The organism is Brakhagea baltica (genome assembly GCF_052161605.1).
Lineage (GTDB): Bacteria > Planctomycetota > Planctomycetia > Pirellulales > Pirellulaceae > JBKCUI01.
In genome coordinates, this window is the sequence record NZ_CP197409.1 from 3,921,661 (window position 1) to 3,979,331 (window position 57,671).

Here is a 57,671-nt window from a genome sequence, read left to right on the forward strand (position 1 = left end):
CTCTCGCAATATCCCCCAGCTCGTCGTCGTCCAATTCGATACCCAGTCGGTTGGTCATAGCTTTTCTCAGCAGCAAATCTTCAATGTTCGCTTGAACGGAAAACTCTGAGTCATCGCCGACCGATTCGATTCCCAAAATTCTCGACTCCGATGCGTGTCGCGAAGCTTTGAAGAGTTCCGTAAACTGCGACCAACCCAAGGCGTAGACGTAAGGAGAGTGCATGTTCGCTAGTGAGGTCGAGTGGTCGCGCATGGATTTACCGCCTTGGATTAGAGAAAGAGAGAGACATCTATCTCTCTAGGTCGCTTTACACAGCACGCAACTGCGTGCCCCAAAAGTTGCGGTTTATACGCTGCTACCGGCGTTTCAGGAGGAAATCTTTAGCGATTGTGCCGATTGGCGGGGCGTGGGTTCAGGGTATGTTCGCGGCAATTTAATCGGTGGAACGCACTGGAATACGGGTGCTCGATCGCGTATTATGAGGGTATGAACACCAATTATTCATCCAGAGATTTGCTGAAGCATCTCTCGGCCCTCCCCCCCACTCGTCGGGAATTCCTTCGTCGCAGCGGCACCGGTTTCGGTGCACTGGCTCTAGCTGGCCTTTTGGGTAGCGAGGATCCTTACGCCTTTGCCGATTCTCAGGGGGCAGCTGATTTTCAAGGAAGCATTGGGCAGGGAAACCCGAACCCAATGTTCCCAAAGAAGCCCCATTTTGAACCGAGGGCCAAAGCGGTCATCCACCTGTTCATGAACGGCGGCCCGTCTCAGGTAGACACTTTTGACCCAAAACCTGCCTTGGACAAGCTCCATGGTCAACCGGTTCCTAACAACCTGCGGACCGAGCGCGAGACCGGTGCTGCCTATCGATCCCCGTTCAAGTTTCAGAAATATGGGGAGAGTGGCATCGAGGTGAGTGAATTGTTCTCTCACGTCGGAGAGATGATCGATGATGTTTGCGTGATCCGTTCGATGCACGCGAACGTGCCAAACCACGAGCCCTCTCTCATGCTGATGAATTGCGGAGATGCGACGTTGGTACGTCCCTCGGTGGGTTCCTGGGTGACTTATGGCTTAGGCAGCATCAATCAAAATCTGCCCGGATTCATATCGATGTGTCCCGGTGGCTATCCGATCAAAGGTTCTGAGAACTGGCAATCCGGGTTCTTGCCCGGGGCCTATCAAGGAACCTACGTCAACACCAAGAACCAGGACATCGAAAAACTCATCGCCAATATTCGCAACGCTTCGGGTATGAGTCAATCCGATCAGCGACGCCAGTTAGACTTGCTGCAATCGCTGAATCGTAAGCATCAAGAGGCGAGGCAGAATGATGCGGAACTGGAGGCTCGTTTGCAAAGTTTCGAGCTCGCTTATCGCATGCAGATGGAAGCCAGCGACGCTTTCGATATCAACCAGGAGCCGCAGCACATTCGAGATATGTATGGCCACACGGTCCAGGCAAAACAGATCTTGATTGCCAGACGTCTTGTCGAGCGTGGCGTGCGTTACATTCAGTTGTGGCACGGTGCTGGGCAACCTTGGGATAGTCACGATAATATCAAAGATGCACACCGCAATTTGGCTGGTGAATGCTCACAGGCGATTGGGGCGTTGCTGAAAGACCTTAAGCAACGAGGATTGCTGGACAGTACGCTCGTTGTTTGGGGGGGAGAGTTCGGCAGGACACCAACTGTGGAATTACCGAAACCGGGTGCCAACGCTGGGTCTAATAGTGGCCGGGACCATAATCACTATGGGTTCACCATGTGGCTCGCTGGGGGGGGCGTCAAGGGTGGCTACGTTCACGGAGCAACCGATGAGTTCGGTTTCGAAGCGGTGGAGAACAAGGTTCACGTACATGACCTGCATGCGACGATGCTACACTTGTTGGGGTTCGATCACACCAAGCTAACGTATCGCTATGCGGGACGTGATTTCCGCTTAACCGATGTTCATGGAAATATTGTTCGCGATATCATGGCGTAATTCGAGTCGAGCTTAATCGGGGAAGCTCACTTTTGCCCAAAAGGGATGTTGACGATCGCAGCGTGTCCTTACATCCTGCAGCAACGTTCGAATGTCTGGGTTGAGCTCAAACTGTTTGTTCTTGACCCCAGCGCTTACGCGAACATTCCGAGTCATATCGATCATTTCAGGCGTAAACCACAGGGTAAATCGATCGGCCGGATTGGTTTTCATATTCACAAAGTTGTTTGGCTCTCGCTTTATGGACGATTCGACGGTGTGCTCCGTGCCCGGTACGAAAAGGAGCGGATGATTGATGTTTTTCCCTTCTTTAAGCTGATCGGTTTCATACCACCAAAAGAATCTATCTCCGAGTCGATTTGTCTTCACCGAGAATTCTTCGATGTTGAACTTTCTAACATGGTTTGGCAGATTGATCCATTCGAAGATGCGCGGTAGCTCTTCTTGAAAGAAATCTACACCCCTGCCGTTGTAGATAGTCACCATGACATCGTAGGCGCGGGTGCCCAGGAGTTTGTCCCAGACCATCGCATTGACTTCTCGATGTACTTCCAAACCTTTCGCCGCTAGCTCACCAGTTACGAAGTACTGTGGCACATATCTGGTATTCGGAAGGTATTGCTTAACATACTTGTCCGCTATGCCGCCGAAAACGATACAGCCTGCCCACAAATCGGGATGTCCTAGCGCTATATCCCAAGCTCCATCGCCGCCAACATTGTGGCCGGATAGGTAAACTCTATCATTGTCGATGCTGAAGCGACGCTTTGCATCTAAGAGTGACGCGAGAACATAGAACTGCTCGTTCTCGGTGTAGTTATAAGTAGGCTGCTTGGGTAGTTTCCAGTAAGGAGCAACGACGATGAAGCCATTCTTTGACGCTTCGCCCCATCCGCGTTCGGTTTGTGGATCGATTGGTCCTGACCAGATATCCAATTGATCCCCTGGTTCACTGGTCTGGCCATTCATGGTCACGATACAAGGATAACGCCGGTACGGATTGTATTCCGGAGGGAGTTGCACCATATAAGTCGCCTGGAGTCCAGCCATCTCGCGCGGCAAGGGAACTTGGATCATGTAACGACCTGGAACTTTCTTCTTTTCGACAACCTCTAAGTTGTCCGGATCGGGCCAGAAAGAGATGGGATGCAGCATTTCGTCAGGCGGGGGCATGGGCGGTGCAATGTTGGCAACAATTCTCGAAACGTAACGTGGTGAGCCCGATTCCAATTTGGCCAACTCATCGAGAATGGAATCGTTCGCTGTGGGTGAAGAGAGGTACTGATAAACCAGCTGTTTCGCCTTAATGGCTGATAGAACAAGCTTAAAATTTTCCTCCGCAAGTCCCGAGCCGTAGATCCATCCGCCAATTGCAAGAGCAACTCTCACTTCTAAATCGGCATCCTCACGAAGTCTCAGATAATCGGTCAAACGAGTTTGTGTGTCGGGAGTAAGATGCTTCTCCATCTCAGCCACGATCCCTAGGCAATCCTGTTTAGCCTGGGGATCGGTTAGTTGCTCTATGTCCGCTTTGATTGTTTTCAGCAATGCATCGCGTTCTTCAATTTCCTGTTCAAAGGACTGTTGAAGTGCTTTGATTTGCAGAGAGGTTTCGAGTGCAAAAGTGTCCGTCGAAATACTATCGACGATTTGTTTGGCGAATTGATGTTGTCCTGCCTTGGACTTTAGGGACTTGGCCAGATTGAGCAATTGATCGACCGCTTGTTGTTCCAATTCTTTTAATAATGGCCGCAGGCCTTCTTCTTCTGGGAAGAGTTGCAACGTCAATTTTAGTGTCTCACGAGCTTCTACGAAGCGTCCAGCAGCTCGATAAAGGCTGACGATATCGATATAGGATTGTGATCGATTGACATCGGCATTCTTGAGCAGAATGTCGTGTAGAGTCGCGGGTGGAACGGAATCCAATGAAATCCTCATGTCCCAAGGAACTCCACCCGCAGCACCTCGCAGTCCTTCGACGCGAATGTAGTGAGGTGCTATCTCGGTGATGCCCTGTTCCACGACAGTTCCAGAATCGAACGCAAAGAAACGTCGGCCCAACACATCGAATCGTGACGCGATTGCAGAAGTGAACGGTATAGTTCGACCGCTATCGGGAGGGGCTACCAGTTTTACATTTGCAGGAAAGACAATGCTGCTAGGTTTACCAAGCTCCAATTCACCGATGACCATACTATTGTTGACGTAGGTCGCTCTGAGCCCATCGTCCATAGCCGCGATGTTGACTACGCCTTGCCCAACTCGGTTCTTGTTGCTTATAGATGAGATCGGTCCCCCAGTGACGGGGCTGATGATCATCCCATTCTGCAACGTTACAGAAAGTCGTTGCTGCCCCAATAACCATGATTCGGACATCAACGACAAAACGGCAAACGCCAAAACGCCTGCCGCCTTACGTAGCCAATCGGTCTTTCCAATCCAATGAAAACTATTCCATCTAACCCTAGTGCTGAGCATTTGTCTTAAGCCGTACGAACTCAGAAAACCCGCAAAAGGATAGTTGGGAGCCATTGGTTACTTTAAACCCCGACGAATAAGTAGTGCTTCTACGTTTGGTTCCGCCCCTCGGAAGTCTATATATTGTTTCATAACATCTCGGCTCCCGCCACGAGAAAGGACCGTTTGCCTGAATTTTCCACCAATCTCGGGGTTGAGTCCTCCCTGTTGTTGCATGTATTCAAAGGCATCGGCAGCCAAAACCTCGCTCCACATATAGGCATAGTAGCCTGCCGAATAACCACCGGCAAAAATATGGGCGAAGTACGTGCTCCTGTAACGAGGCGGAACAGGTGCGAAATCTACACCGTATTTGGCAAGGATTTTTGATTCAAAGCTCACCACATCCGACACCTTTTCTTCCGGAGCTAACGAGTGCCAACCCAGATCTAGCAGGGCCGCAGCGAGATACTCGAGCGTCTCGTAGCCTTTGTTGAACTTGCTGGCTGCAATGCTCTTTTCCAGAAGCTCTTTTGGCAATGGCTCACCAGTCTTGTAGTGCTTAGCGTAGTTCGCCAGTACCTCAGGATGGATGGCCCAGTCCTCGTGAACGGTCGATGGGAACTCAACGAAGTCGCGAGGAACCGAGGTACCGGACAGTCGAGGATACTCAACATCGGAGAACAGCCCATGAACTCCGTGTCCTAACTCGTGGAACATGGTGACGACATGATCCAAGCTTAGAAGTGTCGGCTCACCTTTGGCAGGCTCTGGGATGTTCATGACGTTCACGATAACGGGCAATTGATTCAACAGTCTGGCTTGATCTACGAACGAGTTCATCCAGGCACCACCGCGCTTGCTGTCCCGAGCGTAGTAGTCAGCATAAAAAATCCCAACCAAATCACCATCTTTATCTATCACGTCGAAGACTCGCACCGATGGATGATAAATGGGTAGATCATGTCTTTCTTTGAACGAGATTCCGTATAGCTTGCCGTAGGTGTAGAACATCCCGTCCACAAGCACGCGATTGATCTCAAAATAGGGCTTAACCAGGTTCTCGTCGACTTGGTATTTGGTCGCTCTCACCTTCTCAGCGTAGTATTCCCAATCCCAAGGCTGAACGTCATCGGTGATGCCATCGACTTTCATGGCTTCCTTGATATCTTCGGCCTCTTGTTTGGCTTTGGTTACGACACCAGGTGCAAGATCCTGAAGCATTTTGAAAGCTGCTTCCGAATTTTTGGCCATTTGGTTTTGCAACGTGAACGAGGCGTGGCTATCAAAGCCTAGAATCTTTGCTCGCTCGGCCCGCAATTGCGCCAGCTGAATCACTAGCGGTTGATTGTCGATACCACCCTTCTCACCAAGTCCCCGGTTCGCAGACGCTTCCCAAACCTTTTGGCGAGTCTCGCGGTTCGAAAGGGACGTCAGGACTGGCTGGCGAGTTGTGTTCGTAATGGGCAGGAGGTACTTGCCCTTCATGTCGCGTGCCTCAGCTGCTTGTGCAGCAGCAGCGATGTCGGCATCGCTCATTCCTGCCAACTCGTCGACGTTATCGATGATCACGGAACGTTCTTTGGTGAGCGCCAGTAGATTGTTCTGAAACTGAGTGGTTGCCGAAGAGAGTTGTTCGTTGATTTCTCTGATGCGCTTTTGCTCGGCGTCATTGAGTTTAGCACCAGCTCGCACGAAACCTTCATAGTATTCCTGAAGCAATCGTTGCTGTTCTTCATTCCAATCCTTGAATGCCTCGCGTTGATTCCAAAGGGATTCCACTCTTTGGAATAGCTTCTTGTTTAGATAGATATCATCAAAGTGAGCAGCCAAGCGTGGGGCCATGGTTGCTTCGATCTCTTGGATGTCGTCATTGGTGTGAGCCGATGCCAAGTGAAAAAAGACCGCTTGGACTCGATTGAGAGCCTCACCCGTTTTCTCCAGGGCGACCAGTGTATTGTCGAACGTGGGAGGCTCCTTTGACTCGGCGATAAGCATCACTTCCTCGAGTTGCTCCTTCATGGCAGCTTCGAATGCGGGAAGAAAATGCTCATTCTTGACCCGCCCGAATTCAGGCGACTTGAGAGGCAGAGAGCTCGGGACTAAAAGCGGATTGGCATCGTTCATAGAAACGTATATCGGTTGTTCAGAGGTCGGGTTCTGGGCCAAGGAAAAGGGGATGGGGCTGATGCCGAGAGCGAGGCATACCATCATCGAACGAGTGTACCGCATAGGAAGAACTCCAGAAAAACAGGGAAATTGACAAGCCGTTTCGGCACCTTATGGAGAGAACCTATTTATCCCCCAAATTGGCTTCTGGGGCAATGCTTTCGAGAGGAAAACCAGCTGTCAGGTAGGTTGCGCTTGCTCGGCTTCTATTCTTAGATAACGCAGGGCAAGTAAAAGAGGTAGAATGCTGGGACGTTCAGCCCAGCCAACTTTGCCCGTTCAAAGTCCCTAGTGGACAGAGCTAGTCCTATGAGCCCTAGATGCCGTCAAGATTTAGTGGGATGCACGAACAACCTCAAAAACCTCTTGCATCGTTGGAATGAAGCGGTCGCGCAAGTCGACGAATCATGGTCCGATCAGACAGCCAAAAAGTTCCAGGAAGAGAACTTGAGTACCGTTAACGACTGTTTCGGTCGACTGATCGCCGGTTTGCAAGAAGCGACGGACTTAGTTCATACGTTGGAAAAACAGCTACGAGATGACGAGACGTGAGCAAAGTAGAATTTCGAATTACAAATCGACGCCATTTGCCACATCGTTAAGATACTGCCTATTGATAGCAATTTTTCCTTTACTTCTCGAAATAGAATCCGGAATCCATGTCCACATCAGACAAAAAGAGTGCTAGCGATAACTTGGAAATGTGTTTTCCATGTTCCGATGCCTTGAGGGAGACCGCCGAGCATGGCAGATTGTTCGAGTCGAAAAAGAGGATTGCAAATTGGCAACGCTGGGGAAGCTATCTCTCAGAGAGACAATGGGGAACGGTGCGCGAAGACTATTCGCATAACCAGGATGCATGGCATTTTCTACCTCACGATCATGCTCGTTCTCGTGCCTATCGCTGGGGTGAAGATGGACTGCTGGGCCTTTGTGATCGACAAGGACGACTATGCTTTTCATTTGCTTTTTGGAATACAAAAGATCCGATTCTCAAAGAGCGATTGTTTGGTTTAACGGGTCCCGAAGGCAATCACGGTGAAGACAACAAAGAGTGTTATTACTACCTGGACGCGACACCAACGCACTCGTACATGAGGGGTTTGTACAAGTACAGCCAAAAACGATTTCCGTACGAACAATTGGTCGATGAGAGTCGAGGGCGTGGGCTACTCGATACCGAGTTTGAATTGGTAGATACCAATGTATTTGATGACAACACTTATTTCGACTGCGGAATCGAATACTGCAAAGAAACGCCAGACGACATCCTCATTCGATTAACCGTAACGAATCGAGCGTCCGAAACGGCCACCATTCATGTTCTGCCACAGTTGTGGTTTCACAATTCCTGGGTCTGGGGTTGTACTCACGAAGGCTGTGAGGTTCGACCGCGAATGAGATTAGTTCGGACACCAGAAGATCCCATAGGTGTCGTTGTAGGAAATCACGAAACGCTTGGACACTTTGAATTTCGTATCGAATCCGACCAAGAAAGACTTTCGCCTCGCTGGCTCTTTACAGAGAATGAAACGAATCCAGACCGCCATCCCGATGTTCCCACTTCGGGCGACATGTTCAAAGATGCCTTCCACGAATTGGTAGTGAATCAGGTTGCAAACGGAGCTGATGAACGCACGCATGGTACCAAGTGTGCCGGACACTATGTTCTGGAGATACCTGCTGGTGAAGCTGTGCAGCTACGATGCCGCATCACGGGCCAAAGCGATGAGAGCTTGGCCTCTGGTGAACCCAAAGAGAATCCCGGCAAGATCTGGTACTCTCACGTCGACTTGGCGAATCCGTTTGAGGAAATCTTCGCTAAGAGAAAAGAGGAAGCAGATGCGTTTTACCAGGAGGCAATACCAGCGAGCTTGACACCAGAGGAGCGAGCTATCTCGCGGCAAGCTTACGCCGGTTTATTATGGACCAAGCAATTCTATTACTATGTGGTGGACTCTTGGATCACCGGTGATTCAAACGGTAAGCCGTTACCCGACGGTCGTAGGGAAGGTCGAAATCGAGATTGGTCTCATCTGTTTAATCGAGATGTGATATCGATGCCTGACAAGTGGGAGTATCCCTGGTATGCAGCTTGGGATTTGGCATTCCATATGATCCCGATGGCGAGAATTGATACCGAATTTGCCAAGAGTCAGTTGGTACTCTTCTTGCGAGAATGGTACATGCACCCGAACGGGCAGATTCCAGCCTACGAATGGGCTCTCAGCGACGTGAACCCGCCTGTTCACGCGTGGGCATGTTGGCAAGTTTATCAGCAATGCAAAGACAAAGATTTTCTGGCCCGTACGTTTCAAAAGCTACTCCTTAATTTTACCTGGTGGGTCAATCGGAAAGACACGCGAGGCCAGCACGTTTTCAGTGGTGGATTCTTGGGGCTGGATAACATCGGGGTCTTTGATCGAAGCAAACCCTTGCCCGGTGGTGCGACGCTCGATCAAGCGGACGCCACGGCATGGATGGCATTTTACTGCGGTTGCATGTTGCAAATGGCATTGGAACTATCCGATGAGAGTCGGGCTTACTCAGACATGGCGAGCAAATTCTTCGAGCATTACGTCGAGATTGCAGAGGCCATGAATACTCTACACGGCACAGGACTCTGGGAATCTGAAGATGGCTTCTACTACGATCATTTATATCATCATGGAGAAAGCACCGCACTCAAGGTCCGATCTCTAGTCGGTCTTATACCACTTTGTTCGAGTCTCGTGATTCAAGAGTCGCGAATTCGAAGCTTGCCAGAGTTTAATCGGCGGATGAATTGGTTTCTGAAATATCGACCGAATATGTCAGAGCACATGTCGTATATGACATTCACCTGCCCTAACAATTCTTCTGATGGCATGAGACTCTTAGCGATTCCGTCTATGGATCGTTTTAAGAAACTACTTACCTACATGCTTGATGAAAAGGAGTTCCTTTCCCCGTACGGAATTCGTTCCCTTTCGGCTGCACATAAAGACAAGCCGTTCGAATTTGAATTTTATGGAAACCGGGAGCGCGTCGCCTATGTGCCTGGAGAAAGTGACAGTGGTATGTTCGGTGGGAACAGTAACTGGCGAGGCCCAGTCTGGTTCCCACTCAACTACTTGATCGTGCTGTCGCTACGAGATTATCACCGGTTCTATGGCGATTCGTTCCAAATCGAATGTCCGACTGGTTCGGGGGTGATGATGAACTTGGCCCAAGTTGCAGACGAAATCGAGCGAAGATTGATCAATCTATTTCAATTCAATAGCGAAGGGGTGCGGCCCGCCCACGGTCAGGATCCCCGTTACAAACAAGGGGCCGAGTGGAACGAGCAAATTCTGTTCTATGAGTACTTCCATGGTGATAACGGTCGAGGATTAGGTGCGAGCCATCAAACAGGTTGGACGGCGCTGGTTGCTACCATGCTGGAAAATCATGCGAAATGCGCGAGCAAGAAGTGAGGGAATCTATGAATGATTCTAAAAAGCGGTCCCGCTTCTCGAAGAAACGCTTGGCCCTGATCAGTTTGTCAGTCTGTGTGCTTTTAGGGGGTGTTGCTGGAGGGGCTGGGGTGTGGGGGTACCGCCAGCTCACAAAAAGCCTGCCAATCCTAGACGGCAAAGTAGTCGTCAAAGGTGTTCAGGAAGAGGTAACAGTAGAGCGGGATTCATTAGGTATCCCAACGATTCGCGCGACCTCACGGCAAGATCTAGCTTTCGCGACAGGTTTTGTTCACGCGCAAGATCGCTTTTTTCATATGGATCTCCTGCGGCGAAATGCAGCTGGTGAGCTTGCAGAACTGATCGGCCCCGCGCTAGTCGAACGAGACAAATCGACACGCGTACATCGCTTTCGAACTGCCGCGAAAAAAAGACTCGAGCTAGAGCCGGAAGCGACTCGTTCCTTGCTCAGATCTTATACCGATGGCGTGAACGCTGGACTTCAGTCACTTCGAGCGTATCCATTCGAATACTTACTGCTGGGCCAAACGCCCGCTCCTTGGACGCCCGAAGATTCTTTGTTGGTAGTGTTCTCGATGTTCCTCGATCTTCAAGGGAACCAATTCGAATCCGAGCGGCAGCGTGGTTTGCTACACGAGCTGGTACCTCAGGAGGCTTTTGATTTTCTTGTTCCTCGTGGTGGACAATTAGATGCGCCGATCTTTGGCGAAGCCTTTCCTGCTCCCGCCATTCCCGGCCCTGAGATTTTTGATCCTAGGACAGTACCCAAGCCTAAGGATCAACCTAAGGTAGCTGCGACCGGAGGGGCCCATCCCATGTCGAGCTTAGACGACGACCAATCCTTTGATACGCCCTATGCGCTAGGAAGCAACAACTGGGCTGTGGCCGGAAGTCACACGAGAGATGGCAGAGCTTTGGTGGCGAACGATATGCATCTGCGCATACAAGTACCACATATCTGGTATCGAGCCTCCTTTGTTCTTGAAAATCGTTCCGAGGACGTGACTCTCAGTCGCACGACAGGTGTAACGTTACCTGGCGCCCCCGCAATCATTGTAGGCTCCAATGGTCATGTTGCATGGGGATTTACGAACAGTGAAGCTGACTGGCTCGACGTTGTAATCATCGAAGCAGATCCGAATGATTCCAGCAAGTATCAAACCGTTGACGGTCCCAGAGCGTTTCAATCCATTCCGGAAGTCATCAAGGTTCGCGGGGCATCGGATGTGACTATCGACATAAAGTGGACTCAATGGGGGCCAGTGCTCGGGCAAGAAAAATCGGGCCGCGATCTAGCGTGCCGATGGGTGGCACACGATTCCGAAGGGATCAATCTCAATTTGATGAAGCTGGAAGAGTGTCGCTCTCTAGAAGCCGCCATGGATATAGCCAACCTAAGTGGAACACCACATCAGAACTTTGTGGTCGCCGATGCGAAGGGCCGAATCGGTTGGACCATCATGGGCCGAATTCCAAGACGAGCTGGCTTTGATGGATTCTTGCCTACGTCCTGGGCATATGGCCAGCATGCCTGGCACGGCTACCTGGAGCCACACGAGTATCCGCGTGTGATCGATCCTGCCGTAGGGCGAATTTGGACCGCCAATGCTCGTGTTGTCAGTGGCGATGCATACCATGTTCTTGGAGATGCTGGATACGATCGGGGAGCAAGGCAGAAACAAATCAGAGATGCTTTACTAGAGATCGAACAAGCGTCCGAATCCGACATGCTGGCTGTGCAACTTGATAAACGCGCCGTGCTGCTCGACCGATGGAGGGCTGTGATGTTGAGTGCTATGGAATCCGAAAAGGGGCGTGACCTGCCCATGAGAGAGTCATTGCGTGAGGTCATCGAGACTTGGGATGGCAATGCAACAGTCGACTCGGTTGGCTATCGGATAGTTTGGGCCTTTCGAAATCATGTCGCGACCGAGATGGCAAATTTTCTAGGTCGCATTGGACGAGAACAAGACGACAAATTTAGCCTAGTTCGTCATCGAAGGCTGGAAGAGTCGATCTGGGAGATACTGCAGCAGCGACCTGCCCACTGCTTGGACCCAGCGTTTTCCGATTGGGACCATTTTCTCGCGGAACAAATCAAAGCCGTTCAGTTGGAGATCGAAAAATCAGGTTCCTTAGAGCAATTCACTTGGGGGCGAGTCAATACGACCAACATTCAACATCCTATGAGTATGGCCATTCCGTTGGTCGGCAAATGGATTGATATGCCAAAGCATCAACTGGATGGTGGTTGGTCGGACTTGCCGTACATACAATCTCCTTCGTCGGGAGCATCGCAACGCATGGCGGTCTCACCTGGTAGGGAAGAAGATGGTTACATGCACATGCCATGTGGACAGTCTGGGCATCCTCTTTCACCCCACTACTCGGACGGCCACGAGGCCTGGGAACAAGGTAAAGCCACGCCATTCCTGCCTGGTCCAACGGTTAATCAGCTACGATTGCTGCCCGAATAATGATGAGGGCACAATGGTCCTTCGTGTTCTACCGCGGAGGCTCAATTTTTGTTTATGGGGAGCCCGAGGCTTAACCAGAGGTTGATTATATTGATGCCGTTGAACAGCATGTGAACTGCAACGCACATGATCAGACTCTGACGTAGTTGGTAGACTCGTCCCATGATAATACCGAAAACGATCAACGGGATCCAACTGACTCCGTAACTAAAGTGAGCCAGTCCGAATAGAACCCCGCTCACAATGGCTGGCCACCATGGCGGCCGATACTCCGACGGTATTTGGGAGCTATCTGCGGTGTAAGGTGCTTCAAAACTTGCTGGCTTCCAATCCTCCGATGTATTAGCCTCATCGGTAGCAACGCTGCTTGGTTTCCATCCGAATAAAACCGCTTTGGCGGTTCGACCGAAATGAGCGGATTCGAACCAACCTATCAACAAACTACGGAAAAAAAACTCCTCAGTGAGCGGTGCTACAATCACAGCTTGAAAGGCGATGACTCCCACTAGCCAAGGATAGTTTTTCAGCGCATCGATAATGGGGTGGTTGTACTCGACTCCGCTTACAAGGGTGGTAATCACATTGACTGTTACGATCGGAGGGAGCATCAGCAGCAGTACCCAACCGCCAATTCCTATATCTCTTAGTAGTCCGGATGAAGAAATACCGACTGCTCGCCAATCACCTCCGAGGCGATTCACCACAATGATCAAGGTGACGATGCCTGCAAATAGTTGAGCGACAGTAATCCAGCCGGACCCGAGAACATCTTCTTTACTGAGTTTTTTCTCTTTGCTCTTTTCTTCTGGTATTGGTTCCGCAGTAGATTCTGTTTCCGCAGTGGATTCCTGTTCGGTCGGTGAGTCGGGCAATGGGTCGGACTCTTCTTCCACCGGTTGGTCGTTTTCGATAACGGAATCAGTCGATACAGAAGCAATCTCTTCGGAGCTCGGTGCAACAGGTCCGTTAAAAAATCTCCACGATGTAGCTCCCGCTACCATAAACACGAAGAGAATCGCTACGGCGATGACGCAATCAACAAACCCGACGGACGCTGTAGGCTTGACTGACGATTGGAATCGCATTCCCTTGGTCAGTCGAAACAGTAGGACTCCCCACGAAGCAAACGAGCCAATCAATAGCGTGATGATGATCATGCCCAGGGCGGCGACCTGTAACAGCTGAGTAGGAGACAGATCTTCTGGTTTCATGAATTCCGATTCTTAAATACGAGCCACACATATTCCAGGCCCGAAATGACGGTTAGAGCCATGGCGGAATAAATCGAAACCACGGTAAACCAGTAGTAGCTCGACGAAACGGTCCCCCAGTGCAGATACATCATGACCGCTACCACCGCTACGCACTGAAGCAACATTTTCCATTTGCCTAATTGCTTTGCGGAGAAATCTCCACCTTGTCCCTCGACCATCCCACGCAAACTGGTCACCAGAAGCTCTCGCCCTACAACCAATGTTGCCATCCAAGGCCGCAGAGGACTAGATTCAAATCCAACCAGCGCGATCATCGTGCCGCAAATGATGATCTTGTCGACAAAGGGATCCAGAATCCGGCCTAGTTTAGTGACTTGGTTGTATCGCCGAGCCCACCATCCATCGATCCAGTCCGTGCTCGCAGCAACGATGAAACAAATCATTGCGGCGAAAAAGAAAGACCATTCAATCAACCCGCATACGACTAATGCGAGAACAAATCTGACGGTGGACAACACATTGGGGACGTTCCAATTGGATGGTCTCTCAGGTGTGGTCATCGCGGGACTCCCGTCGCCACTCCCACCAAATCATAGTCTTTGTAGGTCACGATTTCGCACTCAACTAACGCACCAGCGTGAAGCTTCTTACCAGGTTCCCCGGTTACGAAAACGGTTGAGTCGACATCCGGAGCATCAGCGAATGTGCGTCCCAGCCACACGTTCTTGGATTCATCGACAACCTTATCAATGAGGACGTCGAGCTTCGATCCTACTTGCTCTTCGCACCACTCGAACGCATTCTGTTGTTGAACTGCCATGAGACGATTGCGACGCTCCTTCTTGACGCGTTCAGGTAGATGATCTGTCAGCTTGGCTGCAGGGGTATCGCTTTCGATCGAATAGGCAAATACGCCTAGCCTTTCAAAACGAATCTCGGAAACGAATTCTTCCAGTTCATCGAACTGTTCATCCGTTTCTCCAGGAAAACCAGCGATCATGGTAGTCCGCATTACCAAGTTCGGAATGCTGCTTCGTAGCTTGGTGACTTGTTCATAGGTTTGTTCGCGAGTCACCCGCCTGGACATTCGCTTTAGAACTTGATTGTTGATATGCTGGAGCGGCATATCGATGTAGGGAACAATCCGCTGCGCCGATGCAATCGTATCGATAAGCCGGTCGTCTATGTACATTGGGTAAAAGTACATCAATCGAATCCAATCGACATCGATTTTGTCGAGCTCGGTCAGCAGCTCGTATAGCCGTGGTTCCCCAAACATGTCGATACCGTAGTAAGTGGTATCTTGCGCGACGACAACGATTTCGCGTACGCCGTTGTCAGCCAACCGCTTGGCTTCCTCCAGAATCTTATCCATCGGTTTGCTTGCATGCTTGCCCCGCATTTTGGGAATTGCACAGAACGTACAAAGTCGGTCGCAGCCTTCGGAAATCTTCAAATACGCAAAGTGTTTCGGGGTCACTTGCAAACGGTAATCATCGGATAGTGCACGAATTGGGGCAGGTCGGAAAATGGTCCGCTGCTCGTCGAGACCGTCCATGAATCGATCGACAATGGTGGTAATATCGTCCCGTCCGAACACTCCAACCATCCCGTCGATTTCGGGGCGGGCCTCGAGGAGCTTTTCTTGTTGACGCTCGGCCAAGCAACCGGTGACAATCACACCACGGATTTTGCCCTGCTTTTTGAGTTCGAGCATCTGGTCGATCGCATCGAACGATTCTTTGCGGGCATTGTCGATGAACCCACACGTATTAATGACCACAAAATCCGATTTTTCCGGATCTTGGACCAGTTGGTAGCCATCCCTTTGGAGCAGTCCTAGCATCTGTTCGCTATCGACCAGATTTTTTGGGCATCCCAAGCTTATAAAAGCATAGGAGCCACGCCCCCCTCCTGATTGGGCCAGGCTCCCAAGGGGGGATTGGGTCTCGTCAGGGTTGATTATGGGTAGTATGCTCATAGAAAACAGCAAATATACAAGACTTTATGCAGGCCGCCCGGAGCGACGTCCCGCACCGAATAACGGTATGATTATAATTGGCGAGCAATGGGATGGTTGCCAATTCGTCGATGATACCAGCGGTCTTGCTGGAGGCTAGGCCCATTTTTCCTGTTAAATGAGACCAACGGGCTAAACGTTGACGCTTTCTGAGATGGCCATTTGCAACGCTTTAAACTGAGATCGCAGGAGCGTGACCGCCACTTCGTGCAGCGATTTGTTTTTGGCTGCTTGAGTTGCCTGGAGTTCCAAATTATCGTCGCTGCCGTCGTTGTAGACCACCTGGCGCATGGCGTCGTGGACGTTCTGGACCGCTTGATCTCGGGCTGCGGTTAGATCGGAGGCTTCATTTTGCTGCAAAACGCTGAATCGCATGGTCGGCGATTCGTCAGCTTGCCGTTTGCGAGTCGCGATGAGATCCTTGATGCTCGCTTGAAAATCGTCGACCGATAAGTCGCGAGTTTGGTAGTCGGGCGTATCCATATTGGCGATATTGCTCGCCAGAATGTTATGTCGCCTCTCAGCAAACGAGATGGTTTGCTCAAGGCTTTCAAAGGTGGTGGTTTTGAAAAGTGACGGAAGCATACACTTAGCCCTCGAGACTGAAGCCTTCGCTGGAATCCTCTAACGTGGCGGTTGAGCCATATGCGGCTTGAAGCTGCGAGGCGGCCACGGTTTGTTGCAACTGCGTGAGCACGGAATCCCTCTTGAGATTCATGCTGTCCAAGCAGCGGTTCTCCTGCACGATCAACTCGGAGAGCAAGCGATCGCATCGATCCACCATCGTTCTGCAGCGAGCTCGCTTTTCCGGTGAGTTCCATACCCGAGCTTCGGGATCCTCATCGCGGTAGCTGATCAGCTCCAACTGAACGGATTGCAAGCTTTCCATCAGCGTTTGCTTGCGAGATAGCACAGCCATCAACGCACCCATATCGTGCTGAGCCACTTGGTCCGACTGTTCGATCGTCAATGCTTGCATCTCTTCGAGAAGATGCAGCTTGGTCTCGATGAGTTCGAACAGTCGTTCGGTGTTAGGAATAGGGGAAGTTGGATCTGCCATATTCAAGGCTTTAGCAAAAATCTTTCGCTGAGCCAAGATTGGTTTAGAAAAATGACCTGGCTTCGTTTGATCGGGCCAGGCGGGCCAAGAGTATCCAGGTTCTCTCGGCAAGCCTGAAGAACAATTTTTTCACCGATCCGCTGTCAGAAACGCGTCGGTGCTGGATTAAGTAAGATAGAACCAAGAGGAGTCTACCTTGCCAGAATTTCCAGAAACCAACGAAAGCCTGATCGTCCGGGTTCGAGATCCGTCGAATCGGGCCGCCTGGGAGCAGTTTGAACAGCTCTATCGCCCGGTGATCTTTCGTATCGCTCGAGCCAAGGGACTGCAACATGCTGATGCGTTGGACCTGGTTCAGCAGGTCTTGATCGCGGTTTCCTCGGCCATCGATCGCTTTGAAAAACGCCATGAAGCAGTGCAGTTTCGCAATTGGTTGGGCCGAATCACTCGGAATGCAATTCTCAAGGCCCTTTCCAGGCGGCCTCGCGACCGAGCCAGCGGTGGCTCTGATGTGCTGGAAGTCCTGTCTGAAATACCAGCTGATCCCGAAACCGAAGCGTTGATCAACCTGGAGTATCGCCGCGAGTTGCTATCAAGAGCAGCCCAACAGGTTCGCAACCAATCGCAAGAAGTGACGTGGCTGGCCTTTGAAATGTCCGAGCTACAACAAATTTCCGTCGAGCGGACCGCGGAGTTACTACAGATCTCGACTGGCAGCGTCTACGCAGCTCGCAGCCGCGTTATGAGGCGAATCCGAAACGCGATTCAGCACCTCGAAGAATCCGAGTCCGATTCCTAGCAGGAAACCCAACATGAAGCCAAATGAGCAAACCTGCGATCCCAAGCGGATCGATGATTATCTGGAAGAACGACTTGGCGAACCGGTCGCGAGCGAGTTCGAGCGACACTTGTGCGACTGCGAGCGTTGCCGAAACGAGCTGCAGCGACGCTCGGCAGAACCGGATATCTGGCGGGACGCTGTCGCGCTGCTCAGGCCGGATTCAGGGATTAATTCAGCACCTGATTCATCGCGTAACGAATCGCTAGCATACTCAGAACAGTATCGTGGGCTCGAAATCCCTCGCTCCTATGAAAACGATCGTTCCAGCTCAGGTGATCCGACGGCAAGAGAGCACAATACTTCTCAGCGAGAACGATACGTGCAAAGCGTACTAGATTCGTTAGCACCAACCGACGATCCTGAGATGCTCGGTCGCGTAGGGGACTATGAGATCAGTGGCGTTGTTGGTGTGGGTGGAATGGGAGCGGTCCTTAAGGGCTTTGACAAGTCGCTGCGCCGGGTGGTTGCGATCAAAGTTATGGCTCCGCATTTGGCTCACTCGGGATCAGCTAGGACACGTTTTCAACGCGAGGCACGGGCTGCTGCGGCGATCACGCACGACAACGTTATCGACATCTATGCGGTCGCCGAAGCGGGTGGATTGCCCTATCTGGTCATGCCCTATGCGCGAGGACCTTCACTACAGAAACGAATTGACGACGGTGGACCGCTAGGGGTGGTCGAGGTAGTTCGGATCGGCCGACAGATTGCAGCAGGATTAGCAGCGGCCCATGAGCAAGGAGTCGTGCATCGGGATATCAAGCCAGCCAATATTCTGCTGAGCGATGGCATCGAGCGTTTGTGGATTACCGATTTCGGTGTCGCCCGGGCGATGGATGACGCTTCGATGACCCAGACGGGCGTTATCGCGGGTACTCCGCAATATATGTCGCCAGAGCAAGCGCGGGGGGAATCGGTAGATCATCGTAGCGATTTGTTCAGCTTAGGGAGCGTACTGTACACGGCTTGTACCGGAAGACCGCCGTTTCGATCTGAGGCCGCTTATGGCATTCTCCGTCGCATCACAGATTCCGATCCACGTCCGATTCGCGAGATCAACTCGGAGATTCCCGAATGGCTATGCGCCATCATCGCTCGTCTGCTAGCCAAACATCCCGCAGATCGTTTCGAGAATGCTCGTGAAGTGGTCGATTTGTTTGACGGCTGTCTGGCCCATCTGCAGCAGCCGCTGCAAGTCGAATTGCCACAATCGATCCGAAGCGAGCGGTTGAAACATAACGCTTCACCCCATAACACTTCAGCACCACAAACCAAGCCAACCCAACCAGTTCTTTCATCACGAAAATTCTTTTCAAACCGAGGCATCATTATGACGGCTTTACTCTTGCTAGCAGCTCTGTTAGGTCTACTGACGACGCAAGTGACCAATCCGGTGGACATTTCCGGACACTGGACCGGGGAGAACTGGCAACATGTTTCCCTAGCATCGGTCGACGAGGCGAGTGACTGGTACTCAGGAACGTTCGTTGATTCGACCGGCCGACGTGGAGTAGTGCGACTCGAATGGTCTCGTTTGCAACGGCGTTACAACGGTCGCTGGAAAGTGGGCGAAGCAGAATCAGGTGAGATCACACTTAGAAGCGGAGAGAACGGAATACTAAGAGGTGCCGTGTCCGTGGATCCAGAATCGCAGCTTGAGCCGGGCGTTCCTCGCCTGTTGGAGTTTGCTTGGCAACCCGCTTCACAGCAAGCTCAGCAGGATTTTGAATCGCAGGCGGTCCAGCAGGCGAAGTCACCCGAAAACCCGTTAACCACGGAAGAAATACCATCCCAGGTAGCAGTCAATTCGATTGAACCAAAAGGAGCAATTGCAGACGTTTTTGGACCCAAGACAAGCAGTTCGCCTAAAGTCATCTCCGCGTTTGGCGCCGCTTTGGAACTTGCGAATCGTCTGCACGAATCGCGATTGAAGCTTGCTAGCGTCGAGAAGGCCATCGGCGAGGGGCAGGCTGAGTTAACGGCAGGCCTGGAGGAATTGATCGCTTTACGTGGGAAACAAGGTCAGACCAAAGAAGACGATGAGTTGGAAGGAGAACGATTAACGCAAAAGATACAGACCGTCGAAGCCCATTTACGAACCATTGAGCAGTCGATCAACGCACTGACTGCAGAACGTAAACTTGCCTATGCAGCACGGAATGATGCTCAGTCTGAACAAAAAAAGATTCTCGAGGCGCTTAAAGAACAGCTCTCATCCCATAAGCAAGCGTTGAATATGAGGAAGGCAACCAGAGAAGCCATGCAGTTGCGATATAAGCTAGGTGGTGCAAACGACATGGAGCTAAAACAAGTCGAGCAATCACTTGCGGAGGCCGAATCGCAAGCACGCCAAATAGAACTCTTGGTCCGATGTTATGAGAGTCTTGGCAAGAATTGATTTAGAGCAGGGTTTGCAGGGGGGCGTTTTACTGCACATGCGACGCACTGCACCGATGACTCATGGCCAGAGCGACTTCGATGGTTAGCGATCCCGTTAGGGACAATATGTCATTTGCGAGGAATCGCCGAAGTGACAGACATGATTACATTTCGTCCCTAAAGGGACGGCAACAGGCGAGGGGGGGCGCTCGGGCTACCGAGATTTTGTCCTTAACAGGACAACCCTGGGGCTATTTGTTACGGCCTACTAGGCTTCGCTGGCTCGGGGCTCGTTGGGGCGAGACGCACCGGAAAGATTCGAATTTTCTGGTTTGAGTATGATGATTCGTGCCTGATTGATGATTCGTGCCAGTCATATTCCCAAGACGGATGATCAGATGCAGCAGGCTTGCCCTGCGGAGTCTCACGATTCAAGCTAAACCACAACTCCCCAGACTTGGGCAATCTCACTTTGGCACCATGGATTCTTACCATCATTTTGCCTTACATCATGTTGACATGAGCCCCGCAGGAGTATAGCCTAGCGGGCTTGCCGCACATCGTGTGGCCTCACAACAGGGTCGGTAGTGAAAACGGGGGTTCTGAGTTCACCGCCACCCCCGCAAAACCACTTTCCTACTGACTAATCCGCATGAATCCACAAGAATTGCTTCGAATTGTCGATTCGTTGCATCGCGAAAAACAGATCAGCCCAGATCTCGTTATTCAAGCGATCGAATCTGCTTTGATAACCGCTATTAAGCGACAGTTCGGCGAAGATACTGAGGTAATCGTTTCGATCTCTCGGGAAAGTGGCCAAATTACGGTAACAGTCGACGGCGAAGCCCTCAGCCAGGAGGAAATCGGTCGTATTGGTGCCCAGACTGCAAAGCAAGTTATCATTCAAAAGCTCAAGGAAGCAGAGCGAGATGCTCGACTGGATGAGTTCTATCCTCAGGTAGGTCAGCTTGTTACAGGCGTTGTGCAGCGGACAGAAAAAGGGTTAACCATTGTTCAACTGGGCAATGTGGAGGCAATTCTGCCACGCAGTGAGCAGATTCCGGGCGAGTCGTACCACAACGGATCCCGAGTTAGAGCAGTCATTTACGAAGTCAAGCAGTCCGGAAATCGGGTCAAAATTATTCTGTCGCGGACTCACCCCAGCTTTGTTCAGCGACTTTTTGAGCAGGAAATCCCTGAGATCTCAGAAGAAGTCATCCGCGTCAACGCCATCAGTCGCGAGCCCGGCTATCGCAGCAAAGTAGCGGTCAGTAGTTCCGATCAGCGGATTGACTGCGTGGGAGCGTGTGTGGGCATGCGGGGCAATCGCATCAAGAATGTCACGGGTGAGCTCGCGGGCGAGAGAATCGATATCGTTCGGTGGAACGACGACCCCATGGTGCTCATTCCCAATGCCCTGCAACCGGCAGAGGTCGAGCAAGTTTTGCTGTGCGACATGATCGGCCGAGCGATCGCCTTGGTAAATGAAGAGCACCTATCTCAGGCCATTGGTCGTTTTGGTCAGAACGTCAGGCTAGCGAGCAAGCTGTGCGGATGGGATATTGAGATCATGACGGCTTCCGAACTGGAACGTCAGATTGAAAAGGCGATGGAGATGTTCCTATCGATTGAAGGAATGACGGAGGAAGTCGCGCAACAATTGGTCGAACAGGGCTATTTGTCCTATGACGATTTGTCGGTCATTGAGCCTGATGCCTTGATGGAAATGGGTGGCTGGACCGAGGAGCAGGTCGACGCGATTGTCTTGCAAGCCGAAGAACGAGCGGAAGAGTTAGAGGTCCAGGAGGCCGAAAGAAAACAGGCCGAGAAGGCTGAGCGAGAGCGACAAGCGACGGAAGAACTGGACAGAAAAGAGCGTGCAAAAAACGCACCCCCGGCTCCCCCGCCCGAGCCAGAACCGCCGAAGGAGGACGAAAATGGCACAGAATCAGCGACCTAATTAATGTTTGACTCCTGCCGTAACGCGAGAAATTGCGGTATTATCATAAGAGTCAGAGGTGCGTGGTCGGTCTATCGGTCGACGTTGCGTGTGTTGTGGCTTTGTCAGATGGTTGGCAACGCCGTGGGAGGACCCACAACCTACCTCGTGGGGGCATCCGAATGAGATAATTTACAAGACGAGAGACTAAGGCGAGGTCCCGATCCGGACAGGGAATCGTACACGTCTCAACGGGCAGAAAGCCCAAGGAAAACAGCTCAGTGGCAGTACGTATTTATTCGCTTGCAAAAGATGTTGGTCTAGATAGCAAAGAGCTAGTGGATTTGTGCACGCGTTTGGGAATCTTGAACAAGGGAAGTGCCCTTGCCAGTTTGGACGACGACGAAATCGTCAAAATCAAGAAGCATTTGGCGGAGAAAGCAGCCCCTGCTGCCGCGGCACCTCCTGCACCGCTCCCAACGAGAGAGCCTATCAAGGAAGCGCCCATTAGAGAGCCTGGCGCAAGATTTGGCGCGGCCAAGCGTGACTTAGCCGCAGCGGCAGCAAAGCGAACGGCTGTATCGACAAAACAGGATGACGCTACCGTTCTGGAAGATGCCGAGGACGCGGAATCTTCGGAAAGCACCGAAACCGCGCCCGAAACGCAAACGGTCGAGCCTGCCGTGAGCAGCGCACCCGCTGCGGAGGCATTGCCCGCAGAACCAATCTCCGAGCCCCCTGCTGCCTCGGCTCCCATCCAGGAAGAAGTCAAGCCCAGCAGTCCCCCCACCCCGGGTTCGCCGGCCCTCCGGAGAGGTGACTATTACTCTCCTGCACAAACCAGCGGTCGGGTTCGCGTATTAGGCAGACCACGCCCAGGAAGTGGAAGCACCGCTGATCCATCCAAATCCGGTTCCGAGCGGCCGGCCGCAGACCGTAAGAAGAGTCGTGCACCGGTCCTAAACCTCTCCCCGATGCCCAAGACCGCAACGCCTCCTGCGAACGCGAAATCTCAGGAACCCGCGATCCAGAAGCCAATCGTCAAGCTGACTCCCGATGTAATAAAGGGGATCGGCAAGGGGATGGAGAAACCGGCAGACAAGCCAAAGACTCCTGGCTCTACAGCGAAACCCACGGGAACGGGACGTGCATCCACACCTAGTCAGACAATGCATGCTGGTCTAGCTGACTTCAAAGCGAATGCTGAGAACAAGCTCAATCAGAAGAGCAAAAAGGTCGTTGACGAGGAAGAATCGCCAGCCAACAAGAAAAAGGCTCTGGGCGGATCCGGACGCGGCGATCGGCTTCGCAATCCTAAGATCCAGACAACCAGGGATCTACATCTCATCGAGGATGAAGAGAACAAGCGTCGTGGTGGAGGCGGCAGGGGCCGCAAGAAGCAGGTTACCATCGCACGAAAAGAAAAAGCGATCTTGGTTATGCCATGTTCGCTTAGAAGCTTCTCCGAAGCAGCCGGCGTTCCAGCCGCTCGCGTGCTCCGTTCGTTGATGATGATGGGAACGATGGCTAACATCAACTCAACTCTGACTCAGGAACAAGCTGAGTTGGTAGCGGCTGATATTGGAATCGATATCGAATTTAAGCAAGCCGAGTCTCTCGAAACCAGCTTGATCAACAAGCTCGAAGCGGTCGAGGACAATCCAGAGGACATGGTTGCTCGTCCACCGATCGTGACATTCTTGGGGCACGTCGACCACGGCAAGACCAGTTTGCTGGACTATTTGATCGGCACCAAGATCGTGCGGGGCGAAGCAGGCGGTATCACTCAACATATTCGAGCCTACACCGTCAAGAAAGACGGCCGCATGGTGGCGTTTGTAGATACCCCCGGTCACGAAGCCTTTACCGAAATGCGTGCTCGTGGAGCCAACGTAACCGACATCGCCATTTTGGTGGTCGCTCTCGACGACGGCATCATGCCTCAAACCGAGGAAGCGATCTCCCATGCCAAGGCGGCGGGTGTTCCCATCGTCGTGGCTGCGAACAAATGCGACCTGCCTGGCGCAGATGTGAATCGTCTTATGACACAAATGACCGAGCATGGACTAACCCCGAGCGCATGGGGTGGTGACATTGAAGTCGTTGAAACCAGCACCCTCACAGGTCATGGGATGGACACTTTGCTGGAAACCGTGCTGACCGTCGCTGAGTTGCACGAATACAGAGCCAACCCAAAACGAGCTGCGACCGGTGTTTGCTTGGAAAGCGGACAAGATCCGAACCGTGGTGTTACCGCCAAGGTTATGGTTCAGAACGGAACATTGCGGGTGGGGGATATCGTCGTATGCGGCTCGTCGTTCGGACGCGTCAAAGCTCTCTACGATACCTTAAAGACCAACAAACAGTTAACTGAGGCCAGCCCATCGGTCCCGGTTAACATTACCGGTCTAGATACGGCACCTGAGGCGGGCGAGAAATTCTTTGTTTTGGATGACATCGCACAAGCTCGGCAATTGGCGGCAGACCGTGAGAACGCCGTTCGAGCTCAATCCCTATCCGGAACTTCTCCGAAGGTTTCGTTCGAGACCTTCCAGGAGTTGCTGCAAACGGGCAAACTCGGAGTCAAAGAAGAGAAGGTGGTTCTCAACCTTATCATCCGAGCCGACGCTCGCGGTTCACTCGAGGCTATCGAGAAAGAGCTAACCAAGCTGGATCATCCAGAGGTCGAGATTCGTATTCTTCAAAAATCGGTCGGTGGCGTGACGGTAGCTGACGTGACTTTGGCAAGTGCATCGCATGCGGTGATTGTCGGCTTTAACGTCATCCCTGACGAAGCCGCACGTGTATTGGCAGACACGCGAAACGTCGAGGTTCGCCGGTACGAGATCATTTACAATTTGGCACAGGACATTAAGGCTCTGATCGAGGGCCGTCTCAAGCCAGAAGAGCGTGTCGTGGAACTCGGACGAGCCCTGGTCAAACAGGTCTTTTCTGTCTCTCGCGTGGGAGCGATCGCAGGTTGCTACGTTCTGCAAGGGCAAGTGGAGCGCGGTTGTCGAATCCGGGTTAATCGCGAAGGACGCAAAATCGGTGACTATGCCTTGGACACCCTCAAGCGTCACAAAGACGACGTCAAAGAGGTACCACGAGGCATGGAGTGCGGAATCAAGCTAGCGGGCTTTAACGACATCAAGCCTGATGATTTGCTCGAGGCTTACCGCATCGAAGAGTTTGCACGTACCTTGGATTCCACGAGATCGTAACGCTCTTGCGTTCTAAGCAGACATCTTGAGCGAGAAAGATCGTAGTAACTAACAATGACGGCAAGAAGAGTTTTAAAAGCAGGTGAAGCGATCCGAGAGGTCGTTTCCATGGCCATTCTGACCGAGATCCGGGACCCCCGGGTCAAGAACGTAACAGTTCTTGGCGTTGAGGTAGCGCCGGATATGCGCGAGGCCAAAGTGGTTGTCAGCATCATGGGAAATAAAACCCAGCAATCCACTAGCATGAAAGGTTTGCAAAACTCCGCAGGATTCTTGCAAGCCAAGATCGCCGATAGGATCGACACGCGTTATACCCCGAAATTGAGATTCGTTCTCGATGATGGCGTGAAGAAATCGATGGCAGTTTCGCAAATCCTAGAACAGCTTGCTGCCGAGCGGGCGGAAACTGCTGCACAAAAAGGCTCCCTGCCTAATGAGCAGGACGACTCGTCTTCGACAGAAGAAATTGCAGATCTCCATGATGATCAAGAGAGCCCGCAGGATCTCAAAGAAGATTCTGTCGATGACGATGGCGAACAACGTCCAACGACCTAATCCTTTACTTCCAGCCAAAAGATTCCGAATCGTTCGATTCACTTAGATCACAATGAGCACACGTGTCGAAAAGTTTGAACAGCTTTACAAAGCGTTAAAAAAGCACCTCAAGTTTAACGAGGTTTCGGTCGAGCGAACGGTGCTGGAGCACATGCTTTACGCCTGCTGCCTCGAGGATTCTCGCAGCGAGCAAGCTGATGAAGCGTTCGCTAAGTTACAACAGAGCTATTTTGATTGGAACGAAGTTCGTGTCACCACGACGATTGAGCTGAGCGATATCCTTTCGGCCCTACCGAACGCAGCCACCGCAGGGCATCGAATCAAGCGATGTCTGCAATCTATGTTCGAGACCCGCTACCAATTCGATTTGGAAGACCTCAAGAAAGCAAATCTTGGCAAAGCGACCGAGGAACTGCAAGCTTGGCAGGGAATGACGCAGTTCGTCCTAAACTACACCTCTCAACACGCGTTAGGTGGGCATGCGATTCCCGTTGATTCCTCCACGGTCGATGTGCTCTGGGCGGCGGGCATCTTGTCCGACTCCGAAGCAGAAAAGAAATCGGTTACGGGCCTCGAGCGAGCGATACCCAAAAACAAGGGAGAAGAGTTCGGTTCCTTGCTCCACCAGTTCGCTGTCGAGTACAGCCTCAACAAGAAGCACGCAGCCTCGTTAGCTGTCTTTAAGGAACTGGGAGTTACCCCTAAGGCCAAGCCGGCGGCAGCCGAAGCCACCGCTTCTCCCACGAAAAGTAAAACTGCATCAGCATCCAAGAGCGGTGCAGGGACGACCTCCAAAGACGGCGCTAAATCCTCAGCGAAAGAATCGGCCGCCTCTCCTAAGGACGCTTTCGTAGCGGAAAAGAAAGACGCTGCCGCAACTGACACCGCCGATGCCGCGTCCAAAGCATCGAGCAAAAAGTCGGGCGACTCAAAAGCTCCAGGCAAAAAGGACAGCCCCAAGCAGCCCGCGCCAGACAAAGCTCCAAAGCCCGCAGCGAAGGGAGCTGACAAAGATACGGCAAAGGTTGATGATAAAAAGTCAGTCAGTAAGCTAACTTCTAAGTCCGAGTCTGGAAAAACACCCTCTTCCAAGTCTCCCGCAGCTAAGCCGGCGACCCCCAAGGGAAAGCCCCCCGCTGAGAAAGCAGCATCGGGAAAAGCGGCAACCGAAAAATCGAAATCTACTAAAAAGCCCGAAAAGCAACCAGAAACCAAAAAGGCCAGCGCTGCCCCTAAAAAACCAGCCAAAATGGCCAACAACGTCAAGATCACCAAGAAGAAACCTAAGTAAAGTTCGGAGTTTGTAGTATGGCAGGCCATTCGCAGTGGGCAAACATCAAGCATCGAAAAGCTGCCGTTGATGCAAAGCGTAGCAAGCTTTGGAGCAAGCTATCCAAGGCGATCATCGTGGCTGCCAAACTGGGTGGTGGAGATCCATCTGCCAATATCCGGCTTCGAGCTGCCATCCTCGAGGCAAAAGCAGTCTCGCTCCCTCGCGACAACATCGAACGAGCCATTAAAAAGGGAACCGGCGAACTCGACGGGGGCGATGTTGAAGAGATTCTGTACGAAGGCTATGGCCCCGGCGGAGTGGCTGTGCTTTGCGACATCATGACCGACAATCGCAACAGAACCGCCCCTGAGGTTCGCAAGTTGTTCGACAACCACGGCGGAAAGCTAGGTTCCACCAATTGTGTAGCCTATATGTTTGAACGCAAGGGAGTTATGTCGATCAAACAGAGCTCCATCGATCTAGAAAAGCTAATGGAATTAGCTCTCGAGAATGGTGCGGACGACGTCACGGAAAGCGGCGAGTATTTTGAACTAACATGTGCACCGGAGGCGTATACCGGCTTGGTCGAGGCCCTCGAAGCACAAAATGTCCCCATTGAAACAAAAGAAGTTGCACGCGTACCTAGCAATACGGTTGAGGTGGACGGTGAGACAGCGATCTCGGTCATGAAGCTTTTGGAAAAGCTGGAAGACCACGATGACGTTCAATCGGTCGCTACCAACGTTAACTTTACGCAAGAACAATTGGAATCCTTTCAATAGACCGTTCTAAAATGCCATCTGAGACCTCCTCAACTGTTCGCATGGAACGGTTGGATGCTTCGCGTGAGGATTTTCCTGCCGCAATCAAACGACTTCGAGCCAAGCTTAGCCCCGATGGATCGGTCGTTTCCCCAAGAGGCCGCGAACTCACTTTAAAGGTCTTTGGAGAAGCGTTGTCGCCATCAGAGGTCGTCCAAAGGATTTGCACCGACGTCAAGTCCCTCGGGTCTGAGGCCGTCTTACGCTACGCCAGAGCCTTAGATAATCCAGAGATCAGCGCTGAGACGTTGCGAGTCCCCCTGGAAAAAATGAAGACAGCCCATGAGTCTGCTTCCCCTTCCTTTCTCAATTCTATTCGTCGCATTCGTGATAATATCGCGACCTTTCAGTCCAGCATTCTTCACAAAACCGTTCGTGTCGAGCCAACACCTGGAGTGGTCCTGGAGCAGTGTTACAAACCGCTGCGCCGAGTCGGAATCTGCGTACCAGGTGGTGCCGCAGCTTACCCATCCACTGTTCTAATGACTGCCGTACCAGCCCAATGTGCTGGGGTCGATGAGATCGCAGTCGTAGCTCCCCCTACGCCTCTCGGAGCCTACAACCCCGATATGCTCGCGGTTTGTTATGAACTGGGGCTACGCGAGGTCTATGCCGTTGGCGGCGCACAAGCCGTCGCGGCTCTGGCGTATGGTATCAAGGAAATACCTGCCGTCGACAAAATCGTGGGACCTGGCAATCTCTTTGTCGCGTTAGCCAAGCGTTTTGTCTACGGCGAGGTCGATATCGACTCAATCGCTGGTCCGAGCGAGGTCGTTGTACTAGCAGACAGTACTACTAACGCGTCCTATGCCGCATCGGATGTGCTCGCTCAGGCGGAACACTCGCCCGGTGCTAGCATCGTTATCAGCTGGGATCGTCAGGTGCTCGATGAGATTGAACGTTGCGTGGCGAAGCAAGTAGAATCACTCGACCGAGCAGACTTGACCGTCGCCTCCCTGAACGAATTCGGTGCATTGATATTATGTCGCGACGAGGAGGAGGCTTGCCGTATTACCGATTTGATTGCTCCAGAGCATTTGCAAATCGCGATCGACAATCCTCGCCGATTGTTAAAGAACATTCGCAATAGCGGTGCCACGTTCCTCGGTCCGTTTTCTCCGGTTGCCTTGGGGGATTACGCAGCGGGGCCATCGCACGTGCTTCCTACGGGAGGCACAGCACGTTGGGCATCGGGACTTTCATCTAACCATTTCCTCCGATCGAGTAGCGTTATCGAATTCGATCAGGCGGCATTGAGATCGATCGCTAACGACATCACGGCTTTAGCAGACAAGGAAGGGCTCACGGCCCACCGCGAATCCGTTCGATTACGGGTTTAACGCGGTTAAGGCTATCCACCGATTTGATACATGGCTCGATCGGGCTGCTTAAAGGTGGATGTGGAGATGCCATGCGCAGCAAATTTGTTTTTGACGCAGTCGCTCGCGATTTCATAGAGCCTCTCGTCACTCTCCCCAGCATCGATCGCCGTTCGTACATCCCACTCTTCACGACCAAACAAACAATTACGCAACTTGCCATCGGCGGTTAGTCGCAATCGATTGCAACTTTCACAGAAGGGCTTCGATACCGGATCAATGAATCCGATTCCCCCTTTTCCATCCGCAAAACCATAGTCCATGGCTGGCTGCGAGGGATCGTGTCTTCCGATCGGGACTAGGGGACCGTACTCGGATTCTACCTTCGCTCGCAATTCCTCACCCGAGACAACTTGATCGTGACTCCAAGTCCGATCGGCGTCCAAGGGCATGAACTCGATGAAACGAATATAGATATTTCGTTCTCTCGCGAACTCAACCAGTGGTATGCAATCCTCTAGGTTGATGTTTCTCAGTACCAACGCATTGAGCCGTACTACCAAGCCGGTATTGAGTGCCGAGTCGATTCCCTCGATGACCCGATCGATTCCGTCTCGCCGCGAGATCTGACGAAAGGCTTCTTCTCTGAGTGTATCCAACGAGATGTTGATATGAGTAAGACCTGCTTTCACAAGCTGATTTATAATCCCAGCCAACATCATTCCGTTTGTGGTCATGGCGATCTGCTCGAGACCATCGATTTGGTTTAACTTGCCGACCAATTGATCTAAGTTGGGTCTCATGAGTGGCTCCCCGCCGGTCAAACGTACCTTGCGAACACCGGCAGCTACCAGCACTCGCACTATCCGCTCGATGGCTTCAAACGAAAGCAACTTGGATTGCGGTAGGAAGCCAGTGACCGTCGCGGGCATGCAATAACGGCAACGAATATTGCAGGCATCGGTCACGCTTACACGTAGGGAGGTGTGGACTCGTCCGAATCCATCCACTAAGGGCAATAAAGGTAGCGGCACTTTTAGTGGGTTCATGGAGCAGGGCTGGGATGGATCCACTTGGGAGCTTGGACGGCATACCATTCCTTTTTCCAAATGGGAACTTGTTTTTTAAGCTCGTCAATGAGCCATTCTCCCGCATCAAAAGCTTCGGCTCGGTGAGGACAGCTCACTGCTACCGCCACGCTAGCCTCTTGAACCTCCACTCTGCCGACTCGGTGCACAATGGCCAATTTCTTGATTGGCCATCGCTCAGCGGCCAAGTCCGCTAGTTCCTGCATCTTGGCCGTGGCCATTTCGGCATACGCCTCATACTCCAAGTAAGCGGTTTCGGTTTCCCCCGTCCAGCGGCGAGTGGTCCCCAGAAACAAAACCGTAGCCCCGCACGCTTCATCGGAAACATGGTTCAAGACTGCAGAGGTATCAATCGGCTGGGATGTAATCAAAATCATTCCACGATTTTCCTCTAGCTGGGACGAATCGTCCAGAACGCAACTTCTAAATTTGATCTGTCGTGCTAGTATTTTCAGTAATTCAAGCGAAAGTAGTGCCATGAAAGAACTGTCCCCCAAGCGAGTTGTTTTAGCCATGAGCGGTGGAGTCGATTCCAGCGTGGCCGCTCATCTTTTGCTCGAACGAGGCTATGAGGTCATCGGCGTTTTCATGCGGCATGGAGAAAAATCGAGCCAAGCCTGCGAACTGGAGTCGGGCAAACCCAACCCCCTTTTGCCGATTCTCCAAGGCCGGTTGGATCACAAACAAGGCTGCTGTAGTGCCAGCGATGCTGCCGACGCGCGACGTGTGGCGGATCGGTTTGGCATCCCGTTTTACGCGCTCGATCTCGAGGAGGATTTCCGGCGGATTGTCGACTACTTCATTGATGAGTACCAAAATGGTCGAACTCCGAACCCATGTGTTCAGTGCAACAACTGGATCAAGTTCGGGCGATTGTTTGATTATGCCGATGCAGCCGGAGCACAGTTCGTAGCGACCGGTCATTACGCTCGCATGATGCAATCGGACAGCGGTGATTGGGAACTGCATCGGGGGCTGGATGACGACAAAGATCAGGCCTATGTTCTCACTGGCATCGATCGCAACTTTCTCGAACGGATGCTGCTTCCCGTCGGTGGCTATCACAAATCGGAGATACGCGAAATCGCAACGCAGCTCGGTTTGCGAGTCGCCGACAAAAAAGATAGTCAGGAAATATGCTTTGTTACTTCGGGACAACACGCACAGTTTATTCGCGACAAGACACAAGCCTCGAAACCAGGTGAGATCATAACGGAAGATGGCAAAGTTGTGGGTAAGCATCCTGGCATCGAGGGCTTTACCATAGGCCAACGCAAGGGGCTTGGGGTCGCCATGGGTTCACCCTACTTCGTGACCCACATCGATGCTCAGACGGCTCGCGTCACTATAGGTCCGCACGAGTCACTTAGTCGAAACTGGCTCATCGCCAAAGAGTCGAACTGGCTGGAAGAAATACCGATCGATGAGTGGTTTGATGCCGAAGTTCAGATTCGATACAACTCATCGCCACAACCAGCTCGGGTCAAACGTCTTTCGAACGATACGTTCGTTGTCAGCTTTAGCGAGGACTGTTTTGGAGTCTCACCTGGCCAGTTAGCGGCCGTCTTTCTTGGCACGCGAGCTATTGGTTGCGGATGGATCAATAAAACCGGTCGTGGCGACTGGAGTGAGCAAGAAGCCGGTTATTCAGGTAGTTCGTGTGGTGCCTAACAAGCCGTTATTGACAGCATTGGACTTCTTTCAAAACGTTTAGGTCTCTCATAGCCGAAAACTAGTGTTAGACAGGTTAGCCATGATGGCACCAGATACTGCGAGTTTCACATGGATGTGGGCGCGAGCAGTAGCAAGTCGGAGACTGCAAAGTCCCGCGACCTAAAAACCAGGGGGATGGATTCCCGAGTCACAGAACACGAACACTGTTTTCGACATGAGTCGAACTGGGGATCTTATGGGCAAAAAAGATGTATTCCGAATGGTCACGCGTGCGGAGGATGGGTCTCTCCGCATCCGTGACTTTCATTCGGCTGAGTTTATCTTTCGCACTCATACGCAGATTGGGATTGAGGACAGCAGCACTGATTTAGACTTGCGTGGGATGCCGGTCTTCAAAGGGCTGATCGGTCCGATTCCGGAGGGCAAGAATATCGTGCGTTACGAGAGCCCTGAGGTCTTTGAATTGATGACCAAAGAATGGGCCTCTCACAAGCCGCGTCGTCGACGACGAAGCACCGCTGGAGCACCGCTATCGGACGCATCGACACCGTCCAACGAATGGGTCGCTCCGACTCAAGTCTAACGATACTTGTCATTGGCCGAGGCCATGAAAAGGGTAGTGGCCGAGGCAACGAGGCCATGAAAAGGGTAGTGGCCGAGGCAACGAGGCCCCTCTGCTTGGCGAGCATCGTAAACGACGCACCATTTCATTCTGGCTGGCAGTACGATACTTCTTTCGATAAGGCAGCAATGCTAGGCCCTTCGAGGTCTGCTAGATCCATGCAGACGTGGTTGCCCAACTCCTCAACCACTACAACGCTTGTCGCCCGGTCAACGCGTCGGCGAGGATCTCTTTGTTGGTTGCCTCAAGTACGCTGCCAGTCGTCACGCCGCGTGCTAACCTCGTCAACTTGACCGGATAATCTGCCAACTGATTCGAAATAAACAAGGCCGTTCCATCCCCCTCCACATTGGGGTTGGTCGCCATGATGACCTCGGTGTAATTGCCGGTTCGAACTCGGTCGACGAGCGACTCGATTGTCAATTGATCAGGCCCAATGCCATCCAATGGTGCAATACGCCCTAACAAAACATGATAGTGGCCGCGATACACGCCCGCTTGCTCGAGAGCGATTAAGTCTCGCGGCTGCTCGACGATGCACAATAAATGCTGGTCTCGCCGAGAATCCAAACAGACATTACAAAGCTCCCCCTCCGCCAAATTAAAACAGACCGAACAGTAGCGGACATTCTCTCGCACGCTGCGAATGGCATCGGACAAGGCGAGGGCTTCGCTGATGTGAACCCGCAAAAGATGGTACGCTAGCCGCTCGGCCGTCTTTCGGCCAATTCCCGGCAGCTTGCCCAGCTGCTCAATCAATTCCGTAACGGATTGCGATATCTCTGCCATCTGTGCAATGTAGCTCCTTGGTCCCTGGTCAGTCAGCTGTTAACATAGCAGATAGGTCGAATTAGGCCGAGAGTCACCAAATTTCGCACAAATCCTAGCCGCTAGCTTGCCAAAAATCCCAGTATGAGCGTTTTGCTTCAAATTCGAAAAGCCAGTAAACGATACGGCGATCAAGTCCTGCTAGACGAAGCGGAATGCACCATCACCAGCGACAAAAAAGTCGGCTTTATCGGTCGAAATGGAGCTGGCAAGTCGACTCTTCTCCGCTGCATCCTGGGCGATGAAGAGCTGGATTCGGGTCAAATTATCAAACATCCGCGACTCAAAATTGGCTACCTGCGACAACATGACCCGTTCCTGCCGGGCGAAACCGCACTCGACTTCCTGATGCGCGACAGCGGCCAACCCGATTGGCGGTGCGGTGCCGTCGCCGGTGAGTTCGAACTCAAAGGACGCTATCTGGAGGGCCCTGTCAGCGAACTATCAGGCGGTTGGCAGACTCGAGTCAAGCTGGCGGCCCTCCTCCTGCACGAACCAAATCTTTTGCTGCTCGACGAACCTACCAACTTCCTCGACCTCCGCACACAAATCTTGCTCGAGCACTTCTTGCGAGGCTTCCGAGAAGCTTGCTTGATCGTCTCTCACGACCGGGCCTTTCTCGGTGCCACCTGCGATTCGACGCTCGATCTCTCGTTGGGCCAGCTGACGATGTACCCCGGCAAAGTCGACGAGTTTCTCGAATTCCAAGCCGAACGGAACGAACATAACCAACGAGTTAACGCAGCTACCGAAGCGAAACGGAAACAGCTCCAGGAGTTCGTCGACAAAAACCGCGCCCGAGCAAGTACGGCCACCCGCGCCAAATCGAAAAGCAAAATGCTTGAGAAGCTTGAATTTGTCGATGTGCAATCCAGCCAAGCCAATGCGGTCATCCGGGCACCAATGGTGGAGCCTCGCAAAGGGCCTGCCATGCGTTGCATCGACCTAACCATTGGCTATCCCGATAAGAAAATTGCGGACGATGTTTCGATCGAGATCGAACACGGCAGTCGAGCTGCAATCGTCGGGGACAACGGTCAAGGAAAAACGACCCTGCTCCGTACCATCGTCGGATCGCTGCAGCCTTTGCAAGGTGAAGTGCGATGGGGCCACGGTTGCAATATCGGGACTTATGCTCAGCACGTTTATACGAGCTTGCCCGAAAAGAAAACCGTGCTCGAGTACCTTGAATACGAAGCTATTCCCGGTACCAAGAATCAAACGATTCTCGATACGGCCGGTTCGATGTTGTTTCGCGGGGAAGCTGTTAACAAAAAGGTCTCGGTTTTGAGCGGTGGCGAAAGAGCCCGCCTCTGCATGGCTGCGATTCTGCTGGGTAGCTTCAACATTCTCGTTCTCGACGAACCTGGTAACCACCTCGACGTGGAAACGGTAGAAGCCCTGGCTAACGCACTGCTGGAATATAAAGGTACGGTTATCTTCACGTCGCACGATCGACACTTCATGAGCCGCGTCGCTTCGAGCATTATCGAGGTCAAAGATGGCACGGTGGTGAATTACCACGGAAACTACGACTCGTATCTCTACATGGTTAACAAAGAGATCGACGATGCCGAAGAAGCTCGAACGGGACGAGCCCCCTCGCCATCGAATAATAAAAAGGGTAAAGACAAGGACGGCAACAAATCGAATGGGCCGAAGTCCAAGGGGCCCCAGTTGGATGATCGCGTGTTGCGAAAGGAAATTAGCCAGGTCGAGAAGCAAATTGCTAGACTAGACGCACGCAAAAAAGAGTTGAACGACCAGCTCATGAATTCGACCGATGCCATGGCCGCCATGCAGTTGCACGAAGAGTTGGTCAAGGTCACGGAAGAACTCGATGCAGCCGAGCTACGTTGGGCGGAACTTCAAGAACAGATCGAAGCGATGCAATGAACAATCCGTTAGCCATTTACCATCAACCGGAATTGATTTCCGAGTTTGCTTATGTTGCCCCCAATGCTAGCCTCATCGGAGCGGTTCATGTTGAGGATGAAGCGTGTATCTTATTTGGAGCGGTTTTGCGGGGTGATTGCGAACCGATCGTGATCGGCAAACAGAGCAATATCCAAGACCTGTGTTGCTTGCACGCTGACCCAGGCTTCCCTTGCTCGGTCGGCGATCGAGTTACAGTCGGTCATGGAGCGATCATTCACGGTGCTACGGTCGAGGACGAGTGCTTGATTGGGATACGTGCCGTGCTGTTGAATGGATGCGTTATCGGCAAGGGATCGGTGATCGCTGCCGGCAGCTTGGTGCCTGAGGGTAAAGTTATCCCTCCCAACTCTGTAGCGATGGGAGTTCCAGCCAAAGTCATCCGTGAAGCGACAGAGAAAGACCGAGAGATGATCCAGCGAGGCTGGCAGCACTACGTCGAAACTGCCAAGGCTTTTCTGAATAGCTGAACTAGAATGCTTGATGCCGAGCCGCCAGTTCGAATGAAAAATCACGTTGTATATCTGGTCGGTCATGGGCGTTGTTTTAGAGTAGTGGGCAGCACCCGCAATAAAGAGAAAACAAACAGCCTGGGATGAAAACCATCTCCCAAACTGCCTCGCGCAAAGCATTTAAGATACGGTTACCCTTGCACCCAGGGTGATGCAGAATAATCAGAGCAAAAGCTTTATTTTACGATAAGTCGGAAGATTCTGTTTGCTTTGAACAAAAGCCAGTGCTATATCACGTCACTAGGTTTTATGTTTACAACCTGAAAGTGTTCGTAAATCTTTGTGGAGCGACGAGGTTAAGTACGTTTTTGGGCTGAAATATGGAGGCAGAATCGATGCCGCCACTTGTCACCAAAAACCACAGTAATCTAATTGCCCTCTGTATACGATTGCGCCCGAGCGACATTCTCTAGCACGCCCTTCTATCGAAACTCAATTAGAAGGTTAGCAGCTATGCCCCTCAAGCCGCAAGTACATGGATTAGATCAGGATTCTGAGAAACCGTTCCAAGTTGCCAAGGTTGCACTCTCACTTATCGGCAAATTCGGCACGCCACCAACGCCCGAGGTCTACGAAGTGTGGTACCGTTACGCAGCGGGCGAGTCAGACGCAATTTCAGAGCAACTGAATTACGCAATAAACGATCTGAAAGAGGTTAGTGTCGATCGCTTGCGAGGAATTAGAGAACAGTTTCTACCTTCCAGTCAGCTCGGAGAAATCAATCACGATATTACCTCAAGGCTTGATTCCTTGTCACTCGCGATGCAGAGAACGATTGAAACAAAGAAGAAATCAATCGATAATTTCGAGAGTCAATTAGATGAAGCGTATTCAACTTTCAAAGTGGTTCAGCCAACTGAAGATCTTAAATCGGTCTTAGCGAATCTGATGCGCCGAACATCAGACATGAATGCGCAGATGTCAGAGATGTCATTGCGACTTGGTGAGTCCTCTGTCGAGCTCGCAATGCTACGCGAGCAAGTCAACGAGCTGAGGATATCCGCATTCACCGATCCTTTGACTGGAGTTGGGAATAGAAGAAAATTTGACCGTGAGATGGAAATGGTATTTGGCAACGTGACAGATACAAATAGCACCTATCTTCTCATGATCGATCTTGATAACTTCAAATCGATAAATGACGCCTTTGGCCATTGCTTTGGAGATGAGTCGCTGAAGCATGTCGCGCGCTCTATTCAGGAGTTCTTTCCTGACTCGGTGATTTGCAGGCTTGGCGGAGATGAGTTTGCGGCTATCGCCAACAGTTCAACAGAAGAAGCCATTGAAACCTCGCAAGAACTGTGCAATTACCTTACAAGGAATTCTGATTTTGCAGATGGCAGGAGCGAGATAAGTCCACAGGTTACCATTTCCGGCGGAGCTGCCCTTCTTCGAAGTGGCGAATCTGCTGATTCGTGGAAATCGCGTGCAGATAGATTGTTGTACAGTGCAAAATCTGCTGGACGTCAACAAATTCTTGTCGAAAGAGAAGGCTCCCGACGAAGAAATATTCCGGTGGAAGCGTGTTAACGCCAGCACTGTCCGCTGATCGCGCGGTATTTAAACACGCTAAGTTGACTAATCAACAAACGCAAACTCGTTGCTGAGGAGTAGCACTTGGCATAGCTGTACCCATGGATCAATTTTGGGGGATGGCAGCAAACTCGCCGAGGCGTCCTTGAAGTCGCGGCTCATGCTCCATGCGTCTTTGGCGAACTCCTTTGGCCACTTCACTCCCTTGATGCGAAACTTCCATTGGTAGCTGTCAAAGGCTGGGGATTCGCGACAATCGACGATAAAGTCGATCGTATCGCCGGCTTGCACCTCGATGTTGCTGATCGCAGTCTTGGTGTCGCTGTGAGTGACGGTCCATTCCTGGAGCTTGCCTACTCGGCTCGAAACCACCCGGGCTCGGACCCCATCACCTTGATCGGACGGGTGCTTTAGGTCTCCAGTAAGGGATATCTCGCCAGAACCGGGGGCGATCCAGCGAATGATAGTCGCGTGCTGCTGATCGTTGCCTGGGTGGCCGCCGTTTGCATTAATGCTGGTGTAGCTAAGTCGTTGGTCAGGCATATTCCCAGACCCCTGCCAAGAATCACCCGTGAAGTGCGGCAAGGGAGTGAACTGCACGGTACCATCTTCCTCATGGAAGGTGCCGTATCCGAACCGCCATTCCGTCTTGGGCTCCAACTCGCTCGGGTCTTTGGCGTTGGCTTCTGCTTGGGCCAGGAAATCCATCGCCAGCCGCAATTCGTCAGGCTCGGGCTCTCGAACCAAGGCAATGCGGAACAATGATCTGATACGCTCTTCGGCATCTTCGATCGAGGCTAGTCTATTAGCCAACGCGTCCGCTTGCTGGATAACGAATCGGGCATTGATCAGGTAAAGCGCTTGCTGCGGCACAGTCGTCCGTGCGCGTATTGCTTGACTGGCATCGGGGCTGGGGAGATCGAAGCTGGCTAGCAGACCAGGAATATCCTCTCGGTCCAAAAATGCATAGAGAGCGCGTCGTTTTGCATCCTCGTGAATCATGACCGAGCGACCGCCGACCGTTCGGTCCAAGGCATCGGTTGCCGCGAGCAAACGATCTCGCAATGGTTCGAACTCTAGTCGCTTTCGAGGCATTCGCCACAACAATCTGTTCTCAGGATCGACTGCGACACCAGCTTCGTTCTCATAGCTCGCTTGTTGCCAAGTCGAGGAGAGCATGATTCGTTTGTGAAGTCGCTTGATCGACCATCCATCGGCCATAAACTCAGTAGCCAAGAAATCGAGCAGTTCGGGATGAGAGGGGGGGTCGCCACGCGAACCGAAATCGCTGGCGGTAGATACTAGTCCCACACCAAAATGATGTTGCCAGACGCGGTTGACGATAACCCTAGCCGTCAACGGATTGTTGGGATTGGCGATCGCCTCGGCCAGCTCGAGCCGCCCGCTACCCTTCGTAAAGGGTTGGCCACCATCTACGTTTGACAGGAGTTGTAAGAAGCGACGTGGCACTTGATCGCCTCGGTTACCCGGTTGTCCTCGTCGGAAGATGTAGGGATCGTATAGATTCGGTTTATCGACCATGACCATGCCACGAGCGGGAGCTCCCGAATGCGTCATCTCCACTGTCTTAATCTTGCCGAGTTCAACGTTGTACTGATTGCGTTCTGCTTGATCGAGATGGGCGATCATTTGGTCTCGGTTGAGCGAGGTGGGATTGTCTGCTTCCAAGAACGCGACTCGGATTTGTTCGTCGGCATCAGCCTCCATACGCTCGAGACCTGTGTTCCCCTTCTTTAATTCCTTCCACTGAGAGAACACGGCTTCTGATTCATCGCCTATCGATTTCGCGACCTCGATGATCGATTTAGGTTCCAAGCGGCGGAGTGCCTCGACGATGCGGGCATTGAATTCGTTGAGATCGGAGGATTTGGGATCGAGCAAAGCTTTGGCACCCGCTTCGAAGTCCTCCTGTGATAGCTTGCGGAATGGTGTTAACACGCCCCAAACGGGATGGGCTCTTCCGGCGTCGGACTTCAGGTAGTTATGCCATCGGCCAACAGCAGGAGGACGCATGGCCCCTCGGTCTCCAATTCGCTTTACATCCTTTGCATCGTTAGGAGGTAACGACTTGGCAAAGTGCACCAAGTAATCCGCTGTGCGAGATCGCAATTCGTCTTCGGTTGAGATCCGCTTTTGATCGAGCCAATGTTCGACTTCTTTCTCCTTTTCGGCTTGGGCGGCGAGGAACTCGCTGTAGCCAGGCGTTTGGGTTGGATCGCCGAGGAGTGGCAGCTCACCCGGCTCTTGCGAGCTGGCAAAAACGCCGTAGAGCGAATAGTAATCAGCAGCGGGCACGGGATCGTATTTGTGATCATGGCATCGAGCACATGCAACACTCGTGGCCAAAAAGGCTCTGGTAACAACATCGATTTGATCGTCGATGATATCATTCGGATTCCCCATAAATTTGCGACCGACAGTGAGGAAGCCCATTCCGGCCAAGCGATGCTTTTGGTCTTCGCTGAGATTGAGATGATCCGCTGCGATCTGATCGATGATAAAGTCGTTGTAAGGCTTATCCTCGTTGAAGGCATTGATAAGGTAATCGCGATAGGTGTAGGCATAAGGGTATCGAGTGTCTCGGCTTCCTGCTTGATAGCCGGTTGTCTCCGCGTAACGGGCCAGATCCATCCAATGCCGCGCCCAGCGCTCGCCATAGTGTGGACTGGACAACAACCGATCGATGACACGCTCCAGAGCCGAGTCGGATTCATCGTGCAGAAACGATTCTAACTCTTCATAGGTGGGTGCCAGTCCCGTCAAGGAGAAGTGAGCTCGGAGAAGCAGCGTTCGTTTGTCCGCGCTGGGGCTCGGAGTGAGGCCCGCACCTTCGAGTTTGTTCAGTATGAAACGATCGATTGCACCGGTGGTCCACGCGTTATTCTGCACCGCTGGCGGTTCGTAAGTTCCGAGAGGTCGATAGGCCCAGTGGGATTCGCGTATCTGTTCGATGCGTTGGGCTGGTGGCAGGGCGTTTACTAATTCTGATTCGTCGGTTTTGGGCCAGAAAGCTCCTGACTGAATCCAAGCTGCTAGGATCGCGATCTGTTCATCAGGGATTTTGCCATCCGGAGGCATTTGATAGCTGGCGTCGGAGTAGTGCACCGCTTTCATGAGGGGACTGTTCTCGGGCTCGCCGGGAACGATTACCAGCCCAGAGCTTCCCCCTTTGGTAACAGCGATATGAGCGTCGAGTCGCAACCCTCCCGATTGTTCGTCGGCACCGTGACAGGAAATGCAGTGCTCGACGAAAATCGGTCGCACTTTCGACTCGAAGAATGTCTCCTGCTCTGTGGTGTCCTGAGCCACTAGCAACGGCGAGAATGGAAGGCTAATTGCCCATGCTAGAACGAACGCGAACAACCACACTTTGCGGAATGCGTTGAGGCCATCGAGATTGCGGATAGAGCTGTGCAGAGGAATTGATTTATTCAAGGCTCGAAGATCCATGAAAGTGTGGCAAAGAGAGCCGGGTGGGAATACCATGTCATTCTAGGTCGGTCGACGCGGAATAGCAATATTCCTTATTTTACTCGAAGAATTGCCAGCTCAAAAACAATGATTCTTACTAAGAATTGGCTGGCTCCCTCCATGGGGAGCTTGTTCGTTCGCGGCCTGATGGCCGCTGTATTGTTGATCCAACCGTCATGGGGCCAGGAATGGCCCTTGGTGGGAGAAACCGTGGAGCCGCAGTGGACCACGGACGGGAATCAATTTTGGTTTCAAAGGACACTAGGGGGCCGCCAGAAAGAATTCCTATTGGTCGATGCTGCTGAGGCTCGCCGGGAACCACTGTTCGATCACGCGGTAGCCGTCAAAGCAATTCAGGAAAAGACAGGTGTTAGCGAACTCGAAATTCGGCGAACTTGGAAAGTGGTGGAATACTCTAAGTCGTCGGGAGTGGTGACATTGACCGCTGCGAGAGCTCCTCTCAAGATCGATCGCAGCTCCGGAGCAATTGAGTGGCTCGAAGCTGATGCGGCGGCTGTCGGCGGCTCGAGTCTTTTCTTGCCCGTTCGACCTTCGCGGTCAGGTGGCGAATCGGTCAACTTTAAAGTCGACAACAAATGGACCGAAGAGATCGAGCTCCTCTGGATCAACACTACCGGCGAGCTAGTTCCGTACGGTACTGCTGCGAAGGGGCAGTCGTTTTCCTCGGGAAGCTACGCAGGCCATGTTTGGCTCCTGCGATCGAAAGATGGAAAGCAGCTTGGGTGTATAGAGCTTCCTGATCAATCGGAAACGGTTGTTGAGTTAACCGAGGAGACTGTATCAGCCGTCAACACAGAGAGCCCACGCTCGCGGCCCGACAATCGAAATCGAGGTCGGGCAAGAAACCGTACACCAGGGCCAGCTGGTCCAGCGAGTCGTTCGGGAGTGCGGCTCGTCGTTCGTGATCACGACCTATGGCTAATCGAACCGACTTCGGATCAAGCTGCAACGAGCGAAGACTCTCCGCAACCGTCCTCGTCTGAAACGAACAACGAAGTCCAACTAACATTCGATGCCAAAGGGGATAACTCGTTCCGACGCACGGTTCAACGAGAACGACTCATGAGCATGCAATACACTGCTCAAGATCCACCTGCGAATGTGGCTGACGTGAATTGGTCTCCAAACGGAGCCTATGCGATCGCTTGGCAGACGACAGTTGTGCCGGAGCGAATTGTACAAATCGTTCATGCTTTACCACAAAATGGACAACCAGCACTGGTCGAATATCCCTATGCAAAACCAGGTGATCCGATTCCTAGCAAAACACCTCGAGTAATCGACATCGAGAATCAAAAAGAGGTACCACTACCAAAAGACCTCTTCGCAAACCCGTGGGAAGTTCGATTGGAGCGATTCAGCGCTGATGGGAAAGTCGCTTGGATTTACTACAACGCACGTGGGCACCAAACGATTCGCGTCGTGCGAGTCGATTTGGCGACCGGCGAAGCCAAGGTTGTTATCGAAGAAACCTCTCCGACATTCCTCCATTACTCCGACGGGGCCAAGTATCGACTAAACTGGTTGGATGATGCCACCGCGCTCTGGAGTAGCGAGCGAAGCGGTTGGAATCATTTGTATCGCATCGACATGAACTCCGGAAACGTGATCAACACCGTGACAGCCGGAGAATGGAACGTCAAACGAATTAATGAAGTTCGCGACCAGACGGTCTACTTTTATGCGGTGGGATTAGCTGCCGACCAAGACCCCTATCATGAGCATTTTTGCCGAGTAGAGATTGATGGAACCGGATTCGTGCAACTGACCGACGGTGACGGCAATCATTCGGTCCAATGGTCTCCCAATCGCGACTTCCTTCTGGATCGGTACTCACGAGTGGATTTGCCACCGGTACACGAACTGCGTCGAGCATCTGATGGTACGTTGGTTTGTGAGGTCGAGCGAGCGGAGTACGTCGGCTTGGATTCCGAAGAGCAACGCAGGCTTCTCATGCCAGAACGATTTGTTGCACCTGGGCGCGATGGCAAGACTCCGATTTGGGGAATTGTACATTGGCCCAAGGACTATGACCCATCCAAATCATATCCCGTGATCGAGTCGATCTATGCAGGGCCCCACAGTCATCACGTCCCCAAAAACTTTCGGCGAGGACGTTCCTTCCAGGATTTCACTTCGGCCGGATTTGTCGTGGTGCAGATCGATGGCATGGGTACTGCTTGGCGATCAAAGGAGTTCCATGATGTGTCTTACCGCAATCTAAAGGATGCTGGCTTTCCCGATCGCATTGCTTGGATCAAGGAGTTGGCCAACAAGTATCCGAATCTGGATCTGAATCGCGTCGGTGTTTTTGGAGGTTCGGCGGGTGGGCAGAATGCAATGGCAGCTCTACTCTGGCATAACGACTTCTACAAAGCAGCCGTGGCCGATTGCGGTTGCCACGACAATCGCATGGACAAGATTTGGTGGAATGAGCAGTGGATGGGAACGGTCGAACCTGGGGACCACTATTCAAAAAATTCCAACGTCGACAACGCACATCTATTGCAGGGCAAGCTGATGCTGGTGGTGGGTGAGTTGGACCGGAACGTGGACCCCGCATCGACGACACAGGTTGTGGCCAAATTAATTGAAGCGAACAAGGACTTTGATTTTCTGCTCATGTCCGGTGCTGGACATGGTGCCTGCGAATCACCTTATGGAAGAAGACGACGGCTGGAATTCTTCAAAACCCACCTGCTGCCGTAAGCAACAGGGGCCCGCACGGAGGAAAACCCTCGGTGAATAAGTGGGCTTGATCCTACTGTTCGCCCCTACAGGGAAAGCGGGCGCGTAAAAAAACCGGCGATAAACGCCGGTTTGAGAGGCTCCGGTGGGAGTTGAACCCACGCATGGCGGATTTGCAATCCGCTGCCTTAGCCACTTGGCTACGGAGCCAAACTGAAGAGCAAGCAAATTATAGGACTTTGCCGGTTAGGTCAAGCCCGCATTCTAGCGAGTCTAGGAGAAGATCAATCTCCGCCTCCGAGACACTTAGCGGGGGAACGATTGGAATGCAATCTCCCAAGGGACGCAGCCAAACACCTTTCCGCAATGCCACCTCGCAAACAGCTTTCGCTCGCAGCCCTCCCTGGCGTAGGACGACCGCTCCCAAAGCTCCTAAGTGAGTGACCGATGCAACATCGTCATGGTTCGCTAACTTCTTTAGACGGTTTCTCAATTGCTCCTGTCTCGCTCGAAATTCCTCACTCGATAGCTTGTCCATCAATAAATCCAAGCTGGCATGAGCTGCCGCAGCACACAGTGGATTGCCCCCATAAGTGTGACCGTGATACAGCGTTTTGCTAGCATCACCCAAGAACGCTTCAAAGATCGTTGTCGTAGTCAGGGTCGCACTCATAGGCAAATAACCTCCCGTGAGCCCCTTGCCGATGCACAATAAATCAGGCTCTACCCTCTCTCGCTGACTGGCATACAACTCACCGGTCCGCCCTAACCCTACAGCGATCTCATCCACGATCAGCAACGTTTCAAATTCGCGGCATAATTCTGCCATGCCTCTCAGGAACCCAGCCGGTTGCAGAACCATCCCCGCCGCACATTGCATGAGTGGCTCGACCACAACACCCGCGACCTGGCCTCGGTTTTGCTCCAACAACTGCCGGTACTGAGCCAGGTAAAACTCCTTGCTAGGCAAATCCTCTTCGTAAGTCCTGAAGTTTGATTCCGTTCGAATCGCTGGACAGGGACCACGCAGTACAGGGAACAAGATCGGTTTGAACATCTCATGAAAGCGAGGTACCCCGCCCAAGGAGACGGTCCCGAGCGTATCCCCATGATAAGCGCTTCCTAAAGCAACAAACTTCGTGCGATTCGAGTCCCCGGATTGAATCCAGTATTGGAATGCGATCTTCATCGCGACTTCTACCGCAGAAGCCCCATCGCCACAAAAGAAAACGTGATTCAAGCTCCCTGGAGCGGTATCAACCAATCGTTTTGCCAATGTGATCGAAATGGGATGGCTCATGCCCAAGTTCGTTACGTGAGCCACCTTGTCTAGCTGGTCACGAATCGCTTGGTCAATCTTCGGATTTCTATGTCCGTGAACATTGCACCACAGCGAACTGGCTCCGTCGAGGAATTTTTTTCCGTGAATGTCGGTCAGCCAGCATCCCTCGGCAGACTCTATAATGAGCCCTTGATAATCGCTCATTTGCGAGAAAGCATGCCAGACAACTCGTCGATCGAGTTGGATTAATTCTTCTTGGTTCATGATGTAGTTCGAGTACTTGTCGCCTGGTCCGGTAGCTTAATCGGGTAGCTCGATCACCAGATTCTCGCCGACTACTTTGATCGGATAGACCTCGGCTTTGATCTTTGGATTATCGACCCAGCAACCATCCTTTAAGTCGAATTGCCAAGCATGCCATGGACAAGCGACCGTTCCCTGATGCAGGCAACCTCCCGCAAGCGAAGCCCCCATATGCGGACAAAAGTCATCCATCGCATAGTATTTGCCATCATGCAGAAAGACAGCGATCATGCGATTATCTACCGCAAAAGCTCTTCCCTCATTCTCAACGATCTCTGTTACCGCTGCGACCACAAATTCTCTAGGCATTCTCGGACAACTCCATTCTTAGAAAGTTCAACGCGGTTTTGGAAAGCCTAGGGTAAAGTACATCGGGATGAGCCCCGACTGTTAACGATTTTTTCTTGGGAGCTTGCGCACCGTGCACGAAGACCATTTCAAACTGGGTTGAAGGCATCGTCGTTGCCGAGACGATCTCTTCCAGTGTTGGATAGACACCTACAGCCAAACACGCGTTCAGCGTTGGGTCGAGATTCATCAATTCCTCGGCCAGTCGTTCGAGCTGCTCATCGGCGGGACCCACATCAGGAAGCGAGGGTAGCCACTTGGCGTTTCGCAAGCCCCCTCGTTGACCGTATCGAAAATGCTTGGCCAGCGAGGGAGCAACCCACGCACCTGCACCGACCTCAATGACCCCGAGCGAGATCGCTTTGTGCTGCAACACGTCAGCAACAGCTTCATCCAACTCTACTTCTCCTACGCCAAATACCAATTCCCCTAGCTTGTCATAGATGAGTTTTTCCGTTGATTCGATTTTGACTCGAAACTCCTCTTCCGACGCACACAACGCACCGATCCTGAGTGTGATGGTCGCCTTGGAAACGGTGATGCCAACGACCGGGTCGCGGTCCCTGGCGATGAGATCGGGCAGTTCGCGTTCCACGTCACTTTCGCCGATGCCAAAGAGTTTTAAGGACCGATAGTACCATCGCAGCTTTCCGACTCCGATTTCATTGATCAAGGCCGGCGCAACGGTTTGTTCATACATCTGCCTCATTTCCGCAGGTACACCCGGCAGACAGAACAGCCGGCAGGGATTCATGGAGCCGGGTATCATAAGGTCGATCCCGGGTGCGGTTCCATGCGGATTGGGAATGATCTGTGCCCCGGATGGCAAAAGGGCTTGCACCCGATTTCGTTCGGGCATTGGGCGTTGTCGCTGGGCGAAGAGGGAGGAGATATGCTCAAACGCCTCGGCGCGAAACTCGAGAGGACGATCGAATGCTGCGGCTACGGCTTCCCGGGTCAGATCGTCTGCTGTTGGCCCCAGACCACCACTGGAGATAATGATATTCGCTCTTTGGGCAGCCGTTCGAAAAACCGCGACGTTGTCCGTCAAGCGATCTCCAACGGTCGTGTGAAACGACGTTACAACCCCCAAATCGCTGAGATGGCGGCTGATCCATTGGGAATTCGTATCGAGACGATTACCGCTGGTCAATTCGTCACCGATAGATATGACTTCTGCAATCAATGAACTTTTCGCCTCAAATTTGTAGTTTTGCCAGTTGGATTTACCAGTAACGATCACATGATTCCCTACAGTATACGCGGGCTTTCTATTCCCCCAAGGGATCGCCAATTCCATTCACTCTAGCTATCCTGGAAAGCTGACCTGCTAAGGGTATTTCCCTTCCCACCAAAAGACTCGCCTCTTTCCAAGTATTCCCCCCCCCTAGATATCCTTTCCGCCATGAATCACCGTATGTGTTACTCGCTTGTCAGTCTGGCCCTCCTGCTGACAGTCGCGTTAAGTTTCACCACCTTGGCTGACGAGCCCGATGCCTTAGACCAGTCCCCTTTTCCCAAGCCTCCGTCGATCAAGGGGTTGCAGGTTCAGATGGTGGATGACGCCATCCAGTTGGGCATCCATCACGCTGGCATCAATTTCTCCATAAACGGTCTCTACGCCAATCCGAGTTCAGCTAACGGATTCGAGTGGCAGAGCAATGGAAAGCGTTTTGTCTTTAACCGTGCCTACGTGGAAGCCATCGATAGACAGATCAAACCATTGTCCGATGCAGGAATTGTCGTCTATCTAATCTTGATCGCTTATCCGACCTCGGTCGCGGAGATCGACAAAATCGTGTTGCATCCCGATGCAGACGCCGATCGCAAGTACACCGTTGGGGCCTTTAACATCAAAACCGAGGAAGGACGAGAGTGGTTTCAAGCTGCCGTCGAGTTCCTGACCGATCGCTACAGCAGTCGGAGCAACGAGCATGGTCGAGTTTGGGGCTGGATCATCGGCAATGAAGTGAATAGCCATTTCATGTGGCACAACCGTGGACCGTGTTCTCTTGAAGAGCTTGCGGACAGCTATGAGATTACCGTTCGCATCGCGCACGATGCTCTTCGGAAAGTCTCAGCTCATGCCCGCGTCTATCTTTCCTTTGATCATTACTGGACCGTATCGCATCTTCCCAACGAACCCTTGAAGTCGGTGCCAGGTCGAGATTTGCTAGAAGCCTTTGCTAATGTCGCCAAATCCCGAGGAGACTTCGAATGGCATGTCGCTTGGCATCCTTATCACAGTAATTTGTTCGCAACGGATTTGTGGGCGGACAAGCAAGCTCCTGAGATTGTGGATGCCCCCAAGGTAACGTTTCGCAATCTATGGGTTCTAGCCAAGCGGCTCGAACAGCCTGACCTGTTATGGCAGGGTAAGCCTCGGCGCATCATTTTGTCCGAACAAGGCTTTCATAGTGTCGATACGCCAGAAGGAGCCAACAAGCAGGCTGCTGCATTTGCTTATGCGTGGAAACAAGCCAATAGCGTCCCGACGGTCGATGCGTTTATTTATCATCGCCATGTCGATCACGCACACGAGGGGGGACTCAACCTGGGGCTTTGGAAGAAGGTTCCTGGATCGATTGCCAACCCAGGTGAGAAGAAGCCTATCTACGACCTATTTCGCAAAGCAGCAACCTCTGACTGGGATGAAGCTGCAAAAGTATATCCACTCATCTCGCCGTAGTTTTCATACCTTTTCTGCGTTGTAAACCCAGTTGGCTGCGAGGATTTGATACATATGGTATAACGTCAGCTATCTTGGCTTGATCGAACCTCTACACCAATTCGGTACCCTATTCATGCAGAAACCACGTGTTGTCATTGTCGGTGGTGGGTTTGCAGGCATGATGTGTGCCAAAGCCCTAAAGAATACTCCCGCTGAGATTGTGCTCATCGACCGCCGAAATTTCCATCTTTTCCAACCACTACTCTATCAGGTCGCTACCGGAGGATTGTCTCCCGCCAACATAGCGGCTCCCCTTCGATGCATATTTCGACGTCAATCGAACGTGCAGGTCATCTTGGGAACCGTTGCAGGCTTTGACCGAGAATCTAATTCCGTCGAAATGGAGGATGGTACCACTTGCAAATTTGACTTCTTGGTTGTCGCCACGGGGGCGACTCATCACTATTTTGGTAACGATTCTCAATGGGAACCCATAGCCCCTGGACTCAAAACGATCGAAGATGCCACCAAGATCCGTCGCAAAATTTTGCTCGCCTTCGAAAAAGCAGAACGTTGTCCTGATCCCGAGACCATTTCAAGACTCCTAACTTTTGTCGTCGTTGGAGGTGGCCCGACAGGTGTGGAAATGGCAGGCTCTATTGCCGAACTAGCTAAGCAGACGATGCGACGTGATTTTCGCGCGATCGATCCTACTAAAGCACGCGTCATTCTGATTGAGAACAACCTACATGTTTTGGAGCGATATCATCCGTCTCTATCCCGTCGAGCAGCCAATGATCTAGAAAGTCTCGGAATAGAGCTGTTCAACGAAACTCGATTGACAGAAGTTCATCCCAATCATGTTGTCGTGACGCGGCATGGGGAATTGTCTGTCATCGAAACGGAAAACGTGGTTTGGGCTGCTGGTGTTAAAGCCTCTCCGTTGGCCCAAAAGCTCGCGGAGACTTACAGTTTGTCGTCCAATATAGTTGGTGGCGGGCGAGTCACCGTCACGCCCCACTGTTCACTCGAAGGCTTTCCCAACATCTTTGCACTCGGTGACATGGCTAACTTCACCGGAGTAGACAACAAGCCTCTGCCAGGAGTCGCACCGGTCGCTATTCAACAAGGGGAGTACGTCGGAAAAAGAATCCATGGCATGATCATGGGGACCAGCGATGACAAATCGTTTCGCTACTGGGACAAGGGGAATATGGCCACTATCGGCCGCTCGCGTGCTATCGTGGAATCTGGAAAGTGGCGGATGACTGGCAAACTAGCGTGGCTAGCTTGGCTGTTCGTGCATATTTTGTACTTGGCCAAGTTCGAGAATCGGGTCCTAGTCCTGTTCCAGTGGTTTTGGAACTACATCACCCGCAATCGTACCGCGCGGCTGATTACGGGAGAGGAAGATTCCATTAGAGGATAACAAAAAAAGCCCATCCATATTGTCAGAGACAGATGGATGGGCCAAACGTTTGGTTGTATCCGTTGTGAACAGCCGGCGGTTTTGTTCCCCGGCTGTCTATTCCGGTGCGTCGATCTTGGCTTCGCTAGCTGCGGCTCGCAGTTTGCTGAGTGCTCTCGCCTCGATCTGACGGACTCGCTCCTTGGTCACTCCCATGGCTTCGCCCACCTCTTTCAAGGTGAGTGGCTCAAAGCGATGATCCAATCCGAATCGTCGCACGATGATTTGCTGCTCGCGTTGATCAAGCTTGTGCAAGATCTTTTGGATTTGATCTGTGCGGTTCGCTTGGTCAATCTCGGCTGCGAAGTGATCCGCACGCGAATCTTGTTGCAAATCGAACACCTCATCGGAACTCGTTCGGAACCGATCCTGATGCTTGAACTCACCAGGGATAGTCCGAGCAAAGTTCTTCATGATGGCCCATGATGCGTACGTGCTGAATTTGTTACCTCGCGAGTAATCGAACTTTTCTACCGCTCGAATCAGTGACATGTTGCCATCGCTGATGAGCCCGAAGAAATCATCGTTAGGTGCCATGTGACGCTTGGCAATCGAGACCACTAATCGCAAGTTCGCTTGGACGATCTGGTTTTTGGTTTCGACCGATTGCTCGTACAAGTTCTCGATCTGTTCCATGACTGCGATGATTGGTGACTTCAGGTTCAGACTATCGCGAAGCTGCGAAGCCTTGTGCTTAAGGTAGTTCATCTTGCGGAACAAGTGATACTCTTGTTCACGCGTCAGCAACTGGTTTTCGTAAAGGGCTGCCAAGTATGCTGGCAGACCGCTCGGCGATTTCATCTTGCGAACCGTCTCGGTGGCTACAGGCATTGGAGCCATGATCTCGTCGGTCATCTTCTCATTTTCGAAGATTTCGTTTGGAATGTAATCGAGAGGCAACTCCAGAATCTTGGCGGCTCGCTGCTCGTTGAGGATTCGGATGATGCTGCCTCGGGTGCGTCGGTATCGTTTTGCAAGTATCACGGTCGAAACTCCTCTGTGATGTTGTTGATAGATTGCTCGCTTGTCTTCCTCGGACAGAACATCTCTTTGTTCAGGGAATACAGCCATGGTTGGGTACTGTTGATCAAATTTCTTGATGGTGTAGCGAATGGTTTCGGTGCTGCGACCGACGTCCCTCGCGACCGTGCGAGCCACCTCGGAAAGGTTGGCACCGATGGACGCTATCCGTCGAGCGCGATCGATAATGTCATCTCGCTCGACCTCGGTAAGCTGGGTGAAACGTTCTCCCCGCTTGACGCGGCTCTTGTTTTGCGACACGAACCGCTCGACGCTCGAATGAAGGAAACCGACTCGCTTGCGTCCCTCGGTGAGGAACCTACGCGATACGAGTCCCTGATCTCTCCAACGTGAAATAGTCTTCGTCGAAACATTGAACATCTTGCTAAGATCTTCAACGGTGTGAACAGGTTCGGAGGCTTCATCGACTCGTAAATTCATCGAGTCGGTAATGTCCTCGACGAATAGCCGCAGATCATGCACCGCATCGGTACCCTTGATCAAACGGTAACCCGTACTATCAGGCCGCACATCGGTGACGCGATAGAACAGAAAGTCAAATGGATAGTCGCGCGAAGGATCTAACTCTGCCAACAGTTTCTCGGCGCGGTCCGCTTGCTCAATCCGCTTCCCTCGTGGAGCGAACTTGATTTGCTGATCGCGTAATTCGCGTAGTAAAACGATTCTGTAGTCATTGTTCATGGTTTCTGCTCCCTGCTGCGTTGTCGGTTTCTTTCGATCCTTGCGGTTCCCAACCGCGTTGCTCGACTTCGCTGTAAGGACTTAGCTCATTCCTTGAGCTAAAAGTACTCGTATCAATCGGAGTGTTCGCAACAACCACCGTGGCTAGCCCAGTTGGGAGCTAGCCCAGTTGGGAGCTAGCCCAGTCGGGCTCGCCGGTGGCTACTACTAACAATCGCACTTTGAAGTGACTCGTCTGGTCCAGCTCCCCTCAAGAAATTTTTGGAATCACTTCTCTTTTAGACGCAAATTGATGACCGTCGGTTCGCTCATCGTATAACGCTGGGGTGCCGTTTCCGGCGAGTCACACAGGTGTCTATTACGGAGCAACTGGTGGGCCAAATTCGCTTGGAGTGGCTCACAAGTCGCCAATATCGCCAGTAGGACTCCTAAATGGACAAAAATCGGCCTTTTTCATTAGTGCTTCCCATGCTGGTATCGGTACTGGTAATGCGACAGATGCTATGGCCCGAGTAAAGATTCCTGCGGGCGGTCACGATTATTGTAAAAATTGCAAAGAAGATTGACAAATTCAAGATTGAGCGTGGTAAATCACAGGATTTTGCATTTTCCCTGTCCTTCTGTATGGCTACACTTGAATTGTCGCGGTGGATCACTGCGATCCCGCCGTTTCGTTGGTTGTCTCAAAACAAGACAATTAGCATCATTTTGGTAACAATGCGTTCCAGTTCGTTTTTCGCTGTTTTTCGGTAGATCAGTGGCTTCAGGAACGGGTTGTTCAATTTTGAAAGATTGAGATGTTGTCATGTGCGTTGCAATGACCAGGCTTTTGACTCTCAAAGTTCTGTGTGCCTTAAGCATTCCCTGTCTCGCCCAAGATCCGAATTCGGACCCGTCCCTAACGACACTGCTGGAACGAGGCCAAACGATCTATGCGAACCAATGCGCGAGCTGCCACGGGGAGCGCGGCGAAGGAGTTTCCGGCAGTTACCCCGATCCGCTAATCGGTGATTCCACCATAAGCGAGCTGACCAAAACGATCGATGAGACGATGCCTGAGGGGGAAGCCTCGGAATGCGTCGCCGAAGACGCCCGAGCGGTTGCCCTTTACATCCACGGTGCATTCTACAGCGAAGATGCCCAACGTCGCCTCTCTCCACCCAAGTCTGCGTTTTCCCGATTGACCGCTGAGCAACTCCGCCAAAGCCTAGCCGATGTGTACGCCAAGTTCGATTGGCGAGCTGGCCCCAACACGGAGCGCGGTGTCAAAGGTCTTTACTTTGCCGGCGATCGATGGAACAAAGAGCAACTGAAAATCGAGCGCCGCGATGACACGATTCAATTCGACTTCGGGCGAGAAAGCCCCGGCGAGGGAATCGAGGCGGACTCGTTCTATATCTACTGGGAAGGTGCCCTCAAGGTCGACCGCTCCGGCATGTACGAGATTGTGATGCGAAGCACCTGCTCGTTCAAAATGGACTTCGGCAAGATCGGTCGCTTGTTCATCGACAACCACGTGCAGTCGGGGGACAAGACCGAGTTTCGTGAACGAATCTATTTGGTTGCTGGTCGATCCTATCCCTTCAAAATCGATTTCATCCAACGGAAACGAAAAACCGAACTTCCACCGGCCGTCGTCTCGTTATCATGGGTGCCTCCTGGAGGAATCGAAGAGGTCATACCCAAGCAGAACCTCCTGCCGAGCACTGGGCCGGGGACGTTTAGTTTACAAGCTCAATTGCCGCCGGACGATCGAACTTATGGCTACGAACGAGGTATATCCGTCAACCGGGAATGGGATCAAGCGGTGACATCCGCTGCGGTCGAGTTTGCCGATATCGTCGCCAAAGAAATCTATCCGAGATACACCAAGAAGAAAAAAGAGGAAAAGCTCGAGGGACGCGATGTGCTCAAATCCATGCTTCGTGAAATTCTCGATGTCGCGTTTCGTGGCGGCCTCTCCGAAGAGATCGCTCAAGTCTACGTCGATCAACAAGTCGACCAGACCGAGGACGACGCAGAAGCGATCCGGCGAGTGATGTTGCTCGGTCTGAAATCGCCACGGTTCCTCTATCCCTTGTTAGATTTGCAAAGCTCCAGATCGCAACAAGCTGCAAATCGGCTCGCCTTGATCCTCCACGATTCCTTACCCTCCGAGGATTGGTTACTTAAGAGGATCGAGAAAGGTGAGCTCGACTCTACCGAGCAAATTCGCTCCGCTGCCGAACGGATGATGGCTGATGATCGGAGCACCAATAAACTGCGTGGCTTGGTGCTCGAGTGGCTCAACCTGTCGCAATCACGCGACATGGCCAAAGACGAAATCCTTTATCCAGGCTTTGACGGAGCATTGATTCAAGATCTACGGTCCTCGCTCGACGCGTTCATCAACGATTGCATCACGAGCGAGTCCGCCGACTTTCGGCAGTTGCTTACCGCCGACTGGAGCTACACGACAAAGCGACTCGAAGAATTTTATGGTGAGACTTGGAAGCCGATTGAAGACAAGCCCGGCTTGCATCGCACGGCTGCGGGGGATTCTCAACGGCATGGAGTTCTGACCCATCCCTATCTCATGAGCCGTTTGGCTTATCATGACACTACGTCCCCGATCCATCGTGGCATCTTCTTGATTCGCTTCGTGCTCGGGCGGACGCTAAGACCACCGATGGATGCGTTCGCGCCTTTGAGCCCCGATTTGCACCCCGACTTGACCACCCGCGATCGGGTAACGCTCCAGACGAGCCCTCAGAATTGCCAAGTGTGCCACCTAAAAATCAATTCCCTGGGATTTGTTCTGGAAAATTATGACGCGGTCGGACGGTACCGTGACAAGGAACGCGGAAAGCCTGTCGATACCAGCGGTGGCTACCTGAGTCGCCAAGATTCTCGAGTAGAATTCGGGGACGCGGCAGAATTAGCTGCGTATTTGGCAAACTCCCCTGACACTGTGCAATCCTTTGTAAACCGTGCTTTCCAGTACTTTGTGAAGCAACCTCCCGCAGCTTTTGGGCTGGAAACCTCAGAAAAACTAGCTGAAAGCTTCGTCGCAAGCGGATACAATATGCAGCGGCTGATCGTTGACATCGCCGTGATCGGCTCCACTCCTGCCCCATCGGAAACTTCCCCTCCAAACATCCTACCTTCCCAAAACGAGGAAACGCAATGAAGTCCATCTCTTCAAGACGTGAGTTCCTTCTCAAAACTGGCGTTAGCGCGGCAGCCGCAAACTACCTGTTGAACCTGCCAAGCCTAGGTTGGGCAGCGGCCTCTGGGACTCCTAAGAAAAAGCGGCTGGTCTTTATCTTCAGTCCCAACGGCGTGATCCCCAAACACTTTTGGCCGGACACGCTAGGGAGCGATTTTGACATCAAACGGATTTTACAACCGCTCGCCGATTTTAAGAGCCGTATGCTCACCCTGCATGGTGTCTGCAATCAGATCAATGGCGATGGGGACGGCCACATGCGCGGCATCGGCTGTTTGCTCACTGGGATCGAGCTGTTTCCTGGCGACGTCCAAGGAGGTTCGGATACGCCAGCCGGATGGTCCAAAGGTATCTCGATCGATCAGCACATCAAGAATCACCTCCAGTCCAATCCTGAAACGCAGACGCGATTCGGATCGCTCGAGTTCGGAGTCATGGTTCCTAAGCGGGCCGACACGTGGACCCGAATGTCGTACTCGGGGCCGAACCAACCAGTCGCTCCGATCGATAACCCTTACCAAATGTTTGACAAACTTTATGGCCAAACCAAGAACCGAGAGCTGCTCGGCAGTGTCCTGGATGATCTAGTGGCCGATTTCCGTCGTGTTGAACAGATGGTCAGCGTCGAAGATCGCCGCATTTTGCAAAGCCATTTGGAAATGGTTCGCGAGTTAGAGCAAGAGCTGAAAATGGAAAGCGAACTCAAGGAAAAGACCACCAACGTTGGGCATGCGGTGCCAGCACTGCCGGCAAACGTCGACGAAGTGAACGACAACATTCCGCAGATTTGCAAGATGCAGATGGATATGCTGGTCAGCAGCTTTATGGCGGACTTTGCTCGCGTCGCAACGTTCCAGATCACCAACTCGGTCGGCGAGCCCAAGATGCGGTGGCTCGATATTTCCGAGGGGCACCATCACTTATCCCATGAACCAGATTCGAACGAAGACGCGTACGAAAAGCTTGTTAGAATCAATACTTGGTACTGTGAACAAGTTGCCTATTTAGCCAAGCGGTTAGCAGAAACGCCTGAGCCAGATGGTTCTGGCTCGATGCTCGATAACACGACATTGGTCTGGACAAACGAGCTCGGAAAAGGAAACTCGCATACCAGGAACAACATCCCGTTTGTTTTGGTGGGTGAGGGATGTGGGTTTAACATGGGGCGAGCATTAGGATATCGCAATGTACCGCACAACCGGCTGCTCATGAGCTTCAGCGAAGGCATGGGTATCCCCGTCAAATCCTTTGGAAATCCAGACTACTGTGGCGACGGGGCGCTAACGGATCTGATCGCCTAGAACTGAAGAAGAGAGCATGAGCCTAACGGTCGGAATCGTAGATTATCAAATGGGAAACCTTCGCAGTGTCGCGAAGGCAATCGAAAAGATTGGTGCCACCGCGATTGTTTCCAGCGATCCGACCGAGCTGGAGCATGCTTCACACTTGATTCTTCCTGGTGTGGGAGCGATCGGAGATGCCATTCGCGAGCTCAAGCAACGGAACCTCGTGCCTTGGATCAAGGATTGGATTCGCGAGGATCGGCCGTTTCTAGGTATATGCCTTGGCATGCAATTGCTGTTTGACTACAGCGAAGAAGGTGGAAGGCACGAAGGCTTATCGATTTTGCCCGGCCGTGTGATTCGTTTTCGTAATGACAATAACCTTGCTTGGGAGCATCGTAAGATTCCTCATATGGGTTGGAATCAGGTTTGGTCGACGAGGCCGAATGATGAGATGCTTAGTGGTATCGGTGATCAAGCATTCTTTTACTTCGTGCACAGCTATTACGTGGTCCCGGACGATCCGAGCTGTGTCTGGTTGCAGTGTGAGTATGGCCACAACTTTTGTGCAGCCGTTCGAGTCGGCAACATGATGGCGACGCAATTCCACCCAGAGAAAAGTCAGGGAAATGGTTTGCAGCTATTAACCAACTTCCTTCAGCTCTGCCCTCTTCAGCACTCCCAGCAGACAAGCACTTGAACACCCTTCTCAGTTCCGGGTTAGACCGGCCCGTAGCTGCTCCCTGTTCTTGCTGATACACGACTGGTACCACTACGTGATAATCCATGACCAAGAGTGCAATTGGTTTAAGTTTAGTCTGCAACTTCAACTTTGACTTAAACCAATGCTCGATCCATCTTCGAATCAAGAATCGGCAGACGTTTAATTTGATTCTGGCAACTGACCGACGGAGCGGTCAGCGACAATGTCGCGGATCGCTCCGCCGATCCGATTCTCCGTATCCCAGTTATCCCGACAATCAATACTACCACATGGCCGTGAACGGATACAAAAAGGCAGACGGCCGGAGATTACCTAATGGAATTGCTCACTCGGCCACATGTCGACGAAATCGACATCTCTAGCTGAAGTGTCGATTTCGCGTACATATCCAGAACTCATTGTCAGCACGTTTTGACAGCAAAACCGTGCCGAGCTAGCTCGCGGGTGCGGGGGGGCGGAGGAATGACCAGCCGAGCAGGATCCAGCCGATCATGAACATGACCCCGCCCATCGGCACTATGGACCAGTGGCCGAGCGTGTTGAATAACGACAAACTGTAAAGTCCCCCACTAAAGAAAAGGGTTCCAGACAAGAACATGCCACACGCAGCCCTGGCGAGGGAACTGCGGCTCGGCATAGACGATAGACCGACCGCTAGCATGGCCAGCGCGTGATACATTTGATAACGCACTCCAATCTCGCACTGCTCGAGCTTCTTGGCCACTTGCTCGTCGTCGAGCCCCGACTTCTTTAAGCGATCCGGCAGCCCGTGCGAACCAATCGCCCCTACGCCGACTGCGATCAATCCAAAAACCGTTGCAAACAAAACGATCCAGCGCGGTCCCATGCTTTAATCCAATCCTAATGCGAGTCCGTCGTTTCGACTCTCCGTTGCACCTTGCAAAGTACCGCGAACCTCGTCGATCAATATTCCTTGGTAACCACCCATCGAGCGGCGTGCGTACTGCACATCGTGCCCCATTCGCCTTAACTGCTCGATGGTTTCCCGAGGGATGCCTGATTCCACATGAACCGTTCCTCCAGGAGGTGTCTCCGGCACACCGGTCGGTGTCTCG

At 52.2% G+C, this 57,671-nt stretch carries 42 protein-coding genes and 1 tRNA gene (2 of these 43 only partly in view); 24 read left to right on the plus strand and 19 right to left on the minus strand.

Annotated elements, in window-relative coordinates; translation table 11 throughout:
* Positions 1-253, minus strand: partial view of a hypothetical protein gene (locus SH449x_RS15045; protein ID WP_482376894.1) — the 5' portion only. Its footprint begins 203 nt before the window's first position; the window shows 253 of its 456 coding nt (coding positions 1-253); its start codon is at positions 251-253; its stop codon lies off the left edge, out of view.
* 234 nt (positions 254-487) lie between these two features.
* On the opposite strand from SH449x_RS15045, the gene SH449x_RS15050 reads away from it, so the two are divergent.
* Positions 488-1,990, plus strand: coding sequence for a DUF1501 domain-containing protein (locus tag SH449x_RS15050; protein ID WP_482376895.1), 1,503 nt, complete (start codon positions 488-490; stop codon positions 1,988-1,990).
* 12 nt (positions 1,991-2,002) lie between these two features.
* On the opposite strand, the gene SH449x_RS15055 is transcribed toward SH449x_RS15050, so the two are convergent.
* On the minus strand, positions 2,003-4,522 hold the full coding sequence (locus SH449x_RS15055) for a carboxylesterase family protein (RefSeq protein WP_482376896.1): 2,520 nt from the start codon (positions 4,520-4,522) through the stop codon (positions 2,003-2,005).
* 3 nt (positions 4,523-4,525) lie between these two features.
* Positions 4,526-6,679, minus strand: a complete 2,154-nt coding sequence (locus SH449x_RS15060; protein ID WP_482376897.1) for a M3 family metallopeptidase — start codon at positions 6,677-6,679, stop codon at positions 4,526-4,528.
* Between the two features lie 246 nt (positions 6,680-6,925).
* Here SH449x_RS15060 and SH449x_RS15065 point away from each other — a divergent pair, with 246 nt between their 5' ends.
* The 3 genes from SH449x_RS15065 (at position 6,926) to SH449x_RS15075 (ending at position 12,548) form a co-directional block, all read left to right on the plus strand.
* On the plus strand, positions 6,926-7,168 hold the full coding sequence (locus SH449x_RS15065) for a hypothetical protein (RefSeq protein ID WP_482376898.1): 243 nt from the start codon (positions 6,926-6,928) through the stop codon (positions 7,166-7,168).
* Between the two features lie 107 nt (positions 7,169-7,275).
* The gene (locus tag SH449x_RS15070) at positions 7,276-10,071 is read left to right on the plus strand and encodes an MGH1-like glycoside hydrolase domain-containing protein (RefSeq protein WP_482376899.1); all 2,796 of its coding nucleotides are present in this window, start codon (positions 7,276-7,278) and stop codon (positions 10,069-10,071) included.
* An 8-nt stretch (positions 10,072-10,079) separates the two neighbouring features.
* Entirely contained in the window at positions 10,080-12,548 is a 2,469-nt protein-coding gene (locus SH449x_RS15075) for a penicillin acylase family protein (RefSeq protein WP_482376900.1), read from the plus strand.
* 41 nt (positions 12,549-12,589) lie between these two features.
* On the opposite strand, the gene SH449x_RS15080 is transcribed toward SH449x_RS15075, so the two are convergent.
* The 5 genes from SH449x_RS15080 to SH449x_RS15100 form a co-directional block, all read right to left on the minus strand.
* Complete coding sequence (locus tag SH449x_RS15080; protein ID WP_482376901.1) at positions 12,590-13,759, minus strand: CPBP family intramembrane glutamic endopeptidase; 1,170 nt, start codon at positions 13,757-13,759, stop codon at positions 12,590-12,592.
* Positions 13,756-14,322 (minus strand): CDP-diacylglycerol--glycerol-3-phosphate 3-phosphatidyltransferase, encoded by a 567-nt coding sequence (gene pgsA / locus SH449x_RS15085; RefSeq protein WP_482376902.1) that lies wholly within the window; start codon positions 14,320-14,322, stop codon positions 13,756-13,758. Before pgsA ends, SH449x_RS15080 begins: the two co-directional genes overlap by 4 nt.
* On the minus strand, positions 14,319-15,743 hold the full coding sequence (gene rimO, locus SH449x_RS15090) for a 30S ribosomal protein S12 methylthiotransferase RimO (RefSeq protein WP_482376903.1): 1,425 nt from the start codon (positions 15,741-15,743) through the stop codon (positions 14,319-14,321). The genes pgsA and rimO overlap by 4 nt, the downstream gene beginning before the upstream one ends.
* A gap of 171 nt (positions 15,744-15,914) precedes the next feature.
* Positions 15,915-16,367 carry a flagellar basal body rod protein FlgB gene (locus tag SH449x_RS15095; protein WP_482376904.1) on the minus strand — a complete coding sequence of 151 codons (453 nt, stop codon included), beginning with the start codon at positions 16,365-16,367 and terminating at the stop codon, positions 15,915-15,917.
* Positions 16,368-16,371: 4 nt separating this feature from the next.
* Complete coding sequence (locus SH449x_RS15100; RefSeq protein WP_482376905.1) at positions 16,372-16,842, minus strand: hypothetical protein; 471 nt, start codon at positions 16,840-16,842, stop codon at positions 16,372-16,374.
* A 196-nt stretch (positions 16,843-17,038) separates the two neighbouring features.
* On the opposite strand from SH449x_RS15100, the gene SH449x_RS15105 reads away from it, so the two are divergent.
* From SH449x_RS15105 to hisD, 8 genes are all read left to right on the plus strand, one after another.
* A complete protein-coding gene (locus SH449x_RS15105) occupies positions 17,039-17,641 on the plus strand; it encodes an RNA polymerase sigma factor (protein ID WP_482376906.1) in 603 nt (200 codons plus the stop codon).
* 13 nt (positions 17,642-17,654) lie between these two features.
* The gene (locus tag SH449x_RS15110) at positions 17,655-20,081 is read left to right on the plus strand and encodes a protein kinase domain-containing protein (protein ID WP_482376907.1); all 2,427 of its coding nucleotides are present in this window, start codon (positions 17,655-17,657) and stop codon (positions 20,079-20,081) included.
* 633 nt (positions 20,082-20,714) lie between these two features.
* Entirely contained in the window at positions 20,715-22,022 is a 1,308-nt protein-coding gene (gene nusA / locus SH449x_RS15115; protein WP_482376908.1) for a transcription termination factor NusA, read from the plus strand.
* Between the two features lie 260 nt (positions 22,023-22,282).
* Positions 22,283-25,225, plus strand: a complete 2,943-nt coding sequence (infB, locus tag SH449x_RS15120) for a translation initiation factor IF-2 (protein ID WP_482376909.1) — start codon at positions 22,283-22,285, stop codon at positions 25,223-25,225.
* A 54-nt stretch (positions 25,226-25,279) separates the two neighbouring features.
* Complete coding sequence (gene rbfA, locus SH449x_RS15125) at positions 25,280-25,780, plus strand: 30S ribosome-binding factor RbfA (protein WP_482376910.1); 501 nt, start codon at positions 25,280-25,282, stop codon at positions 25,778-25,780.
* 52 nt (positions 25,781-25,832) lie between these two features.
* Positions 25,833-27,071: a hypothetical protein gene (locus SH449x_RS15130; RefSeq protein WP_482376911.1), complete on the plus strand. Its 1,239-nt coding sequence runs from the start codon at positions 25,833-25,835 to the stop codon at positions 27,069-27,071.
* A 17-nt stretch (positions 27,072-27,088) separates the two neighbouring features.
* On the plus strand, positions 27,089-27,835 hold the full coding sequence (locus tag SH449x_RS15135) for a YebC/PmpR family DNA-binding transcriptional regulator (protein WP_482376912.1): 747 nt from the start codon (positions 27,089-27,091) through the stop codon (positions 27,833-27,835).
* A gap of 11 nt (positions 27,836-27,846) precedes the next feature.
* Positions 27,847-29,214, plus strand: a complete 1,368-nt coding sequence (gene hisD / locus SH449x_RS15140) for a histidinol dehydrogenase (RefSeq protein WP_482376913.1) — start codon at positions 27,847-27,849, stop codon at positions 29,212-29,214.
* 11 nt (positions 29,215-29,225) lie between these two features.
* Here hisD and moaA read toward each other — a convergent pair whose 3' ends face one another.
* A complete protein-coding gene (gene moaA, locus SH449x_RS15145; protein ID WP_482376914.1) occupies positions 29,226-30,242 on the minus strand; it encodes a GTP 3',8-cyclase MoaA in 1,017 nt (338 codons plus the stop codon).
* A complete protein-coding gene (locus SH449x_RS15150) occupies positions 30,239-30,658 on the minus strand; it encodes a molybdenum cofactor biosynthesis protein MoaE (RefSeq protein WP_482376915.1) in 420 nt (139 codons plus the stop codon). The genes moaA and SH449x_RS15150 overlap by 4 nt, the downstream gene beginning before the upstream one ends.
* 100 nt (positions 30,659-30,758) lie before the next feature.
* Between SH449x_RS15150 and mnmA the strand changes: the two genes are divergently transcribed.
* Together mnmA and SH449x_RS15160 are read left to right on the plus strand one after the other, a co-directional pair.
* A complete protein-coding gene (gene mnmA, locus SH449x_RS15155; protein WP_482376916.1) occupies positions 30,759-31,952 on the plus strand; it encodes a tRNA 2-thiouridine(34) synthase MnmA in 1,194 nt (397 codons plus the stop codon).
* A 238-nt stretch (positions 31,953-32,190) separates the two neighbouring features.
* The gene (locus tag SH449x_RS15160; RefSeq protein ID WP_482381831.1) at positions 32,191-32,538 is read left to right on the plus strand and encodes a hypothetical protein; all 348 of its coding nucleotides are present in this window, start codon (positions 32,191-32,193) and stop codon (positions 32,536-32,538) included.
* Positions 32,539-32,766: 228 nt separating this feature from the next.
* On the opposite strand, the gene recR is transcribed toward SH449x_RS15160, so the two are convergent.
* Positions 32,767-33,366: a recombination mediator RecR gene (gene recR, locus SH449x_RS15165; RefSeq protein WP_482376917.1), complete on the minus strand. Its 600-nt coding sequence runs from the start codon at positions 33,364-33,366 to the stop codon at positions 32,767-32,769.
* 123 nt (positions 33,367-33,489) lie between these two features.
* On the opposite strand from recR, the gene SH449x_RS15170 reads away from it, so the two are divergent.
* The 3 genes from SH449x_RS15170 to SH449x_RS15180 all read left to right on the plus strand — a co-directional run bounded on the left by SH449x_RS15170 (position 33,490) and on the right by SH449x_RS15180 (position 37,382).
* Positions 33,490-35,301 carry an ABC-F family ATP-binding cassette domain-containing protein gene (locus SH449x_RS15170; protein ID WP_482376918.1) on the plus strand — a complete coding sequence of 604 codons (1,812 nt, stop codon included), beginning with the start codon at positions 33,490-33,492 and terminating at the stop codon, positions 35,299-35,301.
* Positions 35,298-35,810: a gamma carbonic anhydrase family protein gene (locus SH449x_RS15175; RefSeq protein ID WP_482376919.1), complete on the plus strand. Its 513-nt coding sequence runs from the start codon at positions 35,298-35,300 to the stop codon at positions 35,808-35,810. Before SH449x_RS15170 ends, SH449x_RS15175 begins: the two co-directional genes overlap by 4 nt.
* Positions 35,811-36,305: 495 nt before the next feature.
* Positions 36,306-37,382: a GGDEF domain-containing protein gene (locus SH449x_RS15180; protein WP_482376920.1), complete on the plus strand. Its 1,077-nt coding sequence runs from the start codon at positions 36,306-36,308 to the stop codon at positions 37,380-37,382.
* A 48-nt stretch (positions 37,383-37,430) separates the two neighbouring features.
* Here SH449x_RS15180 and SH449x_RS15185 read toward each other — a convergent pair whose 3' ends face one another.
* Complete coding sequence (locus SH449x_RS15185) at positions 37,431-40,841, minus strand: PSD1 and planctomycete cytochrome C domain-containing protein (RefSeq protein WP_482376921.1); 3,411 nt, start codon at positions 40,839-40,841, stop codon at positions 37,431-37,433.
* A 123-nt stretch (positions 40,842-40,964) separates the two neighbouring features.
* Between SH449x_RS15185 and SH449x_RS15190 the strand changes: the two genes are divergently transcribed.
* On the plus strand, positions 40,965-43,607 hold the full coding sequence (locus tag SH449x_RS15190; protein WP_482376922.1) for a prolyl oligopeptidase family serine peptidase: 2,643 nt from the start codon (positions 40,965-40,967) through the stop codon (positions 43,605-43,607).
* A 116-nt stretch (positions 43,608-43,723) separates the two neighbouring features.
* Here the strand turns inward: SH449x_RS15190 and SH449x_RS15195 are convergent.
* From SH449x_RS15195 to SH449x_RS15210, 4 genes are all read right to left on the minus strand, one after another.
* A tRNA-Cys gene (locus SH449x_RS15195) sits at positions 43,724-43,796 on the minus strand.
* Positions 43,797-43,815: 19 nt separating this feature from the next.
* Entirely contained in the window at positions 43,816-45,132 is a 1,317-nt protein-coding gene (gene bioA, locus SH449x_RS15200; RefSeq protein ID WP_482376923.1) for an adenosylmethionine--8-amino-7-oxononanoate transaminase, read from the minus strand.
* A 36-nt stretch (positions 45,133-45,168) separates the two neighbouring features.
* A complete protein-coding gene (locus tag SH449x_RS15205) occupies positions 45,169-45,480 on the minus strand; it encodes a Rieske (2Fe-2S) protein (RefSeq protein ID WP_482376924.1) in 312 nt (103 codons plus the stop codon).
* A complete protein-coding gene (locus tag SH449x_RS15210; RefSeq protein ID WP_482376925.1) occupies positions 45,473-46,819 on the minus strand; it encodes a competence/damage-inducible protein A in 1,347 nt (448 codons plus the stop codon). The genes SH449x_RS15205 and SH449x_RS15210 overlap by 8 nt, the downstream gene beginning before the upstream one ends.
* A 105-nt stretch (positions 46,820-46,924) precedes the next feature.
* Here SH449x_RS15210 and SH449x_RS15215 point away from each other — a divergent pair, with 105 nt between their 5' ends.
* Together SH449x_RS15215 and SH449x_RS15220 are read left to right on the plus strand one after the other, a co-directional pair.
* The gene (locus tag SH449x_RS15215) at positions 46,925-48,208 is read left to right on the plus strand and encodes a DUF5722 domain-containing protein (protein WP_482376926.1); all 1,284 of its coding nucleotides are present in this window, start codon (positions 46,925-46,927) and stop codon (positions 48,206-48,208) included.
* 115 nt (positions 48,209-48,323) lie between these two features.
* Positions 48,324-49,619, plus strand: a complete 1,296-nt coding sequence (locus tag SH449x_RS15220) for an NAD(P)/FAD-dependent oxidoreductase (RefSeq protein ID WP_482376927.1) — start codon at positions 48,324-48,326, stop codon at positions 49,617-49,619.
* A gap of 96 nt (positions 49,620-49,715) precedes the next feature.
* Here SH449x_RS15220 and SH449x_RS15225 read toward each other — a convergent pair whose 3' ends face one another.
* Positions 49,716-51,380, minus strand: coding sequence for a sigma-70 family RNA polymerase sigma factor (locus SH449x_RS15225; RefSeq protein WP_482376928.1), 1,665 nt, complete (start codon positions 51,378-51,380; stop codon positions 49,716-49,718).
* Positions 51,381-52,185: 805 nt separating this feature from the next.
* On the opposite strand from SH449x_RS15225, the gene SH449x_RS15230 reads away from it, so the two are divergent.
* From SH449x_RS15230 to SH449x_RS15245, 4 genes are all read left to right on the plus strand, one after another.
* The gene (locus tag SH449x_RS15230; protein WP_482376929.1) at positions 52,186-54,549 is read left to right on the plus strand and encodes a DUF1588 domain-containing protein; all 2,364 of its coding nucleotides are present in this window, start codon (positions 52,186-52,188) and stop codon (positions 54,547-54,549) included.
* A complete protein-coding gene (locus SH449x_RS15235; RefSeq protein ID WP_482376930.1) occupies positions 54,546-55,889 on the plus strand; it encodes a DUF1552 domain-containing protein in 1,344 nt (447 codons plus the stop codon). The genes SH449x_RS15230 and SH449x_RS15235 overlap by 4 nt, the downstream gene beginning before the upstream one ends.
* Before the next feature lie 16 nt (positions 55,890-55,905).
* Positions 55,906-56,571: an imidazole glycerol phosphate synthase subunit HisH gene (gene hisH / locus SH449x_RS15240; RefSeq protein ID WP_482376931.1), complete on the plus strand. Its 666-nt coding sequence runs from the start codon at positions 55,906-55,908 to the stop codon at positions 56,569-56,571.
* An 86-nt stretch (positions 56,572-56,657) separates the two neighbouring features.
* Entirely contained in the window at positions 56,658-56,957 is a 300-nt protein-coding gene (locus SH449x_RS15245) for a hypothetical protein (RefSeq protein WP_482376932.1), read from the plus strand.
* A 71-nt stretch (positions 56,958-57,028) separates the two neighbouring features.
* Here SH449x_RS15245 and SH449x_RS15250 read toward each other — a convergent pair whose 3' ends face one another.
* Complete coding sequence (locus SH449x_RS15250) at positions 57,029-57,442, minus strand: DUF423 domain-containing protein (RefSeq protein WP_482376933.1); 414 nt, start codon at positions 57,440-57,442, stop codon at positions 57,029-57,031.
* 3 nt (positions 57,443-57,445) lie between these two features.
* Positions 57,446-57,671: the 3' portion of a gamma-glutamyltransferase gene (gene ggt / locus SH449x_RS15255; RefSeq protein ID WP_482376934.1), read on the minus strand. It continues 1,577 nt past the right edge of the window; only the last 226 of its 1,803 coding nucleotides appear in the window; the start codon falls outside the window, past its right edge; the stop codon is at positions 57,446-57,448.

Coding starts and splice junctions, on each gene's coding strand:
- SH449x_RS15175 (WP_482376919.1), top strand. CDS start 35,298: ATGAACAATCCGTTAGCCATTTACCATCAACCGGAATTGATTTCCGAG.
- nusA (WP_482376908.1), top strand. CDS start 20,715: ATGAATCCACAAGAATTGCTTCGAATTGTCGATTCGTTGCATCGCGAA.
- pgsA (WP_482376902.1), bottom strand. CDS start 14,322: ATGACCACACCTGAGAGACCATCCAATTGGAACGTCCCCAATGTGTTG.
- SH449x_RS15180 (WP_482376920.1), top strand. CDS start 36,306: ATGCCCCTCAAGCCGCAAGTACATGGATTAGATCAGGATTCTGAGAAA.
- SH449x_RS15095 (WP_482376904.1), bottom strand. CDS start 16,367: ATGCTTCCGTCACTTTTCAAAACCACCACCTTTGAAAGCCTTGAGCAA.
- SH449x_RS15190 (WP_482376922.1), top strand. CDS start 40,965: ATGATTCTTACTAAGAATTGGCTGGCTCCCTCCATGGGGAGCTTGTTC.
- bioA (WP_482376923.1), bottom strand. CDS start 45,132: ATGAACCAAGAAGAATTAATCCAACTCGATCGACGAGTTGTCTGGCAT.
- SH449x_RS15075 (WP_482376900.1), top strand. CDS start 10,080: ATGAATGATTCTAAAAAGCGGTCCCGCTTCTCGAAGAAACGCTTGGCC.
- rimO (WP_482376903.1), bottom strand. CDS start 15,743: ATGAGCATACTACCCATAATCAACCCTGACGAGACCCAATCCCCCCTT.
- SH449x_RS15235 (WP_482376930.1), top strand. CDS start 54,546: ATGAAGTCCATCTCTTCAAGACGTGAGTTCCTTCTCAAAACTGGCGTT.
- SH449x_RS15245 (WP_482376932.1), top strand. CDS start 56,658: ATGACCAAGAGTGCAATTGGTTTAAGTTTAGTCTGCAACTTCAACTTT.
- recR (WP_482376917.1), bottom strand. CDS start 33,366: ATGGCAGAGATATCGCAATCCGTTACGGAATTGATTGAGCAGCTGGGC.
- SH449x_RS15150 (WP_482376915.1), bottom strand. CDS start 30,658: ATGATTTTGATTACATCCCAGCCGATTGATACCTCTGCAGTCTTGAAC.
- hisH (WP_482376931.1), top strand. CDS start 55,906: ATGAGCCTAACGGTCGGAATCGTAGATTATCAAATGGGAAACCTTCGC.
- SH449x_RS15210 (WP_482376925.1), bottom strand. CDS start 46,819: ATGGAATTGGCGATCCCTTGGGGGAATAGAAAGCCCGCGTATACTGTA.
- SH449x_RS15070 (WP_482376899.1), top strand. CDS start 7,276: ATGTCCACATCAGACAAAAAGAGTGCTAGCGATAACTTGGAAATGTGT.
- SH449x_RS15225 (WP_482376928.1), bottom strand. CDS start 51,380: ATGAACAATGACTACAGAATCGTTTTACTACGCGAATTACGCGATCAG.
- SH449x_RS15055 (WP_482376896.1), bottom strand. CDS start 4,522: ATGGCTCCCAACTATCCTTTTGCGGGTTTTCTGAGTTCGTACGGCTTA.
- mnmA (WP_482376916.1), top strand. CDS start 30,759: ATGAAAGAACTGTCCCCCAAGCGAGTTGTTTTAGCCATGAGCGGTGGA.
- SH449x_RS15110 (WP_482376907.1), top strand. CDS start 17,655: ATGAAGCCAAATGAGCAAACCTGCGATCCCAAGCGGATCGATGATTAT.
- rbfA (WP_482376910.1), top strand. CDS start 25,280: ATGACGGCAAGAAGAGTTTTAAAAGCAGGTGAAGCGATCCGAGAGGTC.
- SH449x_RS15100 (WP_482376905.1), bottom strand. CDS start 16,842: ATGGCAGATCCAACTTCCCCTATTCCTAACACCGAACGACTGTTCGAA.
- SH449x_RS15205 (WP_482376924.1), bottom strand. CDS start 45,480: ATGCCTAGAGAATTTGTGGTCGCAGCGGTAACAGAGATCGTTGAGAAT.
- hisD (WP_482376913.1), top strand. CDS start 27,847: ATGCCATCTGAGACCTCCTCAACTGTTCGCATGGAACGGTTGGATGCT.
- SH449x_RS15160 (WP_482381831.1), top strand. CDS start 32,191: ATGGGCAAAAAAGATGTATTCCGAATGGTCACGCGTGCGGAGGATGGG.
- SH449x_RS15050 (WP_482376895.1), top strand. CDS start 488: ATGAACACCAATTATTCATCCAGAGATTTGCTGAAGCATCTCTCGGCC.
- SH449x_RS15065 (WP_482376898.1), top strand. CDS start 6,926: ATGAGCCCTAGATGCCGTCAAGATTTAGTGGGATGCACGAACAACCTC.
- SH449x_RS15170 (WP_482376918.1), top strand. CDS start 33,490: ATGAGCGTTTTGCTTCAAATTCGAAAAGCCAGTAAACGATACGGCGAT.
- SH449x_RS15215 (WP_482376926.1), top strand. CDS start 46,925: ATGAATCACCGTATGTGTTACTCGCTTGTCAGTCTGGCCCTCCTGCTG.
- SH449x_RS15220 (WP_482376927.1), top strand. CDS start 48,324: ATGCAGAAACCACGTGTTGTCATTGTCGGTGGTGGGTTTGCAGGCATG.
- SH449x_RS15230 (WP_482376929.1), top strand. CDS start 52,186: ATGTGCGTTGCAATGACCAGGCTTTTGACTCTCAAAGTTCTGTGTGCC.
- SH449x_RS15250 (WP_482376933.1), bottom strand. CDS start 57,442: ATGGGACCGCGCTGGATCGTTTTGTTTGCAACGGTTTTTGGATTGATC.
- SH449x_RS15130 (WP_482376911.1), top strand. CDS start 25,833: ATGAGCACACGTGTCGAAAAGTTTGAACAGCTTTACAAAGCGTTAAAA.
- SH449x_RS15060 (WP_482376897.1), bottom strand. CDS start 6,679: ATGCGGTACACTCGTTCGATGATGGTATGCCTCGCTCTCGGCATCAGC.
- SH449x_RS15135 (WP_482376912.1), top strand. CDS start 27,089: ATGGCAGGCCATTCGCAGTGGGCAAACATCAAGCATCGAAAAGCTGCC.
- SH449x_RS15080 (WP_482376901.1), bottom strand. CDS start 13,759: ATGAAACCAGAAGATCTGTCTCCTACTCAGCTGTTACAGGTCGCCGCC.
- moaA (WP_482376914.1), bottom strand. CDS start 30,242: ATGAACCCACTAAAAGTGCCGCTACCTTTATTGCCCTTAGTGGATGGA.